Source organism: Amycolatopsis methanolica 239 (genome assembly GCF_000739085.1).
GTDB classification, from domain to species: domain Bacteria; phylum Actinomycetota; class Actinomycetes; order Mycobacteriales; family Pseudonocardiaceae; genus Amycolatopsis_E; species Amycolatopsis_E methanolica.
This window is the reverse complement of record NZ_CP009110.1, coordinates 6345912-6400681: the sequence shown is the minus strand read 5'-3', so window position 1 is coordinate 6400681 and position 54770 is coordinate 6345912. Positions and strand designations below refer to the sequence as shown.

Sequence of the window (54770 nt, the reverse complement as noted above, 5' to 3'; positions counted from 1 at the left end):
CCCCACCTCGCGCATCACCTGCGCCGGGTCGAGGTCGGCTTCCAGCAGCTTCGCGTTGAGCACCTGCTGCTGCGCGATCCCGTTCAGCACCGCCCGCAGCTGCTGGTCCAGCTCCGCCTTCACCACCACGCGCAGATCGGCCGCGCTGCCGGAGACCAGCGCGTCCAGGTCACCGTCGCGCACCTGCTGCTCGCCCTGCTCCGCGTTCGCCATCGGCACCGTCTCGACGTGCGCGCCGGCCGCGTCGGCCGCCTCCCGCAGCTGCTCCGCGATGGCCGTGGCCTGCCCGGTCAGCCCGACCTTCGACGTGTCCGCGTCCTTGATCAGCGTCGCCTGCAGCAGCAGGTACCCGCCGAGCACCAGCAGGATCACCACGGTCCCGACCACGAAGGACCGCGTGCGCAGGCGGGTGTTCAGCTCCCGCCGCGCGACCAGGACGACACCCTTGACGGGTAAGACCGTCATTCCCCGCTCCCCGTGACCACGTTCCGGAACAGCTCGGCCAGGCTCGGCCGTCGCCACCGGAATTCTCGCACCGCGCCGGTCGCCAGCGCGGCCGACAGCACGCACTGGTCGTCCACCCCGGGACCCAGCTCCAGCACGGTCCGGCCCGGCTCGTCGGCCACCACCCGCACCCCGAGCAGCTCCCCGGCCCAGCCGCACCGCGCATCCGGTGCGGACACGACGAGCAGCGCCGCGGAAGTCAGCTGCGCCACCGCCCCGCACGCCACCATCCGTCCCTTTTGGATGATCCCGACGCGGTCGCACAGCCGCTCGACCAGATCCAGCTGGTGGCTGGAGAACACCACCGGCACCCCGGCCGCCGCCTTCTCGCGCAGCACCTCGCTCATCACGTCGACCGCGATCGGGTCCAGCCCGGAGAACGGCTCGTCCAGCACCAGCACCGCCGGGTCGTGCACGAGCGCGGCGGCCAGCTGCACCCGCTGCTGGTTGCCGAGGCTGAGCTTCTGCACCTCGTCCCGGCGCCGCTCACACAGGCCGAGCCGCTCGATCCAGCCCTCCGCCGCCTGGTGCGCCCGCGTGTTGTCGAGCCCGTGCAGCTCGGCGAGGTACACGAGCTGGTCGAGCACCCGCATCTTCGGGTACAGGCCGCGTTCCTCCGGCATGTACCCGATGCGGGTGCGGGTGGCGTGCGTGACCGGCTCCCCGCCGAACCGCACCGCGCCGCTGTCCGCCGCGAGCACGCCCAGCACGATGCGCATCGCCGTGGTCTTGCCTGCGCCGTTGCTGCCGACGAACCCGAACAGCTCGCCCGGCGCGACCTCGAAGGAGATCTCGTCGAGGGCCACCACGGATCCGTAGCGTTTGGACAGCCGGTCGATCGTCAGCGCCGGCGCGGGCATCCCTGGGGTCACCGCGGCCGCAGGGCCGCGTTGAGGTGGTGCGCCAGTTCGCCGAGCAGCGCCTCGGCCGCGACGTCCGAGGTGGCCGGCCGCAGCGACAACACGAACGACTGCACCACGAGCAGGACCGATCGCGCCTGCACGGCCGTGGCCGCCCGCCGGATCGAGCCGTCCCGGTGCCCCGCCTCCAGCAGCGCGACGATGAACTTCTCGCCGAGCCGCTGGGTGCCGCCCAGCCGCTCCAGGACGTAGGGCACCACCAGCGCGGTGTCGACGTCGAGGACCGTGCGCATGAGCGGATCGGCGTTGAGCAGCCGCACCGCGGTCACCGAACTGCGCACCAGGCGCGCGCGGGCGGTCGGGGCGTCGGCCCCGCTCACCGTCGCCTGGTGCAGCAGCGCGCCGAACTCGCGGGTCATCAGCGCGGACAACACGCTGCGCACGTCCGGGAACCGCCGGTAGAGCGTCATCCGGCTGACCTTCGCCGTGCGCGCGATCTCGGCCAGTGTGGTGCGCCGAAGCCCGGAGGCGAGGACGCACCGGCGCGCGGCGTCGAGCAGGACGTCGTCGGACACGCGTGCCGCCGTGGGACGTCCGCGGGCGTTCGCGAGCGCGCTGGAGGGCCGGGCCTCGCCGATCACAGCGCGACTCTCATCGTCCATCTGTCGCACTGCAGCCCGTTGCCGCCATTGTTGACCACCATGCCTCGTGGTTCGTTGCCCCCACCGGTACCGAGGGTATCGGGAAATCCGGTGTGAGGCGCGGTGCCTTTTGTAGGCGGGCGATATTAGACGATCGCGAACGAGGTCACCGCCGTGACCCGAACGGGTTCACCAGTTACCAGTAAGCGCCCTGACCTCGATGTCCTCGTCGGCGTCGTCACGGGGTGATCAGGTAGACGACGCCGCCGGGGCCGCTCGCGACGGAACCGTCCTCGGTGTGCCGCTTGGTGCGCTGCCAGATGTTCTCGAACTGGGCCCGCGGGTAGATCGTGCGCACGTTCGCGTTGCTGTTCGCGGCCGGGTCGTTGGCGATGACGTCGCCGTTCGCGGTGAACCCGACGACGACCATGATGTGCCCCGCCGTGCCGTAACCCGCGCCGTCCAGTTCGTCGGCGCGGAAGGACTGCGACGTGATCACCGGGATGCCCCGGGCGATGTAGTCCTCCAGCTCGGTCAGCGAGTGCAAGCGCGTGACGTGCCCGCGCAGGCCGAAGGTCGCCGCGTATGCGGTGTTGAACGGCCAGTTGCCGGTGCCCTCGTAGGAGTGGTCGTAGGTGTGGCGGGCCGCGTAGTCGACCGTCCGGTCCGCGTAGCCTGCCGGGATCCAGGTCATGTCCTCCGCGCGCGGCCGCCTGCCCCAGTATTCGACCACCATCTCGGTGGACGTCGGGCTGCACCAGCTCTCCCCGCCGCCGCCGTACTCCGGGAAGTGTCCCTTGTGGATGTTCTGCGCGTAAGCGGGAACGGGAAGCTCGATGCCGGATGCCTTGCCCGGCCGGGAAACCGGCACCTCGAACCGGTCCGGCACGTTCGACGTCATCGCGCCGACCGCGCTCACCGTGGCCGTCTCGCGCGTGCCCGGCGCGCGGTAAAGCGAGACCCGCAGCCGGTACGAGCGCAGCAGCACGCCGGGCTTCATCACGAGCGTGTCGACCGAGACCTGCGCGTGCGCGTCGTCCTGGCCGTCCACGCTCGTCCGCTTGATGTCACCGTCGCCCGCGGCCCACCGGCCCATCACGTACCACGCGGTCTCCGCGCCCGTCGCGGTGCGCGCCTGCGCCTCGACCTGGATCCACGTGCCCGGCGGGGTACGCGCGTTCCACGACGCGATCAGCTCGGTCGCGTCGAACCCGGGCGCGTGGAACGGCGAGGTCCACTGTGCCCGCTCGTAGTCCCAGCCCTCGTACGACTCGGTGCCGGCCGGCGCGAACGGGCCCGCCGGCGCCCACTCGTGGTAGTCGACGGCTTCGTCGGCCCGGCCGGGCGAGGCGGACGAGGGTTGCACGGTCACCGTCGCCATCATGGCGGCGGCCAGTACGGCGAGCAGGGCGCGGGTCATCCGGGAATTCTCCCGGCCGCTACGGGTGGTGTAAACCAGTCAAAGGACTGATTGCGACTGCGTCACCTTCGCGACGAGCTTGCCGGCGTCGTCGTGCAGCTCGGTCTCCACCACGATCACCTTGCGGCCCGCGTGCAGCGGGCGGGCGGTCGCGGTCACGTGCCCCTCGCGCACCCCGCGCAGGAAGTTCGTCTTCGACTCGATGGTCGAAGTGCCAGTTGCGCCTTCGGGCAGGTTGAGGAACGCGCACACCGCGCCGGTCGAGTCGGCCAGGGCCATCAGCGCGCCGCCGTGCAGCACACCGCCGATCGTGCAGAGGGAGGCGTCCCAGGCGAGCCGCGCCCGCACGACGTCCTTCGAGTGCTCCAGCACCTCGATGCCGAGCCGCTCCGAGAACGGCATCGACTGGTGGAACAACGCCGTTCCGGCCTCGTCGAGCTGAGTCATGATCCGTTCCTAGCGCAAGGGGTGGACCAGCAACAACTCCGTGTTGTGGTCGGCCGCCGCGCCAGTGCGGGCCGGGTCGGCGTGCAGGTCGTTGAACGACAGCTCCCGGTACAGCGACGCCAGCGCGGCCGGCGAGGTGTCGCCGTGGTCGGCCGAGTACGGGGCCTGCGCCTCGATCAGGGTGGTGAACAGCGACAACGTGCCGTCCGCGTTGTCCGCCACCTCGATCACTCGCGCGTGCTGCGGGAAGTCGACGTGGGACGCGGTGTTGATCTCCCAGAACCCCTGCGCGGGGGTCGCGCCCGGCCGCGGCGTGATGCGGTTTTCGTGCGTGTGCCCGTTGACCCACGCCAGCACGTTCGGAAACCGGTGCAGGAGCGCGACGAACGCGTCCCCGGTCAGGCGCGGCTCCAACGGGTGGCGGGCGTCGGGCAGGACGTTGCCCATCGTGTCCGAGGTGTGGTGGCTGAACAGGATGAACAGCTCGTCGGTGACCGAGCGGGTGATCCGGTTGCCCCAGAAGTCGTAGTGAACCGAGCTGCCGCGCTTGAGCGTCTGCTCGACCCACAGGTACTGCCCGAGCCCGATTGAGCCGTCCGCGAACCCGGCGAGCGTCGTGGTGTCCAGGCTGATGCCGGTGATGCCCGGGGCGATGCGGAACGTGTAGTAGACGTCCACGCCGTCGGCGTTGGCGCCGGTGAAGCCGTGGCCTGCCGGGCCGGACCCGGTGTTGGCGGGGTCGAGGTGCGCCTGCACGAACTCGGCGGTGGTGAACGGCCGTCGCCGCTCGTCCGGGGTGATCTCGCGGATCGTGCCGCTGCCGCCGAACAGCTCGGTGACCGGCACGCTCGCGCCCGGCGTGCGGATGGCCCGCGCCAGTTTCTCCGCGGTCCCGGAGTCCTTGCCGATCACCTTGTAGCGGCCGGTGTACCAGTGCGCCATCCCGGGCAGGTCCGGCAGGCTGCCGACGACGCTGTCGTCGTGGTTGCCGAACGTGCAGTACCACGGCACGTCGAGTCCCGCCGAGGTGAACGTGCGCGTGCCCGCGGTCAGGATGCCGGGCAGCACCGGGAACGCCGACCAGTCGCCGTCGAGATGGCGGTCCGGGTTCCAGTACAGCGGGTCGCCGGAGGCCTGCACGCCCTCGTAGGCGTACGGGCCCCCCGAGTTCGGGGTGACCTCGCCCCCGTTGAGCACGCCGAGGAACCAGCCGAGTTCGAGGTGTTCGTGGTTGTCGGTGTTGTCGCCGGTGGTCATCACGAAGTCCAGCGGCCGTCCGGTGAACGGCCCGCATCGCAGGCTGTTCACCCGGTCCACGAGTGCGGCCGTGGCCACCGAACCGAGTGTCTCCTGTGGACGGTGGGCGGACCCGATCAGCGGGTGCAGGTACTCGAACCGCGCCGGGGACTCGGAGTCGGTGATGTGCAGGTCGGTGAATTGGACGAACGCGGTGAGCGCCGTGCGCCGGCCGTCCCGGCCCGCCTTGCCCGCCACCAGGTCCTCGCGCACCACCAGCGGCCAGCCTGGCCCGCCGGTCAGTCGCGTGTACGCCGCGGCGCCGTCCAGCGGGGTGGCGACGCTCTCCAGCGTGGTGCCGGCCGTGCCGACCGCGCGTCGGCTGCTTTCCCGTAGCGCCCGGTCGATCGCCTGCGCCGACGGCGCGCCGACGACGAGCCCGAGCCCGGCCGCGCCGGTGGCTGCCAGCACGTGCCGCCTGCTGATTCCCATACATCCCCCAGATATGCGAAGGCCACCCGCATCGAAGCAGACGCGGGTGGCCTCCCGGTGAACGTCAGAAGTGCGTCACGTCCAGCTTGCCCTGCGCGTGGAAGGCGCGCAGGCGCTTCTTGTCGAACTTGCCGACGCTGGTCTTGGGCACCTCGTCGATGAACGTCCAGTGCTCCGGCAGCTGCCACTTCGCGACCTTGTCGGCCAGGAACTCACGCAGCTCCTCGGCGGTCACGCTGTGGCCCTCCCGGACCACGACCGCGACCAGCGGCCGCTCGTCCCACTTCTCGTCCGGCACGCCGACCACCGCGGCCTCGGCGACCGCGGGGTGGCTCATCACCGTGTTCTCCAGGTCGACCGAGGAGATCCACTCGCCACCGGACTTGATGACGTCCTTCGCGCGGTCGGTCAGGGTCAGGTAGCCGTCCGGGCTGATCTTGCCGACGTCACCGGTGCGCAGCCAGCCGTCGTGGAACTTGTCCGGGTCCGCGCCGCCGTGGTAGGCGCCGGCGATCCACGGCCCGGCGACCTCCAGCTCGCCCACGCTCTCGTTGTCCCACGGCTGCTCGTTGCCGTCGTCGTCGATGAGCCGCGCCCGCACCGACGCCGGGAAGCGGCCCTGCGTGTACCGGTACTTCCAGGCCTCCTCGCCGGTCGCACCTGCGGGCGGCCGGGCCACGCTGCCCAGCGGGGACGTCTCGGTCATGCCCCACGCGTGCAGGATCGGCACGCCGTAGCGCTCCTCGAATGTGTGCATCAGCGCGGGCGGGCACGCCGACCCGCCGACGACCACCTCACGCAGGTGCGAGATGTCCTGCGGCTGAGCCTCCAGCTGCTGCAGCAGGCCCTGCCAGATCGTCGGGACCGCGCCGGCGAACGTCGGCTTCTCGGAGGCGAGGATCTGCGCGAGCGGGCCCGGCTGCAGGAACCGGTCCGGCATGACCAGCGACGCGCCGACCATGAACGCCGCGTACGGCAGGCCCCACGACATCGCGTGGAACATCGGCACGATGACCAGCGCGTTGTCGGCGGGCGAGAGCTGCATGCTGTCGGTCATGCAGACCTGCATCGAGTGCAGCCAGATCGAGCGGTGCGAGTAGACGACGCCCTTCGGGTCACCGGTCGTGCCCGACGTGTAGCACATCGCGGCCGCGGAGCGCTCGTCGATCTCGGGCCAGTCGAAGGTGTCCGGCTGGGCGGCCAGCAGCGCATCATAGGAGTGCACCTCGACGCCCTCTGGCGCCTGGAGCGTCGCCGGGTCGCCATTGGCCACGATCACGTGCCGGACGGTTTTCATCTCCGGCAACTGCTTGGCCAGCAGCGGGACGAGCGAGCCGTCCACGATCACGACGTGGTCCTCGGCGTGGTTCGCGACGAAGGTCAGCTGCTCGGGGAACAGCCGGATGTTGAGGGTGTGCAGCACGGCGCCCATCGCGGGGATCGCGAAGTAGGCCGCCAGGTGCTCGGCGTTGTTCCACATGAAGGTGCCGACCCGCTGGTCGCCGGTGACACCGAGACTACGGAGCGCATTCGCCAGTCGCGCAGCATTACGACCCAGGTCTGCGTACGACTCGCGGCGGGGCCCCTGGTCGGTCCAGGTCGTCACCTGACTGGTGGCATGCACCCGGCTTCCGTGTTGCAGCAGGTTGGCAAGGGAAAGCTGTCCGTCCTGCATCGTGCTCAGCATGGGCACTCCCGCGCGGTGAAGTTCGGCGTTGAACGTGTTGCGGTCACTCTAAGTGGAAGACACCGTTGGTTGCCAGGACTGATCGCACCCGCCCCGACCGGGGGTTTCCTCGCGTGTCGGTGTCGCGGCATCAGCCCAGGTGGCGTTTACTGGGCGCGTGGACCAGACGGCCTGGCCAGCGCTTGCAGGAGCAAGCACCTCGCTGGGTGCCAGCCGTCGCCGCGAGAGCGGATATCCGACACACGGAAGGACTACTACGTTGGCTCTGCCCACGTTGACCCCGGAGCAGCGTGCGGAGGCCCTGGCCAAGGCGGCCGAGGCCCGGAAGGCTCGCTCCGAGCTGCTCGCGTCGATCAAGTCCGGTCAGCAGTCCATCGACACGGTGCTGTCGAAGGCCAAGGACGACAAGACGATCGGCAAGACCAAGGTCACCCAGCTGCTGAAGGCGGTTCCCGGGCTCGGCGCCGTCAAGGTGGCCGCGCTCCTGGAGAAGGCCGGGATCGACCCGGACCGGCGGGCCGGCGGACTCGGCGAGCGCCAGCGCGCGGCATTGATCGACGCCCTCAAGTAACCGTTTCCGCAGGTCGGCGGCGAAGTGTTGCGCCCGTGACACTTGCGCTCGCCGACGCCTGAGCGGGAGCACAATGGGGGTGTGGATGCCAGGGAGACGCTCGAGGAGTACACGCCAGGCGACTTCTACTTCGCCACCTCACGGCACACGATCTTCGGGTCCGGCTCCCGCCTGACCTTCACCGGCACCGACGTGCCGGCGCTCGGTGACGCGGTCCCGGCCGCTCTGGCCGGGACCCCGGGGTCGCTCGCGGTCGGTGTCCTGCCTTTCGACACCACCGCGACGCCCGGGCACCTCGTCGTGCCCGAGGCGGTCCAGGTGGCCGCCCCGGCGCACCCCGCGGCCGCTGACCTGCCGCGGATGACCGTCGATGGTCCGGACGTCGTCCGGGCCGTGCCCGAACCGGTCGACCACGCGGAGGCGGTCGCCCGCGCCGTCCGGGCCCTGTCCGATCGCGGTATGCGCAAGGTGGTGCTCGCGCGCGCCCTCGACCTGGAGTTCTCCGGTGAGGTGCCGGTCAAGGCCGTGCTGCACAACCTGGTCAAGGACAACCCGCACGGCTACACGTTCGCCGCGGCCCTGCCCGGCGGGCGATCCCTCATCGGCGCGACGCCGGAGCTGCTGGTGTCCCGCAGCGGCCGCCGCGTCGTGTCGCACCCGCATGCCGGGTCCGCGCCCCGCTCGGCCGACCCGGTCACCGACCGGGAGAACGCCGAACGGCTGGCGGCCTCGCGCAAGGACCACGTCGAGCACGCGGTCCTGACCGAGGCGATCGTGGAGACGCTGCGGCCGTTCTGCCGCGACCTGCACGTGCCGCGGACCCCGTCGCTCGTGTCGACGCCCACGATGTGGCACCTGAGCACGATGGTGACGGGCGAGCTGACCGACCCGGACGTGACGGCGCTGCACCTGGCCGGCGCGCTGCACCCGACGCCCGCCATCTGCGGCTCGCCCACCGAGGACGCGCGGCAGCTGGTCGGCGAGCTGGAGCCGTTCGACCGGGGGTACTACGCCGGAACGGTCGGCTGGATGGACGCCAACGGCGACGGCGAATGGGCGGTGTCGATCCGCTGCGCCGAGGTGTCCGCGTCGCGGTTGCGGTTGTACGCGGGCGGGGGGATCGTGCCCGCGTCGGACCCGAAGGCCGAACTGGACGAGACGTCCGCGAAGTTCCAGACGCTGCTGCGCGCTATGGGCTTGGAGCTGTGACCTCCCGAACCCGATCTTTCAGTGTTCGGTTGCCGAGCCGCCGGGTCAAGGCGGGAAAGCGTGCCTTGACCCGGCGGCTCGGCAACCGATTGGGCTGGGGATCGGGTTGCGGGAGGCGGGTCGCCTGCCGTTGCCGGCCGGCGGTCAGTTCGTCCCGGCGGGCGCCCACCAGCGCTCGGTGACCTTCAGGTCCTCGTCCGCCAGCACGGCGATCGCCGCGCGGTATCCAGCGCCGGGGTCGAGATCGGCCAGGCGCGTCCGCGCCGGGTCCAATGCCGGGTCGGCCGAGGAGAGCAGTCGGGGTGGTTCGCCCGGGCCGGCCAGCGTGATGCTCTGCAGCGGGATCTTCAGCCCGCGCCCGGTGGCCTTCATCAGCGCCTCCTTGCCGGTCCAGTACCGGAAGAACGCGGCCACGCGCTCGGCGTCGGTGAGGCCGTCCAGCGCGGCCACCTCCGTCTCGTTCAGCGCGTAGGCGATCAGCGAGTCCTCGGCGCGGCGGGTGGCGGTCTCGACGTCCAGGCCCACCGGAACGCCGCTGGTCACGGCCACCCCGATCCGCTCACCGGAGTGCGAGATGGACAGGTCGAACCCGGCCCCCGGCACCCGCGGCCTGCCGTGGGGCTTGCCGCAGTCGTCGCAGGTCGCGTCGAAGGACACCGCGTCGGGTGCGCGGCCGAGCAGCTCGGCGGCGACCGTCTTGGCCAGCACCCGCCCGGTGAGGAACCGCCGCTGGTCGATCTCCTTCCGGTAGCCGCCGTGCCTGCCGCGCTCCACGTCGTCCAGCAGGTCGAGGTACCGGGGCTCGTTCGGCAGCGGAACCGCCCACCACACCGTGCACTCGATCACGTCCCAAACCTACGCGGTGCGCGAACACGGGCGCGAGCAGCGGATCAGCGCCATACGTTGACCACCATGAACGTGGTTCACGTCAACGGGGCCGATCTGGCCTACGACGAGGCAGGCTCGGGTCCGCCGGTGGTCTTCGTGCACGCCGGAGCGGCCGACCGGCGCATGTGGGCCGCCCAGTTCGACGGGCTCGCCGGCACCCACCGGGTGATCCGCTACGACCAGCGCGGCTTCGGCGAGTCCGCCGATGCGGCCGGCGACCACTGCCACTTCGAGGACCTCCTCGGGCTGATGGACGCGCTCGGCGTCGACCGGGCGGTCCTGGTCGGCTGCTCGATGGGCGGGTCGTACGCGCTGGAGGCCGCGCTCGCGGCGCCGGACCGGGTCAGGGGGCTGGTGCTGATCTGCTCGGGGCTGTCCGGCCACGAGTGGCCGGAGTCGATGCGTGCTCGCGCCGCCCGCGAGGTGCACAGCGCGGTGCCCGCCGAGCGGCTGCGCGCCTACGCGGCGCGGACCCGGGAGCCCGACCAGGCCGACGTCGAGGCGATGGCGCTGGCCCAGGCGCGGTTCCTGGTGCCGGAACCGTCCGACCTCGTCCTCATGCTCCGCGGCGTCTTCCGGCGGACCTGGACCGGGCCGCAGCGGACCGAACGACATTTGGAACCGGGCCCCGCCGGCCGGCTGGGCGAGGTGGTGGCACCCACGCTGGTGATCAACGGCCTCCTCGACGTGCCGGAGATCCAGGAGGTGTCTGGCCTGCTCAGCGCAGGTATCGCCGGAGCGCGGCGGCTCGACCTGCCGGACGCCGGTCACCTCCCGCCGGTCGAGCGGCCGAACCGGGTCACGGCCGCGCTGCGTGGGTTCCTCACCGAACTCCATTCCGGGAACGGGCCGCGTGCGCTAGCCTGACAGGTAAGCAAGCGCTTAGTAGGAGGGCCGACGATGGACTTCAGCTTGAGCACCGAAGAGCGGGAAGTGCGCGACTGGGTGCGCACGTTCGTGCAGCGTGAGCTGATGCCGCTCGAACAGGAGGTGCTGCGCCGCGAACGCCGCGGCGAACCCGGCCTCACCTCGGACGAGCTGACCGCGCTGCAGCTCAAGGCGAAGGAGTCCGGCTTCTGGGGCGTGCAGACCCCGGAGGAGTACGGCGGCATGGGCCTGTCGGCCGTGATGACCGCGCTGCTGGAGGCCGAGCTCGGCCGCACCTTCGTGCCCTTCCGCTTCGGTGGCGCGGCGGACAACATCCTGTTCCACGCCAACGACGAACAGAAGGAGCGCTACCTGCTCCCGACGATCTCCGGCGAGCGCAAGTCGTGCTTCGCGATCACCGAGCCGGGCGCCGGCTCCGACGCGAAGAACATCCGCACCTCGGCCCGCAAGGACGGCGCGGACTGGATCATCAACGGCGAGAAGACGTTCATCACCGGCGGCAACGAGGCCGACTTCGTGATGGTGTTCGCGGTCACCGACCCGGAGAAAGGCGCTAACGGCGGCGTCACCTGCTTCCTCGTCGACCGGGACATGGGCTGGAAGTCCGAGCCGATCGACACCATGGGCGAGTGGGGCCCGGCGTCGCTGGTGTTCGACAACGTGCGAGTGCCGGAGAGTCAGATCCTCGGCGAGGAGGGCCAGGGCTTCGCGCTGGCGATGCAATGGATCGGCCGCGGCCGCTACCTGCTGCCCGCCCGCGCGATCGGGTCGTGCGAGCGGCTCATTTCGATGGCGATCGAGCACGCCAACACGCGTGAGACGTTCGGGGCGCCGATCGCGACCCGGCAGGCGATCCAGTGGATGATCGCGGACTCCGGTGTGGAGCTGGAAGCGCTGCGCTGGCTGGTGCTGCACGCGGCCTGGCAGGTCGATTCCGGAATGGACTCCCGCCACGCGCAGTCGATCGCGAAGCTGTACGGCGGCATCAAGGCCAACGAGATCGTCGACCGGGTGCTGCAGATCCACGGTGGTATGGGCTACACGCGGGAGCTGCCGATCGAGCGGTGGTACCGCGAGCTGCGCCTGCTGCGCATCTACGAGGGCACGGACGAGATCCAGCGCCGCACGATCGCCCGGAACTTGTTGAAGGGGCACGTCAAGATCGGCGGCGCGCTGGGTTGAGAACAACCCTCAGGGCCGCCCCCGGAAGGTTTCCGGAGGCGGCCCCGAGGGATCTGGCAACTGACTCAGGATTCGTTGGCGGCGTCCCGCAGTGCGCGCGGCGCCCCGGCCAGGTCCTCCTCGTTGCAGAGGAGCTTCAGGTCGTAGTACGGCGCGCCTTCGCGGTCGTCGTAGTCGAGGTGGATGGAGACCACATCCACCGGCTCGCCCAGCCACTCCTGTGCCGACCTGAGCCAGTGCGCGCAGCGCTCGAGCGCGGTGGGCAGGTCGTCGTCACGGAACTGGACGGGGCGGTAGGGCACATCATGTACATGATCCTGAGGGTGGGACGGTGCAGGGAGGCCCAGTGCGAGACCCTGCTCATCCAATTCCAGTTGGATCGTTCGCTCAGTCACCCTTCGAGGGTCCCTCAGCCCGGCCGAGTCGGCAAGACCCCAGCTAGGGCCGTATGCGCCACACCTCGGCGGCGACCTCCCGGGCCCGTTCGGCGCCCTGCTCGCCGGGGAGCGCTGGGCTTCCCAGCATGCGCAGCGCGAGCTGGGCATATCGGGCGGCGAGGCGGTCCAGCGGCAGTGGACCACGTGGTGAATACCACCGGGCGACGCCGGTGCACATCTCCAGCAGGGCGAGCCTGGTCACGGCCGGTTCCGGGGCGTCGAACACGCCCCCTGAGACACCCTTGTCGATGGTGTCTGCCCAGATGGCTTCGTACTCATCCCGCAGCGCCACGATCCGCCGCCGCGCGGGCCGGGACAGGGCGCTGACCTCGTTGTCCACCACGCGGGTCTCGTCGGGCTGGGCGGCGTGGGCCATGACGTGCAGCGTGACCAGGGCGGACAGCGCGTCGGCCGGGTCGTCGACGGTGTCCAGCGCCCGGCGCGCGGCCAGCAGGAGCCGGTCCAGGCACTCCCGCATGATGTCGACGAGCAGGTCCTCCTTGGTGCCCATGTAGTGGTAGAGGCTCGCGCTGGAGATCCTGGCGGCCTGGGCCAGGTCGCGGATGCCGGTGCCGTGGAACCCCTTGGCGGCGAACAGCTTGACCGCGGCGCGGCGGACGCGTTGCTCGGTGGTCAGAGCCATGTGCCCGCCACCCGGTCGTAGGTCGGGGTGTCGAGGGCGGGGAGCTTGCCCTTCGCGATGCGTTCCGACGGGGTGCGCGGCAGGTCCGCGGTGAGTGACCAGTAGCGCGGGACCTTGAAGTAGGCCAGCTGGGACGCACAGTGTTCGGCCAGCTCGTCCGGGGTGGTGTCCGTCGCCGGCACGATGAAGGCTTTGACCTCTTCGCCGCGCAGGTCGTCGGGCACCGCGATCACGGCCGCCAGCGCGACGGCGGGGTGCAGCAGGAGGGCGCGCTCGACCTCGTCGGCCGAGATGTTCTCGCCACTGCGGCGGATCATGTCCTTCGTGCGGCCCACGTAGTGGACCCGGCCCTCGGCGTCCATTGTGGCCAGGTCGCCGGTGTGGAACCAGCCGCCGCGGAAGGCGCGGGCGGTCGCCTCGGGGGCGTCGTGGTAGCCGTGCATGAGGCCGACGCCGCGGATGAGCAGCTCCCCGGTCCGGCCGCGGGGCAGCGGGTTGCCGTCGTCGTCGGCGATCACCACCTCGCGCTCGCGGATGGGGCGGCCGATGCAGCCGCTGCCGGGCCGGTGGTCCTCGGGGCGGTCGCGGATGTCGCCGCCCGTTTCGGTCATGCCGAACGCCTCGTACCAGGGCACGCCCCACCTGGCTTCGAGTTCGGTGTGCCGGTCGCGGGGGATGGCCGAGGCCATGACCGAGCGGACGCGGTGGTGTTTGTCGTCGGGGTGTTCGGGCTGGCGGAGCAGCAGCGTCGGCATGAGGCCGAGGCAGTAGAACCAGGTGACGCCGTGCTCGCGGATCTTCGCCCAGAAGGTGCTGGGGTGGAAGCGGTCGAGCACGACGAGCGTCGCGCCCGCGGCGAGGCCGACCGCGACGTTCCACTGTGGATCGATGTAGTGGAACGGCTGGGCGGTGAGGATCGTGTCTTCGTCGGTCAGGTGGGGGAAGTCGTCGACGAGGCTGCGGGCGAGGGTGGTCCAGTAGCGGTGCGGCAGGACGCAGCCCTTGGGGGCGCCGGTGGTGCCGGAGGTGTACTGGATGTTGGTGGGCGTCTCGGCGGCCGGGTGCTGCTCGGGCGGTGTGCCGTCGGGCAGGTCGTCCGGGGTGCGGGTGGTGATGCCGATGCGGGTGAGCAGGCCGGTGAACTCCGGCGCGGCGATGGCGAGGCGGGCGCCGGAGTGGCGGATGACGTGGGCCCCGTCGAGTTCGCGGTAGTTGGTGTTGACGGGGACGAGGACGGCGCCGCGTTTGGCGAGGGCGAGCCAGAGCAGGGGGAAGGCGGGCTCGTTGCGCAGCATGACGGCGACGCGGTCGCCGGGGTTGATGCCGAGCGCGGCCAGGCTGCCCGCGAGGCGGTCGGTTTCGCGGTCGATGTCGGCGAAGGTGAAGCGGGCACCCGTCTCGTCGAAGAGCCACGCGGTCTTGTCCGGCCACTTCCGCGCGGCGCGTTTCGTGAGGGCGACCAGGTCGTCGGGGATCATGCGCGGCTGCCGAGTGCGTTGCCGGGCAGGTGCTCGGTGATCAGGGCGTGGCTGACCTCGAGCTCGAGGGCCTGTTCGAGGGCGCTGTCGATACCCGCGTCGAGGGCGCGCTTGGCGAGGGTGGTGGCCGGGTGGGCGGGGATGCGGCGGGCCCAGTCGCGTGCCGTCTCGTGCAGGTGCGGCACGACGGCGTTGACGAGCCCGAGTTCGTGGGCGGTGCGGGCGTCGACGCGTTCGCCGAGGAGGAGGAGTTCTTTCGCCTTGAGGGGCCCGACGATGAGGGGGAGGAGGCGGGACGCGGCGCCGGTGACGCTGAGGCCGAGGCTCGCCTCGGGGAACGCGAAGACGGCGTCCTCGGCGGCGAGCACGAGGTCACAGCCGAGCGCGAACTCCGCCCCGGCGCCGATGGCGTACCCGTGCACGGCGGCGATGACCGGTTGCGGGATGGTGCGCAGCCGGCGGGTCACTTCCTGGAGCCGTTCGATGCGCGCGCGGGAGTCGCCCTGCGGGGTCTGCTTCAGGTCGTGGCCCGCGCAGAAGGCCCGCCCCCGCCCAGCGAGCACGACGGCTTTGGTATTGGCCGTCCGGTCCAGGGCGGAGAGCAGATCGTCGACAAGTTCCGGCGCGACGGCGTTCAGGCGATCCGGCCGGTTGAGCCAGATGTGCGCGACGCCTTCGTCGATCTCGAGGTCCACCGAGGTCATGGGAGGAGCTTAGGCGACCGATCGATCGATCGGCTAGGAGTTGTGGTTGTGCGCGGCTCGGGTGGGCTTTCGTGCGGGGTGCTCGTGCCCAGCCGCACCCGTGCCTGGGCCGCCGTCCTTGACCGGGCCCTCCACGCCGCCTGCTCCTGCAGGACCGGGCCTCTCGCGCGGTCGCGAGTGGCCCTTCCGCTCAGTTCAGCTCGCGGCGCAGCTCGTCCAGGCGGTCGGCCACGTCGGTGGCCGTAGCGGGAGCGAAGTGGAGGAGCTGGTCGTCGTAGTGCGGTTTCGCCTGGACGGTCCATCGGCCTTCGGCGTTGTCGTAGACCCTGAGCGGGAAGCGCGGGTGCCGGGGCTGTCCGGTGTGGTCGCGAACCTCGGCGTGCAGCTCGGCGATGAAGTACGGCTCCAGCGAGGCCAGGTAGTCGGCGCGCATCACCGCGCGGCTGGGCCGGGTGCCGTTCAGCTCGGCCTGGCGTGCGCCGCGGACCTCGCTGCGCAGCACGGTCAGCGACGGCTCCGGGGACTTGGGCACGTCCTGGGGGAGGACGTCGGCGAGGACTTTGCTGAGCCGGTCGCGCTGGAAGGTCCGGATCGAGATCTCCTGCCCGTCCCGCACGGCGACGACCCCGAACCGCTGGTCGGCGGCGACGAGGGTGGAGATGTTGACGCCCCGCGTGGTGTCCGACAGCCACCCGAACCGCGCCTCGGCGGGGGTCGTGAGCAGGTGCGCGAGGTCGGCGAACGTAGGCTCGTCGCGGGTGGGCACGTGGAAGCGGGCGAGGGCCGCGTCGGCGGCGCGCCTGAAGGCGACGTCGGCGTCGTCGGGGCGCCACACGGCCTGCGGTGCGAGCGCGAGGTGCAGTTCGGCGCCGGTGACCTTGGCGACCATGGCCGCGAGGAGGTCGACCTGGAACCGTTCCGGTTCGGCGAACCACATGGCGTTACTGGCCGAGCACCGGCGGGGAGACGGTCATGCCCGTGACGGGATCGACGGCCTTCTCGCCCTCCGCGGTGAGCTGGAAGTGCTCGTCTTCGTCCACGATGTACTTCCGCTGGTGCTCGCCGTCGTCCTCCCCCTTGCCGCGGTTGCCCGCGCCGGCGCCCAAGGCGCCCGGACTGCCGGCGGCGCCACCCCGCCCGGCCGCGCCGCCGCTGCGGCCGAACGACTCACCGGCCGCGGCGGGGTTCCCGGCGCCGAAGCGCTTGCCCTCGCTGAGGGGGTTGCCGCCGCCGGGGCCGAAACCACGGCCCGCGCCACCCCCGCCGAAGCCACCGGCACGGCCCGCGCCACCCGCGCCGAAGCCCCGCCCGGAGCCGAGGCCGCCCCGGCCTGTTCCGGCGCCTGGCCCACCTGCGGGGCTTGCGCCGCGATAACCCACGGTGCTCCCGTAGCCGGGGACGCCATGCGCGCTGGGGGTGCCGGCGCCCTGCTGGGGAGGGCTGTAGGACGCCGCCGCGGGCGGCACGTAGGCCGCGTCGGAGGCGACGGTGCGCCCGTCGGCCGGGATCTGCCCTGCCGGGGCCTGGTAGGGCCCCGGCAGGGACGAGGTGCCGCCGGTGACGCCACCGCCGCCTCGGGAGGCACCCCCAGCGCCCCCGAAGCGCGGCCCGTCACTGGTCGGCTTGTTCTGGATGTCGACGCTGCCGCCCGGCTGGGCGCCCTGGGTGACCCCGAGCACGCCGGCGTCGAGGGTGCCGTAGGTGGTCGGCATCTTCGCGCCGTTGTCGCCGGAGGTGGTCGACCAGGACTGCATGGCCTCGACGTTCTGCTTGGCGGCCGCGTTCGCCGCCGCCACCCTGACCATCTGGCTGAGGTCGCCGTTCGCGGCGCCGATGATCTCCTTGAGCGCCGGAGGGGTCTGCGGAACCTCCGGCACCGGGACAACCTTGTTCTTGGTGTCGAAGAAGGCCTGGGACTGGCTCTCGATAAGGTCGTTGGCCGTCTTCATGGCGGCAGCAGCACCCGAATGGGCGACCGCCAGGGGGCCGACGCTACGGACAGCAGCGTTGGCCGCGTCACCCGTCCAGCCCTCCTCCATGGCCCCGGCGAGTGAGGTCACCTGTTCGGAGCGGACCTCGTACTTCTTCATCACCGCGCGCAGGTGATGCTGTGCCTGCTGGAGACCGCCAGGGCCCGCCGCGGCCTTGTGGAAATTGTCGTAGATCTGCTGACCCGTCATCCCTTCGAGGGAAGCGGTCGAGCCCAGTACCGCTCCAGTCATCATTGCCGCCCGGCTTTGATGGTGTCGATGACTCGGGCGGCCACATTCGTCGCCGCCTTGCAGTTGTCCTTCGTCGCGTCACCGCGAACCGTCACGTGGAAGATCGCCTCGGAATTAAGTCCGACGTTGAGATCGCAGGTTGCCGGGCGGAAGTCGGCCAGGCTGCTGAACGCCGCCGGATAACCAGCCACCGTCGCCGGCTCGAAATAACCGTCCTTGTACGCCCCGGTGGCGTTCTTGTCGTAGTCGTTCGCGAGCCCGCCGGCAACCCTGATGTAGGTCACCTGCACGATCCACTCGGAATTCGGCCCGAACTCCCAGCTGCAGCCACCCTCGACCGCTTGCCTCCCCTGCTGCTCGACCCCCAGGTCGGACTTCTGCGAGCTGGTCAAGCTGCTGCAGGGGTCGCCGAGGAACTTGCCTTCGTCGAGCGGCTCGCTCACCGCCGGCGCTGAATTCGAGCTTCCGGCGGACGATGTGGAAGTCGACGCGGGAGCGGTCGTCGGGAGGATGGGATCGTCGCCCTCATCCGAACAGGCTGCGGCGCCCGCGATCACAACGGCGAAGGTCGACAGAGTGGCGAGAGACCGCATCGCGCTGTTCAAGTCACACCCCTAGGAATACAGTCCGTGACCGCTCGTGTCCTGGTCGTCATCAACATACAGGCCCGCGCCGGTGTGTTGTTCTTGCTCCACGTATGTGCCGTTGGCCTTTTTCAGTGCATCGAGCCACTTGCCCGCGTAGGAGACCAACTGCCGGTTGTGAGTCATGGCTGCTTCGATCGAACTCTGCGTGATCGCGGCATTCCTGACGGCGGGTTGATCAGGCGACGGGGCGGTGACCGCGCCCCAGGCGAGCTGCAACTTCTGGAAGTCGTCGTCCAGCCCCTCGATCAGTTCCTTCCACTTGGGGATCAGCGCCGCGATCTGGTCCGGGTCGAAGCTGTACCCCGCCCCTCCCACGAAGCTGAGCCCGGCGCCCACCATGGAGTCGATCTGGGCCGGCCCCCGCGTGCTGCTGATCGCCGACTGGATCTCGGCCTGGGCCTGCCTGCCCCCGTTGCCCTCGGTCATCTGTTCCCTACCCCCTGTGCGGAACGCGGTTCAAGGAGAGGTTAGCGCGACCGGGTCACCCACGGCGTCCGGTTGGTCGAAATCGCCGCATAGCATGAGTCACATGCCGGTACGAGAAGCCGAGGTCAGGGACGCCGACGAGATCTGCGCGCTCATCGAGGAGCACGCCCGCTACGAGGGCAACGACACGCTCACCCTCGACCGCGCCGAGATGACCAAGCACCTGTTCGGTCCGGAGCCCAAGGCGTGGGTCCTCATCGCGGAACCGCCCGGCTCCAACACAGTCGCGGGGATGGCCTTCTGCTCCTGGAACTTCTCCACCTGGGAGGGGCGCCCGGGGATCTGGCTGGACGACCTGTACGTCCGCCCCGAATACCGCCGCCACGGGCTGGGCAACGAACTGCTCGCCGCGCTGCGGTCGCGCACCGATGGGCGCGTCGAGTGGGACATGCAGGAGGGCAACGAGCGCGCCGCGGCCTTCTACGCCCAGCTCGGCGCGCAGCCGGTGCCCGGCTGGGTCCGCTACCGTTGGTCCCCGGGGAGTTAGGCAAGGCTGACTCTCGCCGGGGGCCGCACGTAGAGTTATTAGCATGCCTGACAGTCCGCACCGCTCGTCCTCCTCGTCGATCGAGGACTACATCCGGGTCATCTACGGCCTGGTCGAGCGCGGTGAGGCCGTCACCAACACGACCCTCGCCGGCCGCCTCGAGGTGAGTCCCTCGTCGGCGTCCGGCATGGTCACCAAACTCGCCCAGCAGGGCCTCGTCGAGCACGTCCCCTACCGCGGCATCGAGCTGACCCCGGAAGGCCGCCGCCTCGCGCGGGGCGTCCTGCGGCGCCACCGCCTCATCGAGACCTACCTGGTGCAGGAACTCGGCTACACCTGGGACGAGGTCCACGGCGAGGCCGACGCGCTCGAACACGCTGTCTCCGACCGGCTCATCGAACGCATCGCGGCCAAGCTCGGCAACCCGGTCCGCGACCCGCACGGCGACCCCATCCCGGCCGCCGACGGCAGCGTCGAGGAGGTGCCGACCCGCCTGCTCGACGAGATGGAGCCGGGCGCGGTCGGGCAGATCGTGCGCGTGTGGGACACCGACCCGGACATGCTGCGCTACCTCGCCGACCACGCCATCGCCCTCGGCGAGCGGATCGAAGTGGTGGAGCGGCAACCGTTCGGCGGCTCGCTCGTGGTGAAGGTCGGATCGGGCGCCCAAGCGGCGACCCACGCGCTCGGCAAGGAAATCGCGCAGGCGCTGAGCGTCGCCGTCTTCTGACGGTGCGCCTCCCGACGTAGGCGGCGAAGCCGCCGACGAGCGGACGCGGTGACGAGCCCGACGCGGTCACCATCGACCGCATGACTGACAAACCCTTCCGCTTCGGCCTCGTGGCCGGCCAGATCACCCACCTCACCGACTGGACAACCCTCGCCCGCCGCACCGAGGTCCAGGGCTTCGACATCCTCCTCTCGCCCGACCCGCTCGGCGGTCTGGACCCCTTCACCACCCTGTCCGCCGCCGCGGCCGTCACCACGGAGCTGCACGTCGGCACCTTCGTCGCCGTCGACGGGTTCCGCGACCGGCGGCTGCTGGCCTGGCAGGCGGAGAGCCTGCACCGGCTCACTGGCGGCCGGTTCGAACTCGGCCTCGGCACCGGCCGCCCTGGCGCGGAGAGCACCCTCCGGCAGCTCGGCCGCGAGTTCGGCACACCGAAGGAGCGGGTGGCGCACATCGCCGAAACCGTGCGGCACCTCAACGAGCAGGAGGTCCGGCCCAAACTCCTCCTCGCCGCAGGCGGCCCGAAGATGCTCGCCCTCGCCGGGCGGGAAGCCGACATCGCCACCATGGCCTGGCAGCCCCGCACCACCGAAACCGAAGCACGGGAACTGGTCCGCGTCGTCCAGGACGCCGCGCACGGCCGGGACGTCGAACTCGCCATGAACCTGCTCGCCGTCGGCGACGAACCCGCGCCGTGGCTGGAGCGCTACATCGGCACCACGATCGCCGACCTGGTTGCCCACGACTCCGTCAGCGTCCTGCCCAGCACCACGCAGCAGGCCGCCGACACGCTCCTGCGCCGTCGCGAGGAGCTGGGCATCTCCTACGTCACCATCAACTCCGGCTACGCCGACCGATTCGCCCCGATCGTGGAGCTGCTCAAGGGCCGCTGACGCCACGTAGGGTGTCGGGGTGCGCGCAGTCGTCTTCACCGAGTTCGGAGCCCCACCGCAGGTCCGCGACGTGCCCGACCCGGCACCGGCCCCGGACGGGGTGGTCGTCGCGGTCGAGGCGACCGGCGTGTGCCGCAGCGACTGGCACGGCTGGCGCGGCCACGACAGCGACATCACCATCCCGCACGTGCCCGGCCACGAACTCGCCGGCCGGATCGTCGCGACCGGCGACCGGGTGCGCCACTGGTCACCCGGTGACCGCGTCACCGTCCCGTTCGTGTGCGCCTGCGGCGCGTGCGACCAGTGCGTCACCGGCAACCAGCAGATCTGCGTGAACCAGACCCAGCCCGGGTTCACGCACTGGGGATCGTTCGCTGAGCTGGTCGCCCTCGACCACGCCGACGTCAACCTCGTCCGGCTGCCCGACAACCTCGGATCCAGCACGGCCGCGGCGCTCGGCTGCCGTTTCGGCACCGCCTTCCGCGCCGTGCTGCGGCAGGGGCGGACGACCGCGGGTCAGTGGGTCGCCGTGCACGGCTGCGGCGGCGCGGGCATCTCGGCGGTCATGCTCGCCGTCACCGCGGGCGCGCGGGTCGTTGCCATCGACCTCTCACCCGAAGCCCTTGCGCTGGCGGCGAAACTCGGCGCGGAAGCCACTGTCGACGGCAGCCGGGACACCGCCACCGCCGTCCGTGACATCACTGGCGGCGGCGCGCACGTCTCCCTGGACTGCGTCGGCCTGCCGCAGACCTGCGCGGCGTCGGTGGCGAGCCTGCGGCCCCGCGGACGGCACGTCCAGGTCGGGCTGATGCCGCCGAGACAGGGGATCCCGCCGATCCCGATGCACCGCGTGATCGCCGACGAACTGGAGATCCTCGGTAGCCACGGCATCCAGGCCCACGAGTACCCGGAGATGCTGGCGATGGTCGAACGATCCACAATGGACCTCGACGCGCTGGTCGGCCGCCGGATCACGCTCGACGAAGCACCGGCAGCGTTGATGGCGATGGACGACCCGGTCGGCGGCGCCGGCGTCACGGTCGTGGAGATGCGCGTGTGAAGGCCCCCGGGAGCTACCAGGAGCTGGCGGAGCTGCTCCGGAGCCGGTTGCCGAAACTGGCCTCGGGGCAGCTGCGCATCGCCCACCTGCTGCTCGCCGACCCGGAGGGCACGGCCTACCGCGGCATTTCGGAGGCCGCGCGGTTGCTGGAGGTCCGGGAGTCATCGGTGACGCGGTTCGCGAACTCCCTGGGGCTGCCCGGTTATCCGGACATCATGGAGCTGTGCCGCACCTGGGTGGCCGAGCAGGCCCAGGTCGCGCGGCGCACCGAGCACGCCGCCGAGCCGGAGCCGGGTGGCCTGCTCTCCGCGGTGCTGGAACAGGAACAGACGAACCTCTCGCGCACTTTCAGCCACCTGGAGCGTCCGTCGTGGCGGCGGGCCGTGGAACTGCTCGCGCGGGCGCCGCGGGTGCACGTGATGGGTTTGCGCGAGTGCCGGCCGGTGGCGGACCTGGCGGCGCAGCGGCTGGGCGAGGTCCTGCCCGCCGTGCACCGGCTCGGCGCCGGCTCGCTGCCCGACGAACTCAGGGAACTGTGCGAGGACGAGGTCCTGCTGGTGTTCTCGGTGCGCCGCTACGCCGCCGACACGGTCCGCGTCGCCGGCTACGCCAAGGAAACCGGGCTGCCGGTGGTGGCGTTGACGGACAACGCCGCCTCGCCCTTGGTGGAATCCGCGGAGGTGGCGTTGTTCGCGGAAACCAGCGGTGTCTCGTACAGCCGCTCGCTGACCGCGCTGACGGCGCTCACCCAGGCGCTGGTCACCGAGGTCGCGATCGAGCTCGGCGACCCGAAACCGGACCACCGCCTGCTCGACACCCTGCACTTCTACCACTGAGCAACGAAAAACCGCCCTCCCCGCACGCGGCGGGGAGGGCGGCCTTCGCACCGGAACTCAGTATTGGCGGTCGATCACGGTCCCGTTCGGGTACCACTGGATGTAACCACGCTGGAAGTTGTTCCGCCTGCCGCCGTCCGCGGCGAACTCACCCGTGGTCGGGTAGCCGAGGTACGACGTCTCCCAGCCCAGCGCCGACCACCGCGCCCGGATCGCGCCGTAGATCTCGTGCGCGCCCGTCGACGGCGAAAAGTAGATCGACGCCCCCTTGTCGAAGTGGTTGTACCGGCCGATGCCGTCCGGCGTGATCAGCTCGTCCGTGGCCGGGTAGCCCATCGGGCCCGCTTCCCAGCCGGTCTGCTGCCACACCTGCCGGATCAGGCCCCAGATCGAGTGGGCGCCGTTGGCAGGCGTCCAGTAGATCGAGCCGTCCTTGCTGAAGTGGTTGTACCGGCCGATGCCGTCCGGCGTCACCAGCTCGTCGGTCGTCGGGTAGCCGAGCGGGCCGGCCTCCCAGCCCTTCTCCGCCCACTTCTCCCGGATCACACCCCAGATGGCGTGCGTGCCGGTGTTCGGCGAGAAGTAGATCGACGCCGTCAGCGAGCCGGGCGTGCCGATGTAGTGGTTGTACCTGCCCACCCCGTCCGGCGTGGTCAGCTCATCGGTCGTCGGCGCGCCGAAGCGGGTGTGGCCACCCAGCTCCAGGTACTTGCCGAGGATCGCGCCGTGCACCTCGTGCACGCCGGTCTGCGCCGACCAGTACATCCGGCCGTTCTGGTACGCCCGGTAGTTGACGTTGCCGTCCTGAACCTCAGGCGCGGTCGGGGCGCCGAGCAGTGTGCGCACGGCGGCGTCGCTGTTGTAGCGCTGGTCGATCGCCGTCGCGTAGGTCGCGGTCAGCGTCAGGTCCGAGGTGACCGTCAGCGTCCGCGTCCGGCTGGTCGACCCGTCCTCCCACGCGGCGAACTTGGACGCGCCGTCGGAGGCGGTTTCCGCGGCCACCACGTCGAGCGTGACGCCCTCGGTCACCAGCGCGGTGTTCACGTTGCCTTCGGACGGGATCTGCAGCGACGCGGGCACGTTCGACTTCAGCGTCAGCCGGTGCTGGCGCGGCCAGGCCGTGTAGCTGGTGCTGGTGGACACGCCCGCGCTGTCGGTGGTCGTCGCCGTCAGGACCATCCGGGAGTCCGGGTGGTCGGTGAACGGGACGCTGAAGGTCGAGCCGCTGGCGCCCACGCCGGGGTGCGAGTGGCAGGTCTCCTCCTCCGGGCAGTGCAGCACGATGGAGGTCCAGTTGACCTGCAGGTCGCCGTCCTCGGTGTCGGTCGCGGTCGCGGCCAGCGAAACCGGCTCGCCTATCGCGAAGTCCTGCGCGGACGGCTCGGTCAGCGTGATCACCGGCGTGTGGTTGGCGGGCGCGACGGTGAAGGACGTGGTCCCGGCCTTGTTGAGCGGGTCGCGCACGGTCAGCGTCGCGGTGAACGGGCCGTCGGAGCTGTAGGCGTGCGTGGTGGTCACGCCGGTGCCGGTGGTGCCGTCGCCGAAGTCCCACGTGTAGGTGAGCGTGTCACCGTCGTAGTCGGTCGACTCGGACGCGTCGAACGTGACGGTGCGGGTCGCCGGGTCGCTGGTGGTGGTCGCCTTCGCCACCGGGGTCGTGTTGCCGGTGACGTAGCTCAGGCGGCGCAGCTTGCCCGTGTAGATGTCGGCGTAGACGACGTCGCCGTTGGGGGCCGCGGCGAACTTCACCGGACCGCCGATGTCGGTGGCCAGCGGCGGGTCCTGCGGCGCCTGGGTGAGGGTGCCCGCGGTGTTCCAGCGCGCGGTCCACAGCTTCTTGCCGACGTAGTCGCCGAAGAAGAACGCGCCCTGGTACTCGGCCGGGTAGCTGGATCCGGTGTAGACGAGGCCGGCGGTGATGCTGTTGCCCTGGTTGGAGGCGTCGCCGTGGTGGTACTCCCACAGCGGCGCGCTGTTGGTCACCGACGCGCAGCCGGGCAGGTCGGCGTAGCCGGGGGTGCGGTGGTTGCCCTCCCAGCACGGCCAGGCGTAGTTACGGCCCGGCTGCACCAGGTCGAGCTCCTCCCACTCGTTCCAGCCGACGTCACCGACGACGGGCTGGCCGCTGCTGGGGTCGAGCGTGAACCGGAAGGGGCTGCGGAAGCCGCTCGCGAACACCTTGCTGTGGGTCGCCGTGGGGTTGGCCGCGTCGTAGTACGGGTTGGTCGGCACACCGCTGCCGTTGGCGTTGATGTGCAGGACCTTGCCGTTGAGGGCGTTGACGTCCAGGGTCTTCAGCGCGTTCTCGTCGACGCGCGTGTAGTCGGAGTTGTCGCCGATGGAGACCCACAGCGTGCCGTCGTCGGCCGCGATTAGACCGGTCATACCGTGCACATCGGAGCCGCCGGGCATGTCGATCAGCGTCTGCTCGCCGGTGATGCCGGTCGGGTCGGGCGAGCCGGTGACCGTCCACTTCGCCAGCCGCAGCGTGAACGACGTGCTGCCGGGCACCGAGCGGATCAGGTAGATCGCTTTCGAGGTGGCGTAGTCGGGCGCCACGGCCACACTGACGAGACCCAGGTCACCCTGGTTGCGCACGCTCAGGCTGCGCAGCGTCCGCGTGGTCGCGCCGTCGGCGGAGGTCCAGTTGAGCTTGCCGCTCTTGCCGGTGCTCAGGTAGCTGCCGTCGGGCAGGTACGCGAAGTCGGTGAGGTCGTAGGCGTTTTGACCGGTCGGCTGGTCGAGCAGCACGAAACCGGGCGGTGGCGCGGCGGCGGCCTGCGGGGCCGAGATCGCTGTGACCAGGCCCAACGTGATCAGTCCAGTCCCGATGAACGCGAGTAAGCGTCTGGCTAACCACCGAGAGTGCATGTATCCCCCTTCCAGGCGTACGACTTCTCTTCGCCTGAAAGGGGGATTTCGTTGCTGAGAGTTATTGATCTGTGATGCAAGATCGGTTACACGAACGCGCTCTCGCCAGTCACGGCCTTGCCGACGATCAGGGTGTTCATCTCGCGGGTGCCCTCGAAGGAGTAGATGGCCTCCGCGTCGGCGAAGAACCGTGCCACGTCGTAGTCCAGGACGATCCCGTTGCCGCCGAGCAGTTCACGGCACCAGGCCACCACCTCGCGCATGCGCGAGGTGACGAACGCCTTCGCCAGCGAGGACTGCTCGTCGCGGAAGATCCCCGCGTCCTGCAGGCGGGCCAGCTGGACCAGCATGCCCCACGACGCGGTGATGTTGCCCAGGCTCTTGACCAGCAGGTCCTGGACGAGTTGGAAGCCGGCGATCGGCTTGCCGAACTGCTTGCGCTCCTTGGCGTAGGCGAGCGCCGCCTCGTAGGCGCCGATCATGGCGCCCAGCGCCTGCCAGGCGACGCCGCCACGAGTGGCGCGCAGGATCTCGGCGACGTCCCGGAACGAGCGGATGTTCTGCAGCCGGTTCGCCTCCGGCACCCGCACGTCGCTCAGGGTGATCTCGGCGTTCTCGACGATCCGGAACGCCACCTTGTTCTCGATCTTGACCGGGACGAAGCCCGCCGCCGGGGTCTCCACGACGAACCCCTTGACGCGGTTGTCGTCGACGTCCCGCGCCCACACGACGACCAGGTCGGCGAAGGTGGCGTTGCCGATCCACCGCTTGGCGCCGTTGAGCACCCAGGTGTCGCCCTCGCGCTTCGCCGTGGTGCGCATGCCGCCCGCCACGTCGGACCCGCCGAGCGGTTCGGTCATCGCGAACGCGCCGATCTTGTCCATCGCGGCCATGGCCGGCAGCCAGCGGTCGCGCTGCTCCTGGTCCCCGCCCGCGTACACGCTGTACATCGCCAGTCCGTTGTGGACGCCGAAGAAGGTCGCCACGGACGGGTCGACGCGCGAGTACTCCGCGGCGAGCATCCCGGTCAGCAGGTGGCTGCCGCGCGGTAGCGGGGAGCCGTAGCCCTCGTAGGCCATGCCGGCCAGGCCCAACTCGCGGAACTTGCCGATCAGCTCGCGCGGGAACTCGCCGCGCGCCCAGTACTCGTTGACGATCGGCTTGACCTCGGTCCGCATGAAGTCGCGGGCCCTGAGCAGCGTCTTGCGCTCCTCTTCGGACAGCAGGTCCTCGTAGCCGTAGAAGTCGGCGCTCATTCGGTGTCTCCTTGCTCTCGGGCGGTGAGGATCGCGAGCTGCTTGCGGTCGCGCTCCGCCGCGAGATCTTTGTATGCCTTGTCGCCGTAGGCCTTTTCCACGGCTGCGATGACGCGCTCGGTGGCTGCCGGGTCCGGCCGCCCGGGTGTGATCCGCTGCATCGACGCGCCGATATGCGTCGCGAGGTGCCGGTACCCGCCGGGACCGCCGCCGAGGTGCGCGCCGAGGAACGGGCCGACTGCCGCCCAGCGCAGGCCTAGCGAGTTGACCACGACCTCGTCCAGCCCGGCCGGATCGACGACACCCGCCTGCACCAGGTGGATCGCCTCGCGCTGCAGGGCGTTCTGCAGCCGGTTGCCCACGAAACCGGGCACCTCCTTGCGTTCCACGACCGGCACGCGGCCGAGCGAGCGGTAGAACCCGACGGCGTCTCGCACGGCTTCTTCCCTGGTGCGCGGGTTGGGAACGACCTCGACCAGCGGCATGATGTGCGGCGGGTTGAACGGGTGTCCGATGAGGACACGTGAGCCGTCGATGCCCGCGGTGAACTCGCTGGACGGGATCGCCGAGGACGAGCTGAGCAGCAGCGCGTGCGCGGGCGCCTCGGCGACCAGCCGGGCGAACAGCTCCCGTTTGAAGTCCAGCCGCTCGGGTCCGTTCTCCTGCACCACGTCCACGTCGCGCACGGCCTCGCCGACCGAGCCGGCGATGTGAACGTCCAGGTCGCCCAACGCTTCCGCCAGGTCCGGCCGCGGATCGCTGACCCGCACCTCGTGGCCGTGCGCGGCGAACAGGGTGGCCCAGGACAGTCCAATCGTGCCTGCGCCGATCACCGCGATCTTCATGACGCCTCCAGGTAGTCGTGCACCGGGGTGACCGGCGCCAGGGTGAGATCGGTGAGCACGTGGCTCGCCGAAACGACCTCCCGCACGGGCAGATCGGCCAGCGGGGCGAGGACGTGCTCGAACAGCTGCAGCCGCGCGGGACCGGTCCAGGCCTGCTTGACCGTGACATCGGTGATCCGGGTCCGGACCAGTTCCGCGACGCGCGGACGGCCGTCGCATCCGGGGACGATCTTGAGCATGAACGTCGGGACCGCGATCTGCTCGCGTGCTTCGGCGAGGTCGAGCGGGTGGTGCTTGTAGCCCATGGTCGCCGTGACGACCCGGAGCGTGCCGTAGTCGAGCGTCCCGACGAGGGCGCCGTGGTCGACGTACAACCGCGGCGCGCCAACGGTTTTCGGGTAGGCGCTGACTTCGCGGCCGGACGCGGTGGCCGGGAAGTTGTCCAGGTGCATCGCGTGCAGGTACTCGCCGCGCTCGTCGCCGAGCCGCACCGGGATCGCCTGCCCGGCCTCGGTGTAGGGGCCGTAGCCGCTCACGTCGCCCATGCGCATGACCTCGAAGCGCACCAGCGGCTCGTCGATCTCCAGCGGCTCCGGGACGACGGCCCGCAGCGCGTCGACATCGGTGCGGTAGACGATGTTGAGGTACTCGCGGTCGGTGAACCGCGGCACGACCGGCGCGTAGGCCGGGTTGGTCAGCGGGGTCGTGTGACGCCGCGCGGCGTCGGTCGCCTTCATCGTCCGCTCACCTCGCGCAGCACCTCTTCGGTGTCGGCGCCGGGCACCGAGGGCAGGCGGCGTATTTCGGCCGGGGTCGCCGAGAACCGGACCGGGATGCCCGCCGTGCGCACCGGGCCTTCGGTCGGGTGCTCGACCAGCCGGATCAGGCCGCCGTCGCGGACATAGGGATCCTCGTCGGCGCGGTCGAGTTCCAGCACCGGCGCCATCGGGATGCTGTGCTTCGCGCACACCTCGGCCCACTCCGCGGTCGTCAGCGCCGGGGCGCACTCCTCGATCAGGTCGGCCAGCGCGTCCTTGTCCGCCGAGTCCACGTAGTCGCCGTTCACGCGCGGGTCCTCGGCCAGCTCCGGCCGGCCCGCCGCGGCGAAGAAGTCCCGGAAGTTCTGCGGGTTGTACGGGATCACGCAGGCCAGTCCGTCCTTCGTGCGCACCGCGCGGTGGCCCTGCCCCATCGACAGCGGGAAGCCGGTGGGCGCCGACGGCGGCTCGAAGGTGTGCCCGGCGAGGTGCTCGACCAGGTTGAACGCGATCAGCGTGTCCGTCATCGGGACCTCGACGTGCTGGCCCCGCCCGGTCTTCCGCTGGTGCAGCAGCGCGGCGAGCACCGAGTAGGCGATGGTCAGCGCGGAGACCTTGTCGCCGAGGATCGTCGGCAGGTACACCGGCTTGCCCAGCGCGCGGTTCGCGATGTCGACCAGCCCGGACGCGGCCTGCACGGTCTCGTCGTAGGCGGCGTGGCCGGCGCGGTCGGAGTCGCCGCGGAAACCCTGCGCGTGCGCGTAGACCAGTTTCGGGTTGCGTCGGGACAGCTCGTCGTAGGTCAGGCCGAGCCTGCCGAGCGCGCCCGGGCGCATGTTGGTGATCAGCGCGTCGGCGGTGTCGATCAGTTCGAGCGCCCGCGCGCGCTGCTCGTCGTCCTTGAGGTTCAGGGCCACGCTGCGCTTGTTGCGGTTCACCGCCATCGCCAGCGCGGTCATGCCCGGCGTGTTGCGGTAGTGCCCGTTGCGGGCCGAGTCGCCCGGCGCCTCGATCCGGATCACGTCCGCGCCCAGGTCGCCGAGGATCTGCGCGGCGTACGGGCCCATCACCACCGTGGAGAGGTCGATGACCCGGATCCCGTCGAGTGGACCACTCATCACTGCTCCTCGTTCTCGTCCTCACCTAACAATTCGACGGTAGGTCCGAAAACGGGGACAGGGAATGATCAATGAGCGAACAATGGTATGACCGCGGTGGTCATACCATTTGCCGGAAAACCTCTCTGGCGTCCGCGACCAGTCCGGCGAGCTCCGCCCCCGGACAGGCGCGATCGCGTCGCCAGATGAGGCCGGTCTGCAGCTCGGGGCGGAAATCGGCGATCGGGAGCACGGCCACGTTCTCCACGCTGTAGTTGCGCATGGGACTGCGCGGGTCCAGCATCGAGACGGTGAACCCGAGGCTGCTCGCGACGATTTCAGCGACCCCGGAATAGTCTGTCTGCGGTGGCTTGAGGCGTTTCTTGACACCTGCCGCGCGCAGTTCCTGGTCCAGTTGTTCGAAATACACCGGCTGCGCTTCCGGCGGCACCGGGACGTAGGGCAGGTCCACGAGGTCGGTGAGGCTCAGCGCGTCGCGGCCGTCGAACCGGTCCGCGGGCACGACCGCGCCCAGCGGTTCGGACAGCACGCGCACGACCTCCAGCGCGGGATCGCTCACCGGCAGCCGGACCAGCGCGAGGCTCAGCCGCCCGTCGTGCACCGCCTCGATCAGGTCGCTGGTACGACCCGGCCAGCGCTTGAGGTCGAACCGGTCGCGGCAGCGTTCCTCCAGTTCCTGCACGCGGGCCCGCAGGTCCGGGTGCAGTCCGGCCGGCACCCCGATGAGCGCCATGCGGTGCCGCGGGCCGAGGGCCTCGCGCAGCCGCCAGGGGATGGCGTTGAAGTGTTCGAGGGCTTCGCGGGCGAGGGGGAGGAGCGCGGCGCCGGCGTCGGTCAGCTCGACCCTGTGCGTGCTGCGCCGGAACAACCGGTGCCCGAGCTCGCGTTCGAGGTCCTTGATGCGCTGGCTGAGCGGGGACGCGGCCATGTGGAGTTTGCGCGCGGCCCGGGAGAAGTTCAGCTCCTCGGCCACCACGACGAAGTAGCGCAGGTGAAAGATCTCCACCCGGCCGAGCTTACGGGCGGCAGAAGATGAGCAGGACGCAGCTCGGGGCCGTCCGGGTGGTCGTGGTCGCGCCGGTGCTGGTGCCGCCGGTCGGGGTGCTCGTCTGGCCGGGGCCGGTCGGATCGGCCGGTGCGCCGGGGTCGGTGCTCGACGTCGGCGGCAGGTTGGAGTCGGTGACGGTGACCGTCTCGGTGGACGTCCTGGCGTGCGACTTCGTGGCCCACGGGACGACGTCGCCGCCGTTCCCGGCGCCGGGGGAGGCGTTGGTGACCGTGATGCGGGACGAGCTGTTGGTGCGCTCGGTGGTGTTCTGGTTCCCGGGGACGCCGCCGCCGGCGAGGCCGCCGGTCGGCCCGGCCGGGAGGCTGAACAACGCGGCGTCGTCGTTGGGCGAGGTGTCCGCGCCGACCTTGACCAGGATCGCGGCGAGTCCGCAGCCCAGCACGACGGCGAGCATGACCGCCATCACCTGGAACCGGGATCTCGGGGTGCGGGGCTGTTCCGTCCAGCCCTCGCGTTCAAGCAGTTCGGCCACCGACACTTCGTCGTTCACCGGACCCACCTTTCGGACGCGAAGGCATACCGACAGTTGCGCGCATTTGTACCGCAACCGGGTGAGGCTGACTCATCCGGGGCTGTGAAACAACGTCCAAATCACTGACGGTGTTGGGAAATCGCTCCAAGCAACGTGCGCACGCCCTCAATTGCACGATCGAAGTGATCCACGGAGTCCGCCGCGCGGGCGAGCACGTACCCGCCCTGCACCACCGCGGCGATGGTCGCCGCGGTGGCGCCGGTTCCCAGGTCCGCGGGCAGTTCCCCACGTGCCACACCGTCGGCGAGGACCCCGGCGATCCGTTCCTGCAGCCAGCCGAGGGTCTCCTGCACCGGCTGCCGGAGGTCCTCGCTGGCCACGACTTCCGGGTCCTGCGCGAGCCGCCCGATCGGGCAGCCGCGGAGGACCTCCCGTTCGCGCAGGAGGTACGCGTCGATGCGCTCGAGCGCGGTGCCGCCGTGGGCGAGCGCGGCCTCGGCCTCGGCGCGCATCTCCTCCGCGTTGCGGCGGATCGCGGCCAGCGCGAGGTCCGGCTTCCCGCTGAAGTGGTGGTACATGCTGCCCTGGCCGGCCTGCGCGTGCTGCAGGATGGCCTTCGGGCTGGTGCCGACGTAACCGCGGTCCCGCAGCAATTCCTGCGTGCTGCGGATCAGCCGCTCTGAGGTGTCCACCCCGCCACTGTACCTATCGGTATGTACGTCAGAGCAGCTCGGGAGCGTGCTCGCGCACGGCGGTCAGCACCTCGTCCACGCTCGGGTTGACCATGGCCGCCGGGCCGACGAAGACCGTCGGCACCGTCTCGTTGCCGTTCGCGACCTCGCGCACCCGTTCCGCCGCACCCGGCTCCTCCCAGATGTTCACCTCGGTGAACGGCAGGCCGGCCCGCTCCAGGCCGGCCCGCAGCGCCATGCAGAAGCCGCAGCCGGGGCGCCAGTAGAACTCGACGGGAGTGCTCATGCTTTCAGGTTAACCATCAAGGGATCACTTGATGCTTGCGCAACTCGTCGAAGATCGACCGGAACATCTCCCTGGTGTTCACGAACTCGTGGAAACCGAACCGGCGGGCCTTCGAGCCGTCCGCGATCACGTCGTAGTCCCAGCCGAAGACGAAGTCGCCGAAGCGCCACGACGACACCTCGGCGAACGACGGCTCCAGCCCGTACCGCTCGCGCATCGACTCCCACAGCGGCTCCTTGTCCGCCATCGCGGTCTCCAGCGACATCGGCAACGGCGGCGCGACCTCCAGGTCGAACCAGCGCGCCAGCTCCGGCCACAGCTCGCTCCACCGGAACAGGTCGCCGTTGTTGATGTTGAACGCCTGGTTGCCGCAGCGCTCGTCCGTCGCCGCCCACACTGTCGCCTTCGCCAGCAGTCCGGCGTCGGTCATCTCCAGCAGCGACGTGTACGCGCCCGGCTTGCCGGGGAAGCGCAGCGGCACCCCGAGTTCCTTCGAGATCGACGCGTAGACCGCGATCACGGTGGCCAGGTTCATCGGGTTGCCCAGCGCGAACCCGCACACCACCGACGGCCGCAGCGCCGACCACGTCCACGCCTTGCCGAGTTGCCGCTGCTCCAGGAAGTTCTGCTGGTCCACGTTGAACTCGGGCGGCAGGTGCGCCGGGTCGTCCTCGCGGGCCGGCGTCTTGAACGGGCCCAGGTGCGCGCCGTAGACCTTGTAGCCCTGCATCAGGCTGATGTGACGCAGACCGCGTGCGGCAGGCTCCACCGCGTCGACGAGGTTGACCAGCATCCCGACGTTCGGCGCGACCAGTTCGGCCCAGGTCGGCTTGTCCTGGTAGGCCGCGTAGAAGACGTGTGTGACATCGGTCCGCCCGCCCAGCTTGTCCCGCGCGTCTGCGGGGTCCAGCAGGTCGACCGCGATGTGGCGGACGGGCCCGCTCGACGGACCGCCGCGCCGGGACAGCCCGATCACGTCCCAGTCCCCGAGCGAGACCAGGTGGTCGACGAGGTTGCGGCCGATGACCCCGTTCGCCCCGGCGACCAGGGCGACTTTGCGTTCCGTGCTCATGCACCCAGATTCGGCCGCCGGGAGCGATAAGTCCAAGTCCCGTTGGTACCGGTACCCATCAGCGTTGTTTATGCCCAGGTGCTGCCGGTGATCCGCTCGTAGACCTCGATGTAGCGGGCGCGGGTGGTGGCCACGACGTCGGCCGGGATCTCCGGCGCGGGCGGGGTCTTGTCCCAGCCGGTGCCGCTGACCCAGTCACGCACGTACTGCTTGTCGAACGAGAACTGCGGGCGCCCCGGCTGCCAGCGGTCGGCCGGCCAGAACCGCGACGAGTCGGAGGTCAGGACCTCGTCGCCGAGGGTCAGCACGCCGTCGGCGTCCCAGCCGAACTCGACCTTGGTGTCCGCGACGATGATCCCGTTCTCCGCGGCCCGCTCGGCGCCCGCGCGGTAGATCGCCAGCGTCAGCTCACGCAGGCGCTCCGCCGTCTCGCGGCCTTCCTGGGCGACCACGTCGTCGAACGTGATGAACTCGTCGTGGCCCTCGGTGGCCTTGGTGGTCGGCGTGAAGATCGGCTCCGGCAACTTGCTGCCCTCGACCAGGCCCGGCGGCAGCGCGACGCCGGAGACCGTGCCCTGCTTCTGGTACTCCTTCAGGCCCAGCCCGGTGAGGTAGCCGCGCGCGATGCACTCGACCTGCACCATCTTCAGCGGCTTGACGCGGATCGCGCGGCCGGCGAACTCGTCGGGCACGTCGGTGGACACGACGTGGTTCGGCACGATCTCCGCCAGGTGCTCGAACCACCACAACGACAGCTGGGTGAGCAGCTTGCCCTTGTCCGGGATCGGGGTGGGCATCACCACGTCGTAGAGCGAGATCCGGTCGGAGGCGACGAGCAGGATGTCGTCCCCGTCCTGGTAAAGCTCCCGGACCTTGCCCGCATAGATGTGCTTCATCGTCCCGTCCCGTGTCGCCGTATTTAGCCACGCCCATCCTACGGTGCTGCTCAGCGGGCATTGACCTCGACATTACTTGAGGTTCTAGCTTCGGGATCATGCAACGGATTCCCTGGCCCGTGTGGCGGGTCTCGCTGGTGATCGTGTTCGGCGCCTTCGTCGGCATGCTGGACTCGTCACTGGTCAACGTCGGACTTGACCGGATCGGCACGGACCTGGGCGCCTCGCTCGACGAGGTGCAGTGGGTGTCGACCGCCTACTTGATCGCCCTCGCGGTGTCGCTGCCGCTGTGCGGGTGGCTCGGCCGCCGGATCGGCGTCGGGCGGCTGTGGCTGGGCGCCTTCGCCGCGTTCACCGTCGCGTCCGCGCTGTGCGCGCTGGCCGGCGACATCGGGTGGCTGGTCGTGCTGCGCGTCGTCCAGGGGCTGGCCGCCGGGCTGCTGACCCCGGCCGGGCAGACGATCCTCGGCCAGGCGGTCGGCCCGGAGCGGCTGGGGCGGGTGATGAGCATCCTCGGCATCGCGGTGAGCAGCGCGCCCGCGATCGGCCCGACCGTCGGTGGGGTCCTGCTGGACTCGCTGTCCTGGGAGTGGCTGTTCCTGATCAACCTGCCGATCGGCGCGATCGGGATCGCGCTCGGGTGGAAGTACGTGCCGCGCGGTGAGCCGGGTGGCGCCGGTCGGCTGGACTGGACCGGGTTCGCGCTGGTGGGGCTCGGGTTGCCGCTGTTCGTGTACGCGCTCACCTCGGTCGGCGAGGGTGGCGGCGGGATCGGCCCGTCGGTGCTGGTGCCGCTGGCGCTCGGCGCGGCCGGGCTGGTGGTGTTCGCGCTGCGGTCGTGGCGGCGGGAGCGGCCGTTACTGGACCTGCGGCTGTTCGGCAACCGGGTGTTCGCGGCGGGCACGGTGTCGAGCCTGTTCATCGGCGCCGCGATGTTCGGCGCGATGCTGTTGTTCCCGCTGTACTTCCAGATTCTGCGTGGCGCGGACGTGGTGACCACCGGGCTGTCCCTGCTGTCGCTCGGTCTCGGCACGATGGTGGTGCTGCCGCTGGCCGGGTGGCTGACCGACCGGCACGGCGGCGGGATCGTCTCGCTCGCCGGCAGCGTGTGCACCGTGCTCACCACCGTGCCGTTCGCGTTCCTCGGCGCGGACGCGGACCCGGTGCTGCTGCAGGCGTTGCTGTTCCTGCGCGGGATGGCGCTGGCGTTGTCGGCGACCCCGGCCGGGACGGCGGCGTTCGCGTCGGTGCGGCGCGAGCAGCTGCCGGACGCGACCACGGTGCTGAACATCCTGATGCGGGTGGGCGGCGCGGTCGGCGGCGCGATGTGCGCGATCGTGTTGTCCCGGCTACTGCCCACCGGCGCCGAGCACGCCTTCCAGGTCGCGTTCTGGTGGCTGACCGGTGCTTCGGCGGTCGCGGCGGCCGTCGCCTGGTGGCTGTGGCTGGTGCAACGGCATGAGCGGACACGAGCGGTTCCGGTTCCCGCATAAACTGTGCTCATGACGCTGCGGCAGCTGGAGTACCTGGTGACCATCGTCGACGCGGGCTCATTCATGCGCGCGGCCGAGCTGCTGCACGTGACGCAACCCGCGCTGTCGCACCAGGTGCGGGCGCTGGAGCGGACGACCGGCGGGCCGCTGCTGGAGCGGCTGCCGCGGTCGGTGCGGCTGACGCCGATGGGCCGGGCCATGCTGCCGCACGCGCGGGCGACGCTGGCGGCCGCGCAGAAGGCGGTGTCCGCCGCGCGGCAGGCGGCTGGGCTGCAGTGCGGCGAGATCATGGTGGCGACCCTGTACTCGGTGGGCCTCGGTGTGCTGCCGCCGGTGCTCAAGGCCTGGCGGCGCGCCCATCCGGACGTGCACGTGCGGCTGTTCGAGCACCGGCACGCCGACGAGCTGGCCGCCGCGATGGCCCAGGGACAGGCCGATCTCGCTGTCGGGGCGGCACCGTCCGATTGGGACGGTCCGGTGCATCCGCTCGGCGAGGAGGAGTTCGTCGTGGTGGTGCCCCCGGACGATCCGGTGGCCCCGGCGACCACGGTCCGGCTCGCCGACCTCGCCGAGCGGGAGTGGGTCCACTACGCGCCCGGCAACGGTCTCGCCGACCTGCTGGACCAGGTGTGCGGGGCGGCCGGGTTCCAGCCCCGCGCCGCCGTGCGGACCGAGCAGACGGCCGCCGCGCCGTCTCTGGCCGCCGCTGGTCTCGGCCCGGCGCTGGTGCCTGCGAACGTGCTGCCGCCGCGGTTCGCCGCGCACCTGCTGCGGCCGGACCCGCCGGTGCGACGCCGATTGGCGGCTTACACGCGCCCGGGAGGCGATCCCGTCGTGTCGGCGTTCATCGAAATCCTCCGCCGCAAGGCGATTCTGGTGCCGGGTCACGTGCGGCGCTGCTTGAATTGACCCGTTTCCCGGCGCGGCATCGGTTATATTCCAGCCCTGCCGATCAACTGGGAGGGTCCATGCAGGAGAGCCGGTGGCTGTCCGATGACCAGCTCCGGGCCTGGGTGCGCTACCTCGGCGCGCAGACCCTCGTGCAACGCGCGCTCGAGCGCCACCTGCACGAAAACGCCGGGATTTCCCATGCGGAATACGAGATCCTCACCAGGCTGGACGCCGCGCCGGACCGCCGGATGCGGATGGGCGAGCTGGCGGCGGTGCTGTTCTCGCCGGGCAGCAGGCTGAACTACCGGATCACGCGGCTGGCCGGGCTTGGCTGGGTCCGGCGCGAACAACACCCGACCGACCGCCGCGGCCTGTACGCGGTGCTGACCGCGGAAGGCGCCGAATTCCTCCACCGCCTCGCGCCCGGATACCGTAGGGCCGTGCACGAATCCGTGGTGGCTCCGCTGACTGACGACGAATTCGCCGAACTCGGCCGGATCAGCCGGAAACTGTTCCAGCACCACCTCGGTCGCGGTGATTAGGCCAGTTTCGCGAGGAAGTTCGCCAGTGCCGAATTGAACTCCGCTGGCCGTTCCAGGTTCGGCATGTGCGCGGCGCCTTCGATGACCGCCAGCTCCGCGCCGGGGATGAGGGAACGCAGGAACTCCGCCTCGGCGACCGGGGTGTACTCGTCCTGGTCGCCGACGACCACCAGCGCCGGCACGCGCACCGCGGTCAGCGTCGGCACGTAGTCCGGGCGTTCGGCCCGGCCCCGCAAGGCCGCCGCGGCGCCCTCCGGCGCGGTCGAGCGCATCATGCGGTGGACGTGCTCCGCGACGTCCGGCATCGCGGCGACGTTGGCGGGCGCGACCATCTTCGTGAGCACCTCGTCGGCGTACGGCCGGAGCCCTTCTCGGAGCAATCGTTCGGCCATATCGGTGCGATTCCGCTTGCCTTCCGCGGTCTCCGCGCGCGGTGAGGTGTCAGCGAGGACCAGCGCGCGGATCCGCTCCGGGAAGAGCCGGTGGCACTCCATGACGATCTGCCCGCCCATGGACAGCCCGCCCAGGACGAACTCGCCGACGTCGAGCCGGTGGAGCAGGCCGGCCAGGTCGCGGGCGAAGGTCTCCAGCGGCGTTTTGCCTGGCACCACGGTGGTCTCGCCGTAACCCCGCAGGTCGGGCGCGATGACTCGCCAGCCGTGCGCGCTGAAGTGGTCCAGCTGGGGCCGCCACATCGAGCGGTCGAACGGATGGCCGTGGGCCAGGACGAGGGCCGGGCCGGAGCCCTTGTCGTCGTAGCCGATCTCGATCGTCATGCTCCGACGGTAGATCCGGTGATATGCTCGGTGCAATACAAATATTGCTCTCGGTGCAATTCTGGAGGTGTGGGTGGACTACCGGACGATCGCGGACGACGTCGCCGCAGATGTCGTCGCCGGACGGCTCCGGCCGGGCGACCGGTTGCCCCCGCAGCGCCGGTTCGCGCAGCAGCGCGGCATCGCGGTCTCCACCGCGGCCAGGGTGTACGGCGAGCTGGTCCGGCGTGGCATCGCGGTCGGCGAGACCGGGCGGGGCACGTTCATCCGGGCGGCGCCGGAGCCGGTGTCGGCGCTGGCCGAACCGGCGGCCGCGACGGTCGACCTGGAGCTGAACTTCCCGGTCCTGCCGGAGCAAGCCGAGTGGGTCGCCGCGAGCCTCGGGCCGTTGCTGCGGCCGGACCTGCTGGAGCAGGGGCTGGGGCCGTCCGTGGTGGCGGGCACGGCGGAAGCCAGGGCGGCGGCCGCGCGTGTGCTGGCGCGGGGTGGGTGGGCGCCGTCCGCGCCGGACGTGGTGTTCACCGGCAACGGCCGCCAGGCGATCGCCGCGGCGGTGGCCGCGCTGGTCCCGGCCGGGGAGCGGCTGGGCGTCGAGGCGCTGACGTACCCGGTGGTGAAGGGTATCGCGGCGCGGCTCGGGGTCACGCTGGTGCCGTTGGAGCTGGACGAGCACGGTGTGGTGCCGGACCTGCCGCCGCGGTTGCGCGCGGTCTACCTGCAGCCGGCGCTGCACAACCCGCTGGGCGTGGCCATGCCGGCGGCGCGGCGGGCGGAGCTGGCCGAGGCGTTGCGGGAGCGAGACCTGCCGGTGATCGACGACGGCATCAACGGTTTCCTGCGGCCGGACCTGGCGCCGTTGGCGGAGATCGCGCCGGAGCGGACGGTCGTGCTGGACAGCCTCTCGAAGCGGCTCGCGCCCGGGCTGACGCTGGGGTTCGTGGTGGCGCCGCCGGCCCTGCGCGACCGGGTGGCCGCGGCGGTGCGTTCGGGTGGCTGGGCGGCGGCGCGGTTCCCGACGGCGGCTGCGACGCGCCTGATGGCGGACGGCACGCTGGCGAAGATCGAGGCCGCCAAACGCGCCGACGCGGTGGCGCGGCAGGAGCTGGTTGCCGAGCGCCTGGCGGGTTTCGAGGTGCGGTCGGACCCGCGGGCCTACCACTGCTGGTGGCAGCTGCCCGAGCCGTGGCGGGCGGAGACTTTCGTGGCGGCCGCCGCGCGGCGCGGGATAGCCGTCACCCCGGCCGTGGCGTTCGCCGTGAGCCCCGGCAGAGCCCCCACCGCCGTGCGGCTCGCACTGGCCTCCCCGCGGATCGACGTACTGGCCGGGGCATTGGACACGCTGGCCGCGCTGGCCCGTTCGAGCCCTGACGACGCCGGAATCGAGTGATTCACCGCGGCGGTGCCGCCGTGTGGCGCTGGCCGGAGCTTTCGCCGCCGGCTGGGGTCGTGTCGTGCATGGCAGCGGGATCGAGTGAATCCTCGCCGCGCGGCTGGGCCCTGCCGCGCCGAGGTTCGGGCCATGACCAGCGAAGAACCGCGGAGCTTTGCGCACGATCTGCGGGACGTGATCGCCCCGCGGCCCGTCCTGCTGGTGCTCGGGGTGCTGCTCCTGCAGCTCGGCTTCATCCTGTCCTACGTCGGCGCCTTCCACAGCCCGTCGCCGCACCGGGTCGCCGTCGCCGTCGTCGGTCCACAACCGACGGTCGACCGCATCAAGGCCCTCGACGGCACACCCATCGAGGCGTCACCGAGCCCGGACGCGGACGACCCGCGCCGGCGGGTCCTCCACCGCGACGTGGCGGCGGCCTACCTCGCCGACAGGGGCACCCTCCTGGTCGCGACCGCCGCGGGCCCGGCCCTCGCCACTGCCGTCGAGCAGGTCTTCACCGAACTCGGCGCCGCCCAGAACCGCGCCCCGGTCGTCCAGGACCTCGTCCCGCCGCAGGCCGGTGACGCCCGCGGGCTGACCGCCTTCTACGCGGTCGTCGGCTGGCTCGTCGGCGGCTATCTCGCCGCAGCCGCGCTCGGCATCGCTAAGGGCGCCCGTCCCGCGACGCTGCGCCGGACGGTGATCCGGCTCGCCGCGATGGTGCCCTACGCGATCGTGTCCGGGCTCGGCGGCGCGCTGGTCGTCGACCAGGTCCTCGGCGCGCTGACCGGGCACTTCCTGGCCCTGTGGTGGATCGGCGCGGCCCTCACCTTCGCGGCGGCGACCGTCACCATGGCCTTTCAGGTGCTGTTCGGCGTGATCGGCGTCGGCATCACCGTGCTGATCTTCGTGGTGCTCGGCAACCCGAGCGCGGGCGGCGCCTACCAGACCGAACTGCTGCCGCGGTTCTGGCGCGCGATCGGCGACTGGCTGCCCAACGGCGCAGGCACGAAGGCGATCCGCGACAAGGTCTGCTTCGCCGGGAACGCGACCGGCGGTCCGATCACCGTGCTGGTGGTGTGGGGCGCCGCCGGGCTCGTGGTCACCCTGCTCGCGTCCGCGCTCCGGATTCGCCGGGAAACGCCGACAAGTCCATTACCCTGACCGGATGAAGGAACGCGCGTTGCCCAGTGGCGCCGAAGCCCAGGCCATGATCGCCGAGGCGCGCAAGGCGCTGTGGGTGATGGTCGGCTTCCTCGTCGTCATCTGGATCGTGCAGATCGTCAACTGGGCCACCGGCTACGCGCTGAGCTTCGACTTCGGTATCCGCGCTCGCGAGCTGAGTTCGCTGCCCGAAGCGCTGACCGCGCCGTTCCTGCACTTCAGCTGGGCGCACATCGAAAGCAATTCCGGGCCGCTGTTCATCTTCGGGTTCCTCGCCGCCTACCGCGGGGTGCGGAAGTTCCTCGGCGTGACGGCGCTGATCGTGGTCGGCAGCGGGCTCGGCGTGTGGCTGGTGTCGCCGCCGAACGGTGTGACCGCCGGCGCGAGCGGCGTGGTGCTGGGCTACTTCGGCTACATCATCGTGCGCGGCTTGTTCGACCGGCGCCCGATCGACATCGTGATCGGGCTCGTGATGGCGCTGTGCTTCGCCTACCAGTTCACCGCGCTGCTGCCGGCCGAGGAGGGCATCAGCTGGCAGGGGCACCTGTTCGGGTTCGGGTCGGGTGTGGTCGGCGGCTGGGTGTTCCGGGAGCGGCGGCGCAAGCAGGTCGAGCCGGCGCCGGCGGATCCGACGGTCATGCTGGATCCGCCGCAGCAGCCGTGATCACGGCGAACAGGTCGTCCTCCGGCAGGTCGGCCGGGACCAGCGAGCGGGCCAGGACGTAGTCCTCGGTCGGCCACACCTCGCGTTCGACGTCGCGCGGGTGGCGCAGGAACGGGTGGTCGGGGTCGACCTGGGTTTCGTGGGCGAGCAGGGCGCGGTCGCGGACGTCGAAGTGGTCGGCGCAGTGGATCCGCGTGGTGACCGGGGTTCGGGTGTCCGGCAGTTCGGCGAGGACCTCGGCCATGCCGGAGTCGAGGCCGCGTGCGGTGAGCGCGTCGTGCATGGCCTGGAACCACTCCTTGGTGAGGGTGGCGAGGTAGTAGAGCTTGGCGATCTGCCACGGCGTGCCGGCGACGGCGTCGAACGCGGCGACCGCGACCTGGTGGGTGCGGATGTGGTCGGGGTGCGGGTAGCCGCCGGTCTCGTCGTAGGTCACGAGCACGTCCGGGCGGAACTCGCGGATGACCTCGACGAGCCTGTCCACCGCGGCGCCGAGGGGCTGCCGGGCGAAGCTGTCGGCGGGCGGGTCGTCGGTGAGGCCGGAGTCGCGGAAGCCGAGGAACCGTTGCCGCACACCGAGGATCTCGCTGGCGCGGGCCATCTCCCGGCGGCGGATCTCGGGCAGGTTCGCGCGGACCTCCGGGGTGTCGAGGCGCGGGTTGAGGACGTCGCCGCGCTCGCCGCCCGTGCAGGTGACGACCAGGACGTCCGCGCCCGCCGCGGCGTAGCGCGCCATCGTGGCGGCGCCCTTGCTGGATTCGTCGTCGGGGTGGGCGTGGACGGTCATGAGCCGCATCTCGGGTCTCCAGGTCTCTAGGTTCGACCTAATGTTAGGTCAAGCCTAGCGTAGGGTGGGTTCCGTGGAGCGCGGGTTGAGGAAGCAGCGGACACGGCAGGCGATCTCCGACGCGGCGACGCGGTTGTTCATCTCGCGGGGCTTCGAGGAGGTGACGATCGCGCAGGTCGCGGAGGCGGCGCAGGTGGCGAAGATGACGGTCACCAACCACTTCCCGCGGAAGGAGGACCTAGTCTTCGACGTGCACGAGTCGTTCGTGGCGAGCCTGGCGGCGGTGCGGGACCGGCCGTTGGTGCCGGTCTTCCGGGAGGCGTGGTTCGGGGGGCTCGAACGCCGGGATGCGCTGCTCGGTTTCTCGGGGCCGGAGTTCGCCCGGATGGTCGTCGAGAGCCCGACGCTGCTCGCCCGGTTGCGTGAGTTGCACGAGGAGCGGGAGACGGCGCTGGCCACGGCGCTGCTGGCGGAGTTCGACCCCGACACCGCGCGCGCCGCGGCGGCCCAGATCGCCGGCGTGTACCGCCTGCTGTTCGACGAGGTGCTGCGGCGCACGGCGGCCAGCGAGCCGGCGGCGGTGGTCGCGGAGGCGGTGGGGCGGGCAGGGGCGCGGATGTTCGATCTGCTGGAGGCCGGGCTGGGCTCGCTCTAGCTTCGCGGTCCGGTTCGGCTGTGCTGGCTTTCGCGGTGGAGCGGGTGGAGCGGATTTTGATGAACGGCCCGTTCGGTGCGGCGGTGATGGGGTTTCTGGTGGCTTGATGAACGGTCCGTTCATGCCTTCGCGCTCGGGTGGGCCGATGGAGCCTCGATGAATGGACCGTTCACGCATCGGTGATGGGGTTTCTGGTGGCTTGATGAATGGTCCGTTCGTGCCTTCGCGAGTGGGTGGGCATGTCGTGGCTTGATGAACGGTCCGTTCATGCCTTCGCGCTCGGGCGCGCCGGTGGTTCCTCGATGAACGGCCCCGTCGCTTCACCGAAGCACCATTGGACCAGCGGCGAAGCGATGAATGGTCCGTTCAATCACGCACACGCGGAAGGCCAGCAGCGGCGGTCGATGAACGGCCCATTCATCGCCGCGTGAGGGGGCCAGTCGCGTCGCGACGAAACGGTCCACTCCGGACGAACCACCGACCCCCGAAGCCGCAAAGCGCGAAAGCCCCACTCACTCCCCAGCAGTCGCTTTCGCCCGTGCCAGCAGCACATCCCGCTCCCGGGCGTTCCGCGTCAGCGAAGCCGCCCGCTCGAATTCCGCCCGTGCCTCCGCCAGGCGCCCCACCTTCGCGAGCAGGTCGCCCCGCACCGTGGGCAGCAGGTGGTACCTCGCGAGCACCGGCGAGGCCGTCAGCTCGTCCACCAACGGCAGCGCCGCCTCGGGACCCGAAGCCATCGACACCGCCACCGCGCGGTTCAGCTCCACCACCGGCGACGGCGCCACCTCCGCCAGCTTCCCGTACAGCGCGGCGATCCGCTCCCAGTCGGTATCCTCCGGCGCACCCGCCCGCGCGTGGCACGCCGCGATCGCCGCCTGCAGCACGTACGGTCCGCGCACCGGCGACAGGCTCTCCGCCCGCTCCAGCGCCGCCAGACCGTGCCCGATCAGCAACCGGTCCCACTTCGCCCGGTTCTGGTCCAGCAACAGGATCGGCTCACCGTCCGGCGTCACCCGCGCCCTGGCCCGCGACGCCTGCAACTCCATCAACGCCACCAGCCCGAACACCTCGGGCTCCCGCGGCGCCAGCCCGGCCAGGATCCGCCCCAGCCGCATCGCGTCGGCGCACAACTGGGGGCGCATCCAGTCGTCGCCGGCCGTGGCGGAGTAGCCCTCGTTGAAGATCAGGTACACGACCTCCAGCACGGACCCCAGCCGCTCCGCCAGCTCCGGCCCGGCAGGCACCTCGAACGGCACCTTCTTCTGCGCCAGCGTCCGCTTCGCCCGCACGATCCGCTGCGCCACCGTCGACTCCGGCACCAGGAACGCACGCGCGATCTCGTCTGTCGTCAGCCCGCCCAGCAAACGCAACGTCAGCGCCACCCGCGCCTCCGTCTTCAGCACCGGGTGGCACGCCGTGAAGATCAACCGCAGCAGGTCGTCCGGCACCTCGTCCGGCTCGACCTCGATCGCCTGCTGCGTCGTCTCCAGGTCGAGCCCGATCTCCTCGTGCTTGCGCTCCGCCATCTTCAGGTGCCGGAAGTGGTCGATCGCGCGGCGCTTGGCGATCGTCATCAACCACGCGCCCGGGTTCGGCGGCACACCCGAGGACGGCCACTGCTCCAGCGCCGCCACCAGCGCGTCCTGCGCCAGCTCCTCGGCCAGCCCGACGTCGCGCACCATGCGCGTCAGCGCGGCGATCAGCTTCGCGGACTCGATGCGCCACACGGCATCGACGGTGCGGTGTGCCTCGGTGACCGTCACGGTCACCGAGCACACCACCTCACCGCGGCGAGGGCAAGGTCTTACTGACCGTGCTGCTCGGCCACCTGCTTGCGCATCCGCTCCTCGGCCTCGCGCAGCTCCGGCGTGAGCGCGTCACCGAAGTCCTCGGCCTCGAACACCTGCCGGATCTCGATCTCGGTGTCCCGGAACGGCGCCCGCTTCAGCCACTCGACGGCCTCCTCCTTCGACTTCACGTCGAGGATCCAGAAGCCCGCGATCAGCTCCTTCGACTCGGCGAACGGGCCGTCGATCACGGCCGTGCCCTCGTTGGAGTACCGCACGCGCGCACCCTTCGAGGTGGGGTGCAGGCCCTCGCCGGCGAGCATCACACCGGCCTTGACCAGCTCCTCGTTGAACTTGCCCATCTCGGCCAGCTCCTGCTCGGTGGGCATGGCGCCGGCCTCGGTGTTCTCGTCGCCCTTCACCAGGACCATGAACTTCATCGTCGTCTCCCTGCTGTCGAGGTGGTCCCCAATGGGACCGTCACGATGACATCGATCGAGCCCCGGGCGGATCGACAACGGCGGACAATTTTCTTTCGGGAATCTTCAGCGCACCCCGGTCAGCACGAGAACCCGCTGCTCGGTGAGGTCTTCCATCGTCGCGCGGACCCCCTCCCGGCCGGTGCCGGACTCCTTGACCCCGCCGTAGGGCATCTGGTCGGCCCGGTAGCTCGGCACGTCGCCGACCACCACGCCGCCGACCTCCAGCCGCGCCGACGCCTCGAACGCGACCCGCAGGTCGTGCGTGAAGACCCCGGCCTGCAGACCGAACCGCGACGCGTTGACGCGCTCGAAGGCCTCCTCGACCGAGTCGACCGGGGCGAGCGACAGCACCGGGCCGAAGATCTCCTCGGCGTTGACCGCGCAGTCCTCCGGTGCACCGGCGAGCACGGTCGGCGCGACGGTCGCGCCCTGCCGCGTCCCGCCGGCGAGCAGTTCGGCGCCCGCCGCGACCGCGTCGTCGACCCATGACTGCACCCGAGCCGCGGCCGCCTCGTTGATCAGCGGGCCCACCTCGCCGTCCACGTCCAGCTTGCGCACGTGGGCGACGACCCGGTCGGCCAGCTCGGCGTACACGTCCCGGTGCGCGTAGACCCGCTGCACCGAGATGCACGACTGGCCGCCCTGGTAGGTGCCGAAGGTCGCGATGCGCTGCGCCGCGAACTCCAGGTCCGTCCAGTCCGGGCAGACGATCGCCGCCGCGTTGCCGCCCAGCTCCAGGGTCACGTGCTTGCGCGGCACCCGGTCCTGGATGGCCCAGCCGACCGGCCCGGACCCGGTGAACGACACGACCGGCAGGCGAGGATCCGCGACCAGTTCGCTCGCCGCCTCGTTCGGCATCGGCAGGACCGACCACGAGCCGGCGGGCAGGCCGGTCTCGGCGAGCAGTTCGCCGAGCACCAGCGCGGTCAGCGGGGTCGCGGGCGCGGGCTTGAGCACGATCGGGCAGCCCGCGGCGATCGCCGGGGCCACCTTGTGGGCGACGAGGTTGAGCGGGAAGTTGAACGGCGTGATCCCCAGGACCGGCCCGCGCGGCGCGCGCCGGACCAGCGCCAGCCGCCCGGCGGAGGCGGCGTCGGTGTCGAGCCGCTGCAGCTCGCCGGAGAACCGGCGGGCCTCCTCGGCGGCCCAGCGGAAGGTCGACACCCCGCGCCCGACCTCGGCCCGCGCCCACTTCAGCGGCTTGCCCGACTCGGCGTGGATCAGGTCCGCGATGTCGTCGGCGCGCTCGGACAGGCGCCGGGAGACGTGGTCCAGGGCGTCCGCGCGCACGTACGCGGGCAGCTGCGCGACCTCGTGCCGGACGTCGTGCGTGGCCGCGACGGCGGCTTCGACGTCCGCAGCGGTCGCGTTGCTGGTGGTTCCGGCGAGCGCGCCGTCGCGGGGATTGCGGACTTCGACGAGATCGTCGCTCGTCGCCGGGCGCCCGGCGACCCAGTAGGGGAAGGTCATCGGTCCAGCATCGGCCCGCCCGGCGCGGACGGAAATGGCCGGACTGGCCAGTCGCTGGTCCGAGAACTGGACGAAGTGGCAGAGTGGTGCTCGTGCCGGTGACTCTGCGGCGACTGCTCGCCGACCCGACGCTCGGTCTGCGCGTGCTGGCCGGGGAGTCCGGTTTGGACCGCCCGGTGGGGTGGGTGCACGTCAGCGAGCTGGACGATCCGACGCCGTTCCTCGAAGGCGGCGAGCTGCTGCTCACCACGGGACTGCGGCTGTCCGGCGAACCCGGGTACGTGACCAGGCTGACGGCGCGCGGGCTGGCCGGACTCGGGTTCGGCATCGGGCTCAGCCACGCCGAGGCGCCCACCGCGCTGGTGCGCGCCGCCGCCGACGCCGGGCTGCCACTGCTCGAAGTGCCGCGGCGGACGCCCTTCATCGCGATCAGCAAAGCAGTGTCGGCGGCGCTCGCGGCCGACTCGTACGCCGAGGTCACCGCAACCAACGCGGCGCAGCAGGAGCTGACGCGGGCCGCGTTGCGGGGGCCGGACGCCGCGGTGCGACGGCTGGCGCGGCTGCTCGACGGGTTCGTGCTGCTGGTCGGTCGCGGTGGCGAGCTGGTGCGGGCCGCTCCGGCCGCGGCCGCGGAACGGCTGCCGTCCGTGGCGGGTGAGCTGGCGCGGCTGCGCGGCGGGCCGGCGAGTGCCAGTTTCGAGGTGGACGGGCAGCACGTGGTCGTCCAGGTGCTGCGCGACCAGGGGTTCCTCGTCGCCGGGCGGCCGGAGCCGTTCGACCGGACCAGCGGGCACGTGCTGAGCGCCGCCGCGTCACTGCTCACCCTCACGGTGACGCGGGCGCACGGGCTGGAGTCGGAGCGCCGCAAGGTTCATACCGCATGTATGCGTTTGTTGCTGGCCGGGCAGCACGAGCTGGTCGCCGGGATCGCCGGCCTGCCGCCGGAGCCGGTCGAGGTGTTCGCGCTGACCGGCCGGCCCGACCGGGTGCTCGACGCCCTCGACGGTAGCCCGGCGTTTGCCGCCGAACTGGACGGGCTCGTCGTGGCGATCGGGCCGTCCGGCTGGTCCCCGGAACTGGCCGGCGGGGTGGCGCCGGCGGCCGGCTACGCCGAGCTGGCGCAGGCGCACCGACGGGCGATGTGGGTCGCCTCGAAGACCGAGCTGGTGCGGTTCCGCGGTGACCTGGTCTCGCTGCTGCCCGCGGAGGAGGCGCAAGCGTTTGCCGCCGCGGTGCTGGAACCGTTGCTGCGCCACGACGAGACCGGGCGCGGCGATCTGGTGGCGTCGCTCGCGGAGTGGCTGCGGCGGCACGGGCAGTGGGACCCGGCGGCGGCGCGGCTCGGCGTCCACCGGCACACCCTGCGCAACCGCATCGCCAAGGTCGCCGAGCTGACCGGGCGCGATCTCGACGACCCAGACGTGCGGGCGGAGCTGTGGACGGCGTTGCGGCTGCGCGGCCTAGGGTCGGGGGGTGTCCGTGCGTGAACTGGTGGTGCTGGGGACCGGGAGCCAGGTGCCGACACGCACCCGCAACCACAACGGCTACCTGCTGCGCTGGGACGGCGAGGGACTGTTGTTCGACCCGGGCGAGGGCACGCAGCGGCAGATGCTGTTCGCCGGGGTGGCGGCCAGTTCGATCACGCGGATCTGCCTGAGCCACTTCCACGGCGACCACTGCCTCGGCGTGCCGGGCGTGGTGCAGCGGTTGTCGCTGGACGGGGTGCGGCACCCGGTGGTCGCGCACTACCCGGCCTCCGGCGCGGAGTACTTCGCGCGGCTGCGGCACGCGAGCGTCTTCCACGAGACGGCGGAACTGGTGGAGTCGCCGGTGACCGAGCCGGGTGAGATCGCGCGCGGCGCGTTCGGCCGTCTGGTCGCGCGGCGGCTGTCCCACCCCGTCGAGTCGTTCGGGTACCAGCTCGTCGAGCCGGACACCCGGCGGATGCTGCCGGACCAGCTGGCGGCGCTCGGCGTGCGCGGCCAGGCGGTCGGGCAGCTGCAGCGGGACGGGTTCGTCGAGGTCGGCGGGCGGCGGGTCGAGCTGTCGGCGGCGAGCGAGCCGCGCCGGGGCCAGCGGTTCGCGTTCGTGATGGACACCCGGCTCTGCGACGGCGTCTTCGAGCTGGCCGAGCACGCGGACCTGCTGGTGATCGAGTCCACGTTCCTGTCCGCGGACGCCGCGCTGGCCACCGAGTACGGGCACCTGACGGCCGCGCAGGCCGGACGGGTGGCGGCGGAGTGCGGGGTGCGGAAGCTGGTGCTGTCGCACTTCTCGCAGCGGTACCCGGCCCCGGAGGCGTTCCGCGCCGAGGCGGCCGGGTCGTTCGGCGGGGAGATCGTGGTGGCCTCCGACATCAGCCGGATCGCGGTGCCGTCGCGGCGTCCCTACCGAGCGGCGGCAGGCTGACCATTTTCCGCCGGTCGGCGCGGCCGCGATATCGCCGCGAAACCACCGATGGGAGCCGTTACAGTACCCCTGCCGCGATGGGGCCCGCGTCACACGCGTGGGGGATAATCGCAGGTCATTGAAGTGTAGCCCCCCCAGGGCTGGGTAGCCTCTTCAGTGAAAGCGCTTCAGAAACGGGGCGCAGGTTGCTCCTGCAACGGAAGGGAGAGAGGCCAGTGGCAACGTCCAACCTGGCGGCCGTCGACTTCGGCCAGGGTGTGTCCAACGCCTGGAGCGCGGTGGCGACTTTCGTGCCGAAGTTCGTCGCGTTCCTGGTGATCCTCGCGATTGGCTGGTTCATCGCCAAGGCACTGAGCAAGATCGTCGACAAGGTGCTCGAGAAGGTCGGGTTCGACCGGGTGGTCGAGCGCGGCGGGATCAAACAGATGCTCGCCAAGAGCAAGTACGACGCTTCGGACATCATCGCCAAGTTGGTGTATTACGCGGTACTGCTGATCGCCCTGCAGTTCGCCTTCGGCGTGTGGGGGCCGAACCCGGTGAGCGGGCTGCTCGCGGGGATCGTCGCGTGGCTGCCGAAGGCCGCGGTCGCGATCATCATCGTGGTCGTCGCAGGCGCGATCGCCCGCGCGGTGAAGGACCTGGTCGGCGGTGCCCTCAGCGGCCTGTCCTACGGCAAGACGCTGGGCACGATCGCGGCGGTGTTCATCTGGGCGCTGGGCATCATCGCGGCCCTGAACCAGATCGGCGTCGCCACCACCGTCACCACGCCGGTGCTGGTCACCGTGCTCGCGACGATCGGCGGTGTCGTCATCGTCGGCATGGGCGGTGGCCTGGTGAAGCCGATGCAGCAGCGCTGGGAGCGCTGGCTGGGGCGCGCCGAGGAGCAGATCCCGGCGGCCAAGGCTCACGCCGAGGCCTACCAGCGGGGCCGTGAGGACGTGTCCCGCGCCACCACGCCGAGCGCGGAGGAGGCCACGCGGGAGATGCGCCAGCCGACCGGTTCCAGGGGGTTGGACCGCGGCGCGACCATGCGGCAGCCGGAGAGCTTCCGGTAAAGACGGAGGACACCCTCGAAACGGGGAGCACAGGGGGAGGCGGCCGGTCCGGCGACGGACCGGCCGTTCTCTTGCGTCTAGCGCAGTTCGAGTTCGAAGCCCTGGCGGTACTGAGGATCGTCCATCGAATTCGCCAGCGTGCACACCGCGAGCAGGCGGACGGTGAGCCAGTCCATCGGCCCCGATTCCGGGCCCTGCGGCACGGTCAGCCGCCAGCCGGCCTCCCGGGCGTGGTCGAGCAGGCCGCGCGCGTAGCCGGCGAGCAGCACGACCCCCGCGACGGCGGCCGAACCCTCCACGCCAGCGGCGAGGATGTCGCGCACCGCGGCCGCGTGCTGGTCGACCACCGCGGCCAGGCCGGGCGCGGTGGCCACGGCGGCGACGAGCCCCGCGGCGCCCAGCTGGCTGTGCAGATGATTCAGCGTCCGACGGGACGTGCGTTCCGCCCAGACCGCGGCCATACCGAACATGCCTTCCACGGTAACTCCCGGATTCGACGTCATGGCCGGGGGAGGCGACGATCGACATGACCGTTTTCCTCGGAGTGGCAACGGGGTGTCAGCGCGGGATCACCAACGGCTGCCGCGACGGTGCCGAATTTCACGATGGCGAGGTGCGAATGAGCGGGCTCGGCGGGTTTCGGTCGGCGGGTAAGCGGGCACGCTACGACGCCGTTTACGACGAAGCGCTGCGCGCGATGCCCGAGCCGGCCGCGGTGCGTGACCCGCCGACGGCCTTCGGCGCCGTCCGCGTCTACTGCTTCGGCGCCGGCGGCGAGCCGCTCGTCCTGCTGCCCGGTCGCTGCGGCACCAGCGTCGCGCTCCGGTCGGGCATCCCGGCGCTGGCCCGGCGCTACCGCGTCCACACCGTCGACCCGCTCGGCGAACCGGGCCGCAGCGAACAGACCGCACCCATCCGCGACGGTGCGGACCAGGCGCGCTGGCTCGACGAAACCCTGGCGCGGCTCGGCCTCGGACGGGCGCACCTGCTCGGCGTCTCGTCCGGCGGCTGGCTGGCCGCGAACCTGGCGGTCCGGCGGCCGGAGCGGGTCGCTTCGCTGACGCTGGCCGACTCGGTCGCCACGTTCGCGCCGGTGCCGCCCGGGCTGGTGGTGCGGGCCCTCCCGGTCCGCCTGCGTTACGTCTCGAGCTGGGCCCGTCCGCGGTTCCTCCGCTGGGCCACCGGCGCGGACCCGGCGGACACCGTCGAAGGACGGCTGCTCAGTGCCGGGTTCCAGCACTTCCGGACCGCGCTGCCCCGGCCGGTCCCGTTCACCGACGAGCAGTTGCGTGCTCTCGCGATGCCGGTTCTGGCGATCATCGCCGACCGCAGCGTGGTGCACGACCCGCGACGGGCGTACGCCCGGGCCCGCGCCCTGCTCCACCGCGGTGAGGTGGAACTGTGGCCGGACGCGGCGCCGGTCGAGGAGGTCGCCGAGCGGACGTTGCGCTTCCTGCCCGCGAGCTGATCTGTCGCGAGTGGACGGTCACACACCGTCACCGCTGCCGGCCGGGCGGCCGGGGTTCTTCGAGCAGCATCGCGCGCAGGAGTTCTCGTGCCTGACGGCGGATCTGCACCGAGTCGCCGTGGCCGCCGATGGTCCAGAGCAGCTCGGCCAGTGCGCAGCCGGCCGTCTTCTGCAGCGCGCCGAGGTACTGGGCGAAGTGCTGGGCCCACCGCCCGTGCAGGGTCACCAGCAGCTCGTCGCCGAACTGGTTGCGCAGCACGATTTCGTCGCCGTCGCGCTCCTGAGTCCAGAACGGCAGCGCGCCCGCGAGCGAGCGCCACTGGTCCGCCAGCTCGGCGATCCGTTTCCGCTCCAGGCGGTCTTCCTCGTCCTGCCGGTTCATCGTGCACTCCCTACCCTCCGTGCACGACGCTAGAACAGGTGTTCGATGATCACAAGCTCGGGGTGGGAGCCGTCTCAGGTTCGGCCGGCTGCACCTGGACCTCGAAGCCGTAGCCGGGAGACGGCGGGAAACCGGCCTCGCCGATCGCCTGGATCGACACGCTGTCGCCGGGGAAGAGATAGCCGGATCCCTTGACCGGCTCGGGATTCGTGCCGCACGGGAACATCACCGTGTGCCAGTCCTCGCGCGGCGACCGGTACCGCACGCCCATTTTCGGCGTGCTCAGCATCTGCGCTGCCGGGCAGGTGCCGGAAACGCTCAGCTCGATCGAATAGGCCTGGTCGCCGTCCTTGGTCACGGCGCCGTCGATCTGCAGGCCCCAGCCGTTTCCGTAGTACGACGTGAGAAATGCCGGCTCGGCGGCGGCGGGCGCCGTGGGCAGCAGGAACGCGGCGGCGGTCAGTACGGCGATCTTTCGCATGAATCCGACGGTGACAAGCCCGGTCGGCGCGTGCAAACCGCCGGTGTCCCTCGAATGAGGGTCACTGCCAGTGCTCGGCGCCGCGGGCGATCAGCTTCAGCCGGTTCTCCGCGGTGGCGAGAATGCGTTCGTCGGATTCCGCGCTGTGCGGCACGGTTTCGATGAGTTCCACCGCGGTGGACAGCAGCATGGTGACGATCATGTCGGCGAGCATTCGCAGGTCGTCGGTGCGCCAGCGGCGCAGGCAGTCGAACCGGGCGAGGTCGACGGCCAGGTCGCCGGCGAACATGCGCAGTTCCGTGCGCGCGGCCTGCGGCACCGCTCCGGATCCGCCGTGCCGTTCCCTGGCGAGGAAGCGGAAGTGGGCCTCGTGTGCGCGGGTGTACTCGTGCAGGGTCCGCACGACGGTGCGGGCGACCTGGTCGAAGTCGGTGCCGGTGTCCCGCGCGGCGTCGAGCATGCGGCGCAGGACCGCCATCGATTCGCCGAGCAGCACCAGGCCGAGCTCGTCCATGGACGTGAAGTGCCGGTAGAAGGCGGTGGGCACGATGTCCGCCTGCTTGGTCACCTCGCGCAGGCTGAGCACCGCGAACGGGCGGTCGGCGAGCTGGGCGAGCGCGGCGTCCAGCAGCGCCTGGCGGGTGCGCTGTTTGCGTTCCTGCCGGCTCACGGGCTTCATGGACTCGGCCGACACGTCGTCGATCTTACGTCCGCTTCCGGGTGCGACCTGCGTCACGCCCGCACCTCCTTCGGTTGACAGCGCCCCCGCCGGATGCGCCACCATTGAGTGTACAAGTGTTCTCCGAAAATGAACCCGGGGAGGAATCATGCGGCTCGCCGCGATCGCCGAGGCGCTGCTCACCCCGCACGGCATCGACCGCTACCTGGAGCTCGTCGACCCGATGCTGGTCCGTCGCGAGATCCGCGGCGAGGTCACCGCGGTCGAGCATCAGACCCCCGGCACGGTCACCCTGACGCTCAAGCCCAGCTCGGCGTGGCGCGGCTTCCGGGCGGGCCAGTACGTGCGGGTCTCGGTGGACATCGACGGCGTGCGCCGCACCCGGTGCTACTCGCCGGCCGGTTCGCAGCACCGGGACGGGCGGCTGGAGCTGACGATCAAGGCGCAGGGGCTGGTGTCGCAGCACCTCAACCGCGCCCGGCCGGGTTGGGTGCTCGGCCTGTCGCAGGCGGACGGCGCGTTCACCCTGCCCGAACCGCGACCGGAGAAGCTGCTGCTGATCAGCGGCGGCAGCGGAATCACCCCGCTGATGTCGATGCTGCGCACCCTCGCCGACGAGGGGCACCGCGGCGAGGTGGTGTTCCTGCACTACGCGAACACCCCGGACGACGTGCTCTACGCCCACGAGCTGGCGCGGCAGGCCCCGAACGTGCGGGTCGTGCTCGCGTGCACGCACGCGGCGGGTGGCGAGCTGAGCGGGTTCTTCTCGCGGGAACACCTGGCCGAAGCCGCGCCCTGGTACGCCGGCGCGCTGACCTACCTGTGCGGGCCCGCGCAGCTGATGGACTCCGTGCGGGCCGGGTACGACAGCGAACAATTGAGTGAACAGCTGATCACCGAAGAGTTCGCGTCGTCGGAGCTGGTGATCGACGAGTCGGCGGCCGAAGGGACCGTGCGGTTCGCGCACAGCGGTGTCGAGTTCCCCAACTCGGGCCGCCCGCTGCTGGAACAGGCCGAGGAGGCCGGGCTCCGCCCGGAGCACGGGTGCCGGATGGGCATCTGCTTCTCCTGCACGAAAGTCAAGGCCCGCGGCCGGGTGCGGAACACGAAGTCGGGCGAGGTGTCCGGCGAGGAGAACGAAGAGATCCAGCTCTGCATCTCCGTCCCCGCCGGGGACGTGGAGATCGACGCGTAGAGGAGCTTTCCCATGACCGGCTTGCAGGACCGGCTGACGCCGGAGCAGATCGAGGAGTTCGGCCGTGAGATGGACGCGATCCGGCAGCGGATCGTGGCCGACCTGGGCCAGGATGACGTCGACTACATCAGGAACGTGATCAAGACCCAGCGCGGGCTGGAGGTCGCCGGGCGGGCGCTGATGTTCGCCGGGTTCGTCCCGCCCGCCTGGCTCGCCGGGGTCGGCGCGCTGTCGCTGGCGAAGATCCTGGACAACATGGAGATCGGCCACAACGTGATGCACGGCCAGTACGACTGGACGCGCATCCCCGAGCTGAGCTCGCAGAAGTTCGAGTGGGACACGATGGCGCCCGCGGAGAACTGGCGGCACTCGCACAACTACATCCACCACACGTTCACCAACGTGCTCGACAAGGACCGCGACATCGGGTACGGCATCCTGCGCATCGACCCGGCGCAGAAGTGGCACCCGTACTACCTGGGCAACCCGGTGTACGCGACGGTGCTGGCCTTCATCTTCCAGTGGGGCGTGATGTTGCACGACCTGGAGTTCGACCGGGTGGTGCGTGGTGAGCGGAAGTGGTCGGACCCCGAGCTGAAGCAGATGCGCGAGCGGATGGCACGCAAAGCGGTGAAGCAGGTCGGCAAGGACTACGTGTTGTTCCCGCTGCTCACCGGCCCGCTCGCGCCGCTGACGTTCCTGGGCAACGCGTCGGCGAACCTGACCCGCAACCTGTGGGCGTTCGCGATCATCTTCTGCGGCCACTTCCCGTCCGACGTGGAGAGCTTCACCGAGGAGGAGACCGAGAACGAGACGCGGGGCCAGTGGTACCTGCGCCAGATCCTCGGCTCGGCGAACATCACGGGCGGCCCGCTGTTCCACATCCTCAGCGGCAACCTTTCACATCAGATCGAGCACCACCTGTTCCCGGACATCCCGGCGCGGCGGTACCCGCAGATCGCCGCGGAGGTGCGCGCGGTGTGCGAGAAGTACGGACTGCCCTACAACACCGGGCCGCTGCACAAGCAGCTGTGGTCG

Annotated in this window: 58 protein-coding genes (2 of these 58 cut by a window edge); 22 read left to right on the top strand and 36 right to left on the bottom strand. The window is 71.0% G+C overall.

Features of this window, described 5'->3' with window-relative positions:
* The 7 genes from AMETH_RS31085 to AMETH_RS31055 all read right to left on the bottom strand — a co-directional run.
* Positions 1 to 465 carry the start of an ABC transporter permease gene (locus tag AMETH_RS31085; protein WP_017985130.1) on the bottom strand. It extends 723 nt beyond the left edge of the window, so only the first 465 of its 1188 coding nucleotides appear in the window; its start codon is at positions 463 to 465; its stop codon lies off the left edge, out of view.
* On the bottom strand, positions 462 to 1364 hold the full coding sequence (locus tag AMETH_RS31080; RefSeq protein ID WP_017985129.1) for an ABC transporter ATP-binding protein: 903 nt from the start codon (positions 1362 to 1364) through the stop codon (positions 462 to 464). The genes AMETH_RS31085 and AMETH_RS31080 overlap by 4 nt, the downstream gene beginning before the upstream one ends.
* An 8-nt stretch (positions 1365 to 1372) precedes the next feature.
* On the bottom strand, positions 1373 to 2026 hold the full coding sequence (locus tag AMETH_RS31075) for a TetR/AcrR family transcriptional regulator (protein WP_026153537.1): 654 nt from the start codon (positions 2024 to 2026) through the stop codon (positions 1373 to 1375).
* A gap of 217 nt (positions 2027 to 2243) precedes the next feature.
* A complete protein-coding gene (locus AMETH_RS31070; protein WP_017985127.1) occupies positions 2244 to 3425 on the bottom strand; it encodes a peptidase C39 family protein in 1182 nt (393 codons plus the stop codon).
* Between the two features lie 39 nt (positions 3426 to 3464).
* Positions 3465 to 3872: a PaaI family thioesterase gene (locus AMETH_RS31065; RefSeq protein ID WP_017985126.1), complete on the bottom strand. Its 408-nt coding sequence runs from the start codon at positions 3870 to 3872 to the stop codon at positions 3465 to 3467.
* Between the two features lie 9 nt (positions 3873 to 3881).
* Entirely contained in the window at positions 3882 to 5600 is a 1719-nt protein-coding gene (locus AMETH_RS31060; RefSeq protein WP_017985125.1) for a TIGR03767 family metallophosphoesterase, read from the bottom strand.
* A 64-nt stretch (positions 5601 to 5664) separates the two neighbouring features.
* Positions 5665 to 7287 carry a long-chain fatty acid--CoA ligase gene (locus AMETH_RS31055; protein WP_026153535.1) on the bottom strand — a complete coding sequence of 541 codons (1623 nt, stop codon included), beginning with the start codon at positions 7285 to 7287 and terminating at the stop codon, positions 5665 to 5667.
* A gap of 259 nt (positions 7288 to 7546) precedes the next feature.
* Here AMETH_RS31055 and mihF point away from each other — a divergent pair, with 259 nt between their 5' ends.
* Both mihF and AMETH_RS31045 read left to right on the top strand, forming a co-directional pair.
* On the top strand, positions 7547 to 7858 hold the full coding sequence (gene mihF / locus AMETH_RS31050; protein WP_026153534.1) for an integration host factor, actinobacterial type: 312 nt from the start codon (positions 7547 to 7549) through the stop codon (positions 7856 to 7858).
* A gap of 81 nt (positions 7859 to 7939) precedes the next feature.
* Positions 7940 to 9067 (top strand): isochorismate synthase, encoded by a 1128-nt coding sequence (locus AMETH_RS31045; RefSeq protein ID WP_017985122.1) that lies wholly within the window; start codon positions 7940 to 7942, stop codon positions 9065 to 9067.
* Positions 9068 to 9211: 144 nt separating this feature from the next.
* Here AMETH_RS31045 and AMETH_RS31040 read toward each other — a convergent pair whose 3' ends face one another.
* Positions 9212 to 9913 carry a 4'-phosphopantetheinyl transferase family protein gene (locus AMETH_RS31040; protein ID WP_017985121.1) on the bottom strand — a complete coding sequence of 234 codons (702 nt, stop codon included), beginning with the start codon at positions 9911 to 9913 and terminating at the stop codon, positions 9212 to 9214.
* A gap of 66 nt (positions 9914 to 9979) precedes the next feature.
* Between AMETH_RS31040 and AMETH_RS31035 the strand changes: the two genes are divergently transcribed.
* On the top strand, positions 9980 to 10822 hold the full coding sequence (locus AMETH_RS31035) for an alpha/beta fold hydrolase (protein ID WP_017985120.1): 843 nt from the start codon (positions 9980 to 9982) through the stop codon (positions 10820 to 10822).
* 33 nt (positions 10823 to 10855) lie between these two features.
* Positions 10856 to 12025, top strand: coding sequence for an acyl-CoA dehydrogenase family protein (locus AMETH_RS31030; RefSeq protein ID WP_017985119.1), 1170 nt, complete (start codon positions 10856 to 10858; stop codon positions 12023 to 12025).
* Between the two features lie 65 nt (positions 12026 to 12090).
* Here the strand turns inward: AMETH_RS31030 and AMETH_RS31025 are convergent, their stop codons facing one another.
* The 8 genes from AMETH_RS31025 to AMETH_RS30990 all read right to left on the bottom strand — a co-directional run bounded on the left by AMETH_RS31025 (position 12091) and on the right by AMETH_RS30990 (position 18582).
* Positions 12091 to 12420: a hypothetical protein gene (locus tag AMETH_RS31025; RefSeq protein WP_026153533.1), complete on the bottom strand. Its 330-nt coding sequence runs from the start codon at positions 12418 to 12420 to the stop codon at positions 12091 to 12093.
* 43 nt (positions 12421 to 12463) lie between these two features.
* Complete coding sequence (locus tag AMETH_RS31020) at positions 12464 to 13105, bottom strand: TetR/AcrR family transcriptional regulator (RefSeq protein ID WP_017985117.1); 642 nt, start codon at positions 13103 to 13105, stop codon at positions 12464 to 12466.
* Complete coding sequence (locus AMETH_RS31015) at positions 13096 to 14583, bottom strand: ATP-dependent acyl-CoA ligase (protein ID WP_017985116.1); 1488 nt, start codon at positions 14581 to 14583, stop codon at positions 13096 to 13098. The genes AMETH_RS31020 and AMETH_RS31015 overlap by 10 nt, the downstream gene beginning before the upstream one ends.
* Positions 14580 to 15287, bottom strand: coding sequence for an enoyl-CoA hydratase/isomerase family protein (locus AMETH_RS31010; protein WP_017985115.1), 708 nt, complete (start codon positions 15285 to 15287; stop codon positions 14580 to 14582). Before AMETH_RS31010 ends, AMETH_RS31015 begins: the two co-directional genes overlap by 4 nt.
* 190 nt (positions 15288 to 15477) lie before the next feature.
* Positions 15478 to 16224, bottom strand: coding sequence for an ESX secretion-associated protein EspG (locus AMETH_RS31005; RefSeq protein ID WP_017985114.1), 747 nt, complete (start codon positions 16222 to 16224; stop codon positions 15478 to 15480).
* A gap of 4 nt (positions 16225 to 16228) precedes the next feature.
* Positions 16229 to 17467, bottom strand: a complete 1239-nt coding sequence (locus tag AMETH_RS31000) for a hypothetical protein (protein ID WP_017985113.1) — start codon at positions 17465 to 17467, stop codon at positions 16229 to 16231.
* Between the two features lie 41 nt (positions 17468 to 17508).
* On the bottom strand, positions 17509 to 18114 hold the full coding sequence (locus tag AMETH_RS36175) for a DUF3558 family protein (protein ID WP_156131751.1): 606 nt from the start codon (positions 18112 to 18114) through the stop codon (positions 17509 to 17511).
* A 9-nt stretch (positions 18115 to 18123) separates the two neighbouring features.
* Positions 18124 to 18582, bottom strand: a complete 459-nt coding sequence (locus tag AMETH_RS30990; protein ID WP_017985111.1) for a hypothetical protein — start codon at positions 18580 to 18582, stop codon at positions 18124 to 18126.
* A 103-nt stretch (positions 18583 to 18685) separates the two neighbouring features.
* On the opposite strand from AMETH_RS30990, the gene AMETH_RS30985 reads away from it, so the two are divergent.
* The 5 genes from AMETH_RS30985 to AMETH_RS30965 all read left to right on the top strand — a co-directional run bounded on the left by AMETH_RS30985 (position 18686) and on the right by AMETH_RS30965 (position 22648).
* Positions 18686 to 19129, top strand: a complete 444-nt coding sequence (locus AMETH_RS30985; RefSeq protein WP_017985110.1) for a GNAT family N-acetyltransferase — start codon at positions 18686 to 18688, stop codon at positions 19127 to 19129.
* A 43-nt stretch (positions 19130 to 19172) separates the two neighbouring features.
* Positions 19173 to 19859: a metal-dependent transcriptional regulator gene (locus AMETH_RS30980; protein ID WP_017985109.1), complete on the top strand. Its 687-nt coding sequence runs from the start codon at positions 19173 to 19175 to the stop codon at positions 19857 to 19859.
* A gap of 80 nt (positions 19860 to 19939) precedes the next feature.
* Entirely contained in the window at positions 19940 to 20752 is an 813-nt protein-coding gene (locus AMETH_RS30975; RefSeq protein WP_017985108.1) for an LLM class flavin-dependent oxidoreductase, read from the top strand.
* 19 nt (positions 20753 to 20771) lie between these two features.
* A complete protein-coding gene (locus AMETH_RS30970; RefSeq protein WP_017985107.1) occupies positions 20772 to 21812 on the top strand; it encodes a zinc-dependent alcohol dehydrogenase family protein in 1041 nt (346 codons plus the stop codon).
* Positions 21809 to 22648 carry a MurR/RpiR family transcriptional regulator gene (locus tag AMETH_RS30965; protein WP_017985106.1) on the top strand — a complete coding sequence of 280 codons (840 nt, stop codon included), beginning with the start codon at positions 21809 to 21811 and terminating at the stop codon, positions 22646 to 22648. Before AMETH_RS30970 ends, AMETH_RS30965 begins: the two co-directional genes overlap by 4 nt.
* Positions 22649 to 22705: 57 nt before the next feature.
* On the opposite strand, the gene AMETH_RS30960 is transcribed toward AMETH_RS30965, so the two are convergent.
* The 11 genes from AMETH_RS30960 to AMETH_RS30910 all read right to left on the bottom strand — a co-directional run bounded on the left by AMETH_RS30960 (position 22706) and on the right by AMETH_RS30910 (position 33983).
* Positions 22706 to 25459 (bottom strand): PQQ-dependent sugar dehydrogenase, encoded by a 2754-nt coding sequence (locus tag AMETH_RS30960; RefSeq protein WP_156131750.1) that lies wholly within the window; start codon positions 25457 to 25459, stop codon positions 22706 to 22708.
* Between the two features lie 146 nt (positions 25460 to 25605).
* Entirely contained in the window at positions 25606 to 26775 is a 1170-nt protein-coding gene (locus AMETH_RS30955; RefSeq protein ID WP_017985104.1) for an acyl-CoA dehydrogenase family protein, read from the bottom strand.
* The gene (locus tag AMETH_RS30950) at positions 26772 to 27620 is read right to left on the bottom strand and encodes a 3-hydroxyacyl-CoA dehydrogenase NAD-binding domain-containing protein (protein ID WP_017985103.1); all 849 of its coding nucleotides are present in this window, start codon (positions 27618 to 27620) and stop codon (positions 26772 to 26774) included. The genes AMETH_RS30955 and AMETH_RS30950 overlap by 4 nt, the downstream gene beginning before the upstream one ends.
* A complete protein-coding gene (locus tag AMETH_RS30945) occupies positions 27617 to 28357 on the bottom strand; it encodes an acetoacetate decarboxylase (protein WP_017985102.1) in 741 nt (246 codons plus the stop codon). The genes AMETH_RS30950 and AMETH_RS30945 overlap by 4 nt, the downstream gene beginning before the upstream one ends.
* Positions 28354 to 29496: a CaiB/BaiF CoA transferase family protein gene (locus AMETH_RS30940; protein ID WP_017985101.1), complete on the bottom strand. Its 1143-nt coding sequence runs from the start codon at positions 29494 to 29496 to the stop codon at positions 28354 to 28356. The genes AMETH_RS30945 and AMETH_RS30940 overlap by 4 nt, the downstream gene beginning before the upstream one ends.
* Positions 29497 to 29596: 100 nt before the next feature.
* Entirely contained in the window at positions 29597 to 30502 is a 906-nt protein-coding gene (locus AMETH_RS30935; RefSeq protein ID WP_017985100.1) for a LysR family transcriptional regulator, read from the bottom strand.
* Positions 30503 to 30512: 10 nt separating this feature from the next.
* Positions 30513 to 31055, bottom strand: coding sequence for a hypothetical protein (locus AMETH_RS30930; RefSeq protein WP_017985099.1), 543 nt, complete (start codon positions 31053 to 31055; stop codon positions 30513 to 30515).
* A 101-nt stretch (positions 31056 to 31156) separates the two neighbouring features.
* The gene (locus AMETH_RS30925; RefSeq protein WP_017985098.1) at positions 31157 to 31729 is read right to left on the bottom strand and encodes a TetR/AcrR family transcriptional regulator; all 573 of its coding nucleotides are present in this window, start codon (positions 31727 to 31729) and stop codon (positions 31157 to 31159) included.
* 28 nt (positions 31730 to 31757) lie between these two features.
* Entirely contained in the window at positions 31758 to 32015 is a 258-nt protein-coding gene (locus AMETH_RS30920; protein ID WP_017985097.1) for a glutaredoxin domain-containing protein, read from the bottom strand.
* 16 nt (positions 32016 to 32031) lie between these two features.
* Positions 32032 to 33087, bottom strand: a complete 1056-nt coding sequence (locus AMETH_RS30915; RefSeq protein WP_017985096.1) for an SDR family oxidoreductase — start codon at positions 33085 to 33087, stop codon at positions 32032 to 32034.
* A 68-nt stretch (positions 33088 to 33155) separates the two neighbouring features.
* Positions 33156 to 33983: a phosphoribosylaminoimidazolesuccinocarboxamide synthase gene (locus AMETH_RS30910; RefSeq protein ID WP_017985095.1), complete on the bottom strand. Its 828-nt coding sequence runs from the start codon at positions 33981 to 33983 to the stop codon at positions 33156 to 33158.
* 98 nt (positions 33984 to 34081) lie between these two features.
* Here AMETH_RS30910 and AMETH_RS30905 point away from each other — a divergent pair, with 98 nt between their 5' ends.
* The 3 genes from AMETH_RS30905 to AMETH_RS30895 are packed head-to-tail and all read left to right on the top strand — an operon-like array spanning position 34082 to position 36909.
* Entirely contained in the window at positions 34082 to 35476 is a 1395-nt protein-coding gene (locus tag AMETH_RS30905; RefSeq protein ID WP_223842979.1) for an MDR family MFS transporter, read from the top strand.
* Positions 35477 to 35485: 9 nt separating this feature from the next.
* Complete coding sequence (locus tag AMETH_RS30900; protein ID WP_017985093.1) at positions 35486 to 36385, top strand: LysR family transcriptional regulator; 900 nt, start codon at positions 35486 to 35488, stop codon at positions 36383 to 36385.
* Between the two features lie 59 nt (positions 36386 to 36444).
* The gene (locus AMETH_RS30895; protein WP_017985092.1) at positions 36445 to 36909 is read left to right on the top strand and encodes a MarR family winged helix-turn-helix transcriptional regulator; all 465 of its coding nucleotides are present in this window, start codon (positions 36445 to 36447) and stop codon (positions 36907 to 36909) included.
* Here the strand turns inward: AMETH_RS30895 and AMETH_RS30890 are convergent.
* Positions 36906 to 37685 carry an alpha/beta fold hydrolase gene (locus AMETH_RS30890; protein WP_017985091.1) on the bottom strand — a complete coding sequence of 260 codons (780 nt, stop codon included), beginning with the start codon at positions 37683 to 37685 and terminating at the stop codon, positions 36906 to 36908. The genes AMETH_RS30895 and AMETH_RS30890 overlap by 4 nt on opposite strands.
* Before the next feature lie 73 nt (positions 37686 to 37758).
* On the opposite strand from AMETH_RS30890, the gene AMETH_RS30885 reads away from it, so the two are divergent.
* From AMETH_RS30885 to AMETH_RS30875, 3 genes are all read left to right on the top strand, one after another.
* Entirely contained in the window at positions 37759 to 39072 is a 1314-nt protein-coding gene (locus tag AMETH_RS30885; RefSeq protein ID WP_017985090.1) for an aminotransferase-like domain-containing protein, read from the top strand.
* 132 nt (positions 39073 to 39204) lie between these two features.
* Entirely contained in the window at positions 39205 to 40218 is a 1014-nt protein-coding gene (locus AMETH_RS30880) for an ABC-2 transporter permease (protein WP_017985089.1), read from the top strand.
* 4 nt (positions 40219 to 40222) lie between these two features.
* Positions 40223 to 40882: a rhomboid family intramembrane serine protease gene (locus AMETH_RS30875; protein ID WP_017985088.1), complete on the top strand. Its 660-nt coding sequence runs from the start codon at positions 40223 to 40225 to the stop codon at positions 40880 to 40882.
* Here the strand turns inward: AMETH_RS30875 and mca are convergent.
* On the bottom strand, positions 40854 to 41678 hold the full coding sequence (gene mca, locus AMETH_RS30870; protein ID WP_017985087.1) for a mycothiol conjugate amidase Mca: 825 nt from the start codon (positions 41676 to 41678) through the stop codon (positions 40854 to 40856). The genes AMETH_RS30875 and mca overlap by 29 nt on opposite strands.
* Positions 41679 to 41754: 76 nt before the next feature.
* Here mca and AMETH_RS30865 point away from each other — a divergent pair, with 76 nt between their 5' ends.
* Entirely contained in the window at positions 41755 to 42324 is a 570-nt protein-coding gene (locus tag AMETH_RS30865; RefSeq protein WP_156131749.1) for a TetR/AcrR family transcriptional regulator, read from the top strand.
* A 512-nt stretch (positions 42325 to 42836) separates the two neighbouring features.
* Here the strand turns inward: AMETH_RS30865 and AMETH_RS30860 are convergent.
* From AMETH_RS30860 to AMETH_RS30850, 3 genes are all read right to left on the bottom strand, one after another.
* Positions 42837 to 44105: an RNA polymerase sigma factor gene (locus tag AMETH_RS30860; RefSeq protein ID WP_017985085.1), complete on the bottom strand. Its 1269-nt coding sequence runs from the start codon at positions 44103 to 44105 to the stop codon at positions 42837 to 42839.
* 23 nt (positions 44106 to 44128) lie between these two features.
* Positions 44129 to 44551, bottom strand: a complete 423-nt coding sequence (locus AMETH_RS30855) for a YciI family protein (RefSeq protein WP_017985084.1) — start codon at positions 44549 to 44551, stop codon at positions 44129 to 44131.
* Positions 44552 to 44656: 105 nt separating this feature from the next.
* On the bottom strand, positions 44657 to 46063 hold the full coding sequence (locus tag AMETH_RS30850) for an aldehyde dehydrogenase family protein (RefSeq protein ID WP_017985083.1): 1407 nt from the start codon (positions 46061 to 46063) through the stop codon (positions 44657 to 44659).
* A gap of 83 nt (positions 46064 to 46146) precedes the next feature.
* On the opposite strand from AMETH_RS30850, the gene AMETH_RS30845 reads away from it, so the two are divergent.
* From AMETH_RS30845 to AMETH_RS30835, 3 genes are all read left to right on the top strand, one after another.
* Positions 46147 to 47550 (top strand): PucR family transcriptional regulator, encoded by a 1404-nt coding sequence (locus AMETH_RS30845; RefSeq protein ID WP_017985082.1) that lies wholly within the window; start codon positions 46147 to 46149, stop codon positions 47548 to 47550.
* On the top strand, positions 47537 to 48472 hold the full coding sequence (locus tag AMETH_RS30840) for a ribonuclease Z (RefSeq protein ID WP_017985081.1): 936 nt from the start codon (positions 47537 to 47539) through the stop codon (positions 48470 to 48472). The genes AMETH_RS30845 and AMETH_RS30840 overlap by 14 nt, the downstream gene beginning before the upstream one ends.
* A 215-nt stretch (positions 48473 to 48687) precedes the next feature.
* Entirely contained in the window at positions 48688 to 49527 is an 840-nt protein-coding gene (locus AMETH_RS30835) for a mechanosensitive ion channel family protein (protein ID WP_017985080.1), read from the top strand.
* A 77-nt stretch (positions 49528 to 49604) separates the two neighbouring features.
* Here AMETH_RS30835 and AMETH_RS30830 read toward each other — a convergent pair whose 3' ends face one another.
* Positions 49605 to 49988 carry a DUF6401 family natural product biosynthesis protein gene (locus tag AMETH_RS30830; RefSeq protein WP_017985079.1) on the bottom strand — a complete coding sequence of 128 codons (384 nt, stop codon included), beginning with the start codon at positions 49986 to 49988 and terminating at the stop codon, positions 49605 to 49607.
* A gap of 158 nt (positions 49989 to 50146) precedes the next feature.
* Between AMETH_RS30830 and AMETH_RS30825 the strand changes: the two genes are divergently transcribed.
* Complete coding sequence (locus tag AMETH_RS30825) at positions 50147 to 50995, top strand: alpha/beta fold hydrolase (RefSeq protein WP_017985078.1); 849 nt, start codon at positions 50147 to 50149, stop codon at positions 50993 to 50995.
* 28 nt (positions 50996 to 51023) lie between these two features.
* On the opposite strand, the gene AMETH_RS30820 is transcribed toward AMETH_RS30825, so the two are convergent.
* Genes AMETH_RS30820 through AMETH_RS30810 form a run of 3 tightly spaced genes read right to left on the bottom strand, consistent with a single transcriptional unit; the run spans position 51024 to position 52537 of the window.
* Complete coding sequence (locus AMETH_RS30820) at positions 51024 to 51377, bottom strand: hypothetical protein (RefSeq protein WP_017985077.1); 354 nt, start codon at positions 51375 to 51377, stop codon at positions 51024 to 51026.
* Positions 51378 to 51426: 49 nt separating this feature from the next.
* Positions 51427 to 51894 carry a hypothetical protein gene (locus tag AMETH_RS30815; RefSeq protein ID WP_017985076.1) on the bottom strand — a complete coding sequence of 156 codons (468 nt, stop codon included), beginning with the start codon at positions 51892 to 51894 and terminating at the stop codon, positions 51427 to 51429.
* Between the two features lie 25 nt (positions 51895 to 51919).
* Positions 51920 to 52537: a TetR family transcriptional regulator gene (locus AMETH_RS30810; RefSeq protein WP_051079564.1), complete on the bottom strand. Its 618-nt coding sequence runs from the start codon at positions 52535 to 52537 to the stop codon at positions 51920 to 51922.
* A gap of 148 nt (positions 52538 to 52685) precedes the next feature.
* On the opposite strand from AMETH_RS30810, the gene AMETH_RS30805 reads away from it, so the two are divergent.
* Both AMETH_RS30805 and AMETH_RS30800 read left to right on the top strand, forming a co-directional pair.
* A complete protein-coding gene (locus AMETH_RS30805; RefSeq protein ID WP_017985074.1) occupies positions 52686 to 53732 on the top strand; it encodes a ferredoxin reductase in 1047 nt (348 codons plus the stop codon).
* Positions 53733 to 53744: 12 nt separating this feature from the next.
* Positions 53745 to 54770 carry the 5' portion of a fatty acid desaturase family protein gene (locus AMETH_RS30800; RefSeq protein WP_017985073.1) on the top strand. The gene runs 102 nt beyond the window's last position, so only the first 1026 of its 1128 coding nucleotides appear in the window; the start codon lies at positions 53745 to 53747; its stop codon lies beyond the right edge, outside the window.

Excerpts from the sequence above, each read along its gene's own strand:
- AMETH_RS31020 (WP_017985117.1), bottom strand. The coding sequence starts at position 13,105 with ATGGCTCTGACCACCGAGCAACGCGTCCGCCGCGCCGCGGTCAAGCTG.
- AMETH_RS31080 (WP_017985129.1), bottom strand. The coding sequence starts at position 1,364 with ATGCCCGCGCCGGCGCTGACGATCGACCGGCTGTCCAAACGCTACGGA.
- AMETH_RS31055 (WP_026153535.1), bottom strand. The coding sequence starts at position 7,287 with ATGCTGAGCACGATGCAGGACGGACAGCTTTCCCTTGCCAACCTGCTG.
- AMETH_RS30920 (WP_017985097.1), bottom strand. The coding sequence starts at position 32,015 with ATGAGCACTCCCGTCGAGTTCTACTGGCGCCCCGGCTGCGGCTTCTGC.
- AMETH_RS30810 (WP_051079564.1), bottom strand. The coding sequence starts at position 52,537 with ATGAAGCCCGTGAGCCGGCAGGAACGCAAACAGCGCACCCGCCAGGCG.
- AMETH_RS31075 (WP_026153537.1), bottom strand. The coding sequence starts at position 2,026 with ATGGACGATGAGAGTCGCGCTGTGATCGGCGAGGCCCGGCCCTCCAGC.
- AMETH_RS30830 (WP_017985079.1), bottom strand. The coding sequence starts at position 49,988 with ATGGCCGCGGTCTGGGCGGAACGCACGTCCCGTCGGACGCTGAATCAT.
- AMETH_RS30950 (WP_017985103.1), bottom strand. The coding sequence starts at position 27,620 with ATGAAGATCGCGGTGATCGGCGCAGGCACGATTGGACTGTCCTGGGCC.
- AMETH_RS30980 (WP_017985109.1), top strand. The coding sequence starts at position 19,173 with ATGCCTGACAGTCCGCACCGCTCGTCCTCCTCGTCGATCGAGGACTAC.
- AMETH_RS30900 (WP_017985093.1), top strand. The coding sequence starts at position 35,486 with ATGACGCTGCGGCAGCTGGAGTACCTGGTGACCATCGTCGACGCGGGC.
- AMETH_RS31010 (WP_017985115.1), bottom strand. The coding sequence starts at position 15,287 with ATGACCTCGGTGGACCTCGAGATCGACGAAGGCGTCGCGCACATCTGG.
- AMETH_RS30895 (WP_017985092.1), top strand. The coding sequence starts at position 36,445 with ATGCAGGAGAGCCGGTGGCTGTCCGATGACCAGCTCCGGGCCTGGGTG.
- AMETH_RS30805 (WP_017985074.1), top strand. The coding sequence starts at position 52,686 with ATGCGGCTCGCCGCGATCGCCGAGGCGCTGCTCACCCCGCACGGCATC.
- AMETH_RS31060 (WP_017985125.1), bottom strand. The coding sequence starts at position 5,600 with ATGGGAATCAGCAGGCGGCACGTGCTGGCAGCCACCGGCGCGGCCGGG.
- AMETH_RS30985 (WP_017985110.1), top strand. The coding sequence starts at position 18,686 with ATGCCGGTACGAGAAGCCGAGGTCAGGGACGCCGACGAGATCTGCGCG.
- AMETH_RS30915 (WP_017985096.1), bottom strand. The coding sequence starts at position 33,087 with ATGAGCACGGAACGCAAAGTCGCCCTGGTCGCCGGGGCGAACGGGGTC.
- AMETH_RS31015 (WP_017985116.1), bottom strand. The coding sequence starts at position 14,583 with ATGATCCCCGACGACCTGGTCGCCCTCACGAAACGCGCCGCGCGGAAG.
- AMETH_RS30940 (WP_017985101.1), bottom strand. The coding sequence starts at position 29,496 with ATGAGTGGTCCACTCGACGGGATCCGGGTCATCGACCTCTCCACGGTG.
- AMETH_RS31030 (WP_017985119.1), top strand. The coding sequence starts at position 10,856 with ATGGACTTCAGCTTGAGCACCGAAGAGCGGGAAGTGCGCGACTGGGTG.
- AMETH_RS31005 (WP_017985114.1), bottom strand. The coding sequence starts at position 16,224 with ATGTGGTTCGCCGAACCGGAACGGTTCCAGGTCGACCTCCTCGCGGCC.
- AMETH_RS30850 (WP_017985083.1), bottom strand. The coding sequence starts at position 46,063 with ATGACCTTCCCCTACTGGGTCGCCGGGCGCCCGGCGACGAGCGACGAT.
- mca (WP_017985087.1), bottom strand. The coding sequence starts at position 41,678 with ATGCGGCTCATGACCGTCCACGCCCACCCCGACGACGAATCCAGCAAG.
- AMETH_RS30820 (WP_017985077.1), bottom strand. The coding sequence starts at position 51,377 with ATGAACCGGCAGGACGAGGAAGACCGCCTGGAGCGGAAACGGATCGCC.
- AMETH_RS30945 (WP_017985102.1), bottom strand. The coding sequence starts at position 28,357 with ATGAAGGCGACCGACGCCGCGCGGCGTCACACGACCCCGCTGACCAAC.
- AMETH_RS30955 (WP_017985104.1), bottom strand. The coding sequence starts at position 26,775 with ATGAGCGCCGACTTCTACGGCTACGAGGACCTGCTGTCCGAAGAGGAG.
- AMETH_RS30990 (WP_017985111.1), bottom strand. The coding sequence starts at position 18,582 with ATGACCGAGGGCAACGGGGGCAGGCAGGCCCAGGCCGAGATCCAGTCG.
- AMETH_RS30875 (WP_017985088.1), top strand. The coding sequence starts at position 40,223 with ATGAAGGAACGCGCGTTGCCCAGTGGCGCCGAAGCCCAGGCCATGATC.
- AMETH_RS30905 (WP_223842979.1), top strand. The coding sequence starts at position 34,082 with ATGCAACGGATTCCCTGGCCCGTGTGGCGGGTCTCGCTGGTGATCGTG.
- AMETH_RS30890 (WP_017985091.1), bottom strand. The coding sequence starts at position 37,685 with ATGACGATCGAGATCGGCTACGACGACAAGGGCTCCGGCCCGGCCCTC.
- AMETH_RS30825 (WP_017985078.1), top strand. The coding sequence starts at position 50,147 with ATGAGCGGGCTCGGCGGGTTTCGGTCGGCGGGTAAGCGGGCACGCTAC.
- AMETH_RS31070 (WP_017985127.1), bottom strand. The coding sequence starts at position 3,425 with ATGACCCGCGCCCTGCTCGCCGTACTGGCCGCCGCCATGATGGCGACG.
- AMETH_RS31035 (WP_017985120.1), top strand. The coding sequence starts at position 9,980 with ATGAACGTGGTTCACGTCAACGGGGCCGATCTGGCCTACGACGAGGCA.
- AMETH_RS31000 (WP_017985113.1), bottom strand. The coding sequence starts at position 17,467 with ATGACGGGTCAGCAGATCTACGACAATTTCCACAAGGCCGCGGCGGGC.
- AMETH_RS30910 (WP_017985095.1), bottom strand. The coding sequence starts at position 33,983 with ATGAAGCACATCTATGCGGGCAAGGTCCGGGAGCTTTACCAGGACGGG.
- AMETH_RS30880 (WP_017985089.1), top strand. The coding sequence starts at position 39,205 with ATGACCAGCGAAGAACCGCGGAGCTTTGCGCACGATCTGCGGGACGTG.
- AMETH_RS30975 (WP_017985108.1), top strand. The coding sequence starts at position 19,940 with ATGACTGACAAACCCTTCCGCTTCGGCCTCGTGGCCGGCCAGATCACC.
- AMETH_RS31065 (WP_017985126.1), bottom strand. The coding sequence starts at position 3,872 with ATGACTCAGCTCGACGAGGCCGGAACGGCGTTGTTCCACCAGTCGATG.
- AMETH_RS30855 (WP_017985084.1), bottom strand. The coding sequence starts at position 44,551 with ATGAAGTTCATGGTCCTGGTGAAGGGCGACGAGAACACCGAGGCCGGC.